General features: G+C 52.0%; 50 protein-coding genes, 1 tRNA gene, 2 pseudogenes and 1 riboswitch (2 of these 54 only partly in view). Of the genes and pseudogenes, 21 read left to right on the forward strand and 32 right to left on the reverse strand.

Annotated elements, in window-relative coordinates:
- Positions 1-232 carry the 3' portion of a 23S rRNA (guanine(1835)-N(2))-methyltransferase RlmG gene (gene rlmG, locus FFT88_RS16540; RefSeq protein ID WP_130259072.1) on the forward strand. Its footprint begins 905 nt before the window's first position, so only the last 232 of its 1,137 coding nucleotides appear in the window; the start codon falls outside the window, past its left edge; its stop codon occupies positions 230-232.
- Between the two features lie 117 nt (positions 233-349).
- Here the strand turns inward: rlmG and fadH are convergent.
- From fadH to ebgR, 7 genes and pseudogenes are all read right to left on the reverse strand, one after another.
- A pseudogene (fadH, locus tag FFT88_RS16545) lies at positions 350-2,366 on the reverse strand (NADPH-dependent 2,4-dienoyl-CoA reductase).
- 225 nt (positions 2,367-2,591) lie between these two features.
- On the reverse strand, positions 2,592-4,943 hold the full coding sequence (gene ygjK, locus FFT88_RS16550) for an alpha-glucosidase (RefSeq protein ID WP_135403918.1): 2,352 nt from the start codon (positions 4,941-4,943) through the stop codon (positions 2,592-2,594).
- A 16-nt stretch (positions 4,944-4,959) separates the two neighbouring features.
- Positions 4,960-6,030, reverse strand: coding sequence for a protein YgjJ (ygjJ, locus tag FFT88_RS16555; protein ID WP_135403919.1), 1,071 nt, complete (start codon positions 6,028-6,030; stop codon positions 4,960-4,962).
- A gap of 133 nt (positions 6,031-6,163) precedes the next feature.
- Positions 6,164-7,597 (reverse strand): amino acid permease, encoded by a 1,434-nt coding sequence (locus tag FFT88_RS16560; protein ID WP_135403920.1) that lies wholly within the window; start codon positions 7,595-7,597, stop codon positions 6,164-6,166.
- Between the two features lie 62 nt (positions 7,598-7,659).
- Positions 7,660-8,109: a beta-galactosidase subunit beta gene (locus tag FFT88_RS16565; protein WP_001219954.1), complete on the reverse strand. Its 450-nt coding sequence runs from the start codon at positions 8,107-8,109 to the stop codon at positions 7,660-7,662.
- Complete coding sequence (ebgA, locus tag FFT88_RS16570; protein WP_135403921.1) at positions 8,106-11,198, reverse strand: beta-galactosidase subunit alpha; 3,093 nt, start codon at positions 11,196-11,198, stop codon at positions 8,106-8,108. Before ebgA ends, FFT88_RS16565 begins: the two co-directional genes overlap by 4 nt.
- A gap of 183 nt (positions 11,199-11,381) precedes the next feature.
- Positions 11,382-12,365 carry a transcriptional regulator EbgR gene (ebgR, locus tag FFT88_RS16575; RefSeq protein WP_135403922.1) on the reverse strand — a complete coding sequence of 328 codons (984 nt, stop codon included), beginning with the start codon at positions 12,363-12,365 and terminating at the stop codon, positions 11,382-11,384.
- 218 nt (positions 12,366-12,583) lie between these two features.
- Between ebgR and FFT88_RS16580 the strand changes: the two genes are divergently transcribed.
- A complete protein-coding gene (locus tag FFT88_RS16580) occupies positions 12,584-12,916 on the forward strand; it encodes a tRNA-binding protein (RefSeq protein WP_000450588.1) in 333 nt (110 codons plus the stop codon).
- Between the two features lie 41 nt (positions 12,917-12,957).
- Here the strand turns inward: FFT88_RS16580 and ygjG are convergent, their stop codons facing one another.
- On the reverse strand, positions 12,958-14,337 hold the full coding sequence (gene ygjG, locus FFT88_RS16585) for a putrescine aminotransferase (protein WP_135403923.1): 1,380 nt from the start codon (positions 14,335-14,337) through the stop codon (positions 12,958-12,960).
- Between the two features lie 417 nt (positions 14,338-14,754).
- On the opposite strand from ygjG, the gene aer reads away from it, so the two are divergent.
- Positions 14,755-16,275 carry an aerotaxis sensor receptor Aer gene (gene aer, locus FFT88_RS16590; protein WP_135403924.1) on the forward strand — a complete coding sequence of 507 codons (1,521 nt, stop codon included), beginning with the start codon at positions 14,755-14,757 and terminating at the stop codon, positions 16,273-16,275.
- A gap of 118 nt (positions 16,276-16,393) precedes the next feature.
- Here aer and nfeR read toward each other — a convergent pair whose 3' ends face one another.
- Positions 16,394-17,017, reverse strand: a complete 624-nt coding sequence (gene nfeR / locus FFT88_RS16595; RefSeq protein ID WP_130218239.1) for a DNA-binding transcriptional regulator NfeR — start codon at positions 17,015-17,017, stop codon at positions 16,394-16,396.
- 276 nt (positions 17,018-17,293) lie between these two features.
- On the opposite strand from nfeR, the gene nfeF reads away from it, so the two are divergent.
- Positions 17,294-18,058 carry an NADPH-dependent ferric chelate reductase NfeF gene (gene nfeF / locus FFT88_RS16605; RefSeq protein ID WP_135403926.1) on the forward strand — a complete coding sequence of 255 codons (765 nt, stop codon included), beginning with the start codon at positions 17,294-17,296 and terminating at the stop codon, positions 18,056-18,058.
- A 60-nt stretch (positions 18,059-18,118) separates the two neighbouring features.
- Here the strand turns inward: nfeF and FFT88_RS16610 are convergent.
- Positions 18,119-18,194: transfer RNA gene (locus FFT88_RS16610), tRNA-Ile, on the reverse strand.
- A gap of 125 nt (positions 18,195-18,319) precedes the next feature.
- Here FFT88_RS16610 and mug point away from each other — a divergent pair.
- Positions 18,320-18,826 carry a G/U mismatch-specific DNA glycosylase gene (gene mug, locus FFT88_RS16615; protein WP_135403927.1) on the forward strand — a complete coding sequence of 169 codons (507 nt, stop codon included), beginning with the start codon at positions 18,320-18,322 and terminating at the stop codon, positions 18,824-18,826.
- 78 nt (positions 18,827-18,904) lie between these two features.
- Here the strand turns inward: mug and rpoD are convergent, their stop codons facing one another.
- From rpoD to rpsU, 3 genes are all read right to left on the reverse strand, one after another.
- Entirely contained in the window at positions 18,905-20,746 is a 1,842-nt protein-coding gene (rpoD, locus tag FFT88_RS16620) for an RNA polymerase sigma factor RpoD (RefSeq protein ID WP_130223894.1), read from the reverse strand.
- Positions 20,747-20,940: 194 nt separating this feature from the next.
- A complete protein-coding gene (gene dnaG / locus FFT88_RS16625; protein WP_000918810.1) occupies positions 20,941-22,686 on the reverse strand; it encodes a DNA primase in 1,746 nt (581 codons plus the stop codon).
- A gap of 110 nt (positions 22,687-22,796) precedes the next feature.
- Positions 22,797-23,012, reverse strand: a complete 216-nt coding sequence (gene rpsU / locus FFT88_RS16630) for a 30S ribosomal protein S21 (RefSeq protein WP_001144069.1) — start codon at positions 23,010-23,012, stop codon at positions 22,797-22,799.
- 237 nt (positions 23,013-23,249) lie between these two features.
- On the opposite strand from rpsU, the gene tsaD reads away from it, so the two are divergent.
- The gene (gene tsaD, locus FFT88_RS16635) at positions 23,250-24,263 is read left to right on the forward strand and encodes a tRNA (adenosine(37)-N6)-threonylcarbamoyltransferase complex transferase subunit TsaD (protein WP_001264352.1); all 1,014 of its coding nucleotides are present in this window, start codon (positions 23,250-23,252) and stop codon (positions 24,261-24,263) included.
- 42 nt (positions 24,264-24,305) lie between these two features.
- Here the strand turns inward: tsaD and ttdT are convergent, their stop codons facing one another.
- From ttdT to ttdA, 3 genes are read right to left on the reverse strand one after another with little or no spacing between them, the layout of a single operon-like run.
- Complete coding sequence (gene ttdT, locus FFT88_RS16640; protein ID WP_135403928.1) at positions 24,306-25,769, reverse strand: L-tartrate/succinate antiporter; 1,464 nt, start codon at positions 25,767-25,769, stop codon at positions 24,306-24,308.
- Between the two features lie 47 nt (positions 25,770-25,816).
- Positions 25,817-26,422, reverse strand: coding sequence for a L(+)-tartrate dehydratase subunit beta (gene ttdB, locus FFT88_RS16645; protein ID WP_135403929.1), 606 nt, complete (start codon positions 26,420-26,422; stop codon positions 25,817-25,819).
- A complete protein-coding gene (gene ttdA, locus FFT88_RS16650) occupies positions 26,419-27,330 on the reverse strand; it encodes a L(+)-tartrate dehydratase subunit alpha (RefSeq protein ID WP_135403930.1) in 912 nt (303 codons plus the stop codon). The genes ttdB and ttdA overlap by 4 nt, the downstream gene beginning before the upstream one ends.
- A gap of 206 nt (positions 27,331-27,536) precedes the next feature.
- On the opposite strand from ttdA, the gene ttdR reads away from it, so the two are divergent.
- On the forward strand, positions 27,537-28,469 hold the full coding sequence (gene ttdR, locus FFT88_RS16655) for an L-tartrate utilization transcriptional activator TtdR (RefSeq protein WP_130218229.1): 933 nt from the start codon (positions 27,537-27,539) through the stop codon (positions 28,467-28,469).
- A 12-nt stretch (positions 28,470-28,481) separates the two neighbouring features.
- On the opposite strand, the gene plsY is transcribed toward ttdR, so the two are convergent.
- A complete protein-coding gene (plsY, locus tag FFT88_RS16660; protein ID WP_135403931.1) occupies positions 28,482-29,099 on the reverse strand; it encodes a glycerol-3-phosphate 1-O-acyltransferase PlsY in 618 nt (205 codons plus the stop codon).
- A gap of 104 nt (positions 29,100-29,203) precedes the next feature.
- Between plsY and folB the strand changes: the two genes are divergently transcribed.
- A complete protein-coding gene (gene folB / locus FFT88_RS16665; protein ID WP_010347879.1) occupies positions 29,204-29,572 on the forward strand; it encodes a bifunctional dihydroneopterin aldolase/7,8-dihydroneopterin epimerase in 369 nt (122 codons plus the stop codon).
- Positions 29,573-29,662: 90 nt separating this feature from the next.
- Entirely contained in the window at positions 29,663-30,484 is an 822-nt protein-coding gene (bacA, locus tag FFT88_RS16670) for an undecaprenyl-diphosphate phosphatase (RefSeq protein WP_001305111.1), read from the forward strand.
- A gap of 181 nt (positions 30,485-30,665) precedes the next feature.
- On the opposite strand, the gene cca is transcribed toward bacA, so the two are convergent.
- Both cca and FFT88_RS16680 read right to left on the reverse strand, forming a co-directional pair.
- Positions 30,666-31,904, reverse strand: coding sequence for a fused tRNA nucleotidyltransferase/2',3'-cyclic phosphodiesterase/2' nucleotidase/phosphatase Cca (cca, locus tag FFT88_RS16675; RefSeq protein WP_135403932.1), 1,239 nt, complete (start codon positions 31,902-31,904; stop codon positions 30,666-30,668).
- Positions 31,905-31,967: 63 nt separating this feature from the next.
- A complete protein-coding gene (locus FFT88_RS16680; RefSeq protein WP_130210468.1) occupies positions 31,968-32,588 on the reverse strand; it encodes a TIGR04211 family SH3 domain-containing protein in 621 nt (206 codons plus the stop codon).
- 243 nt (positions 32,589-32,831) lie between these two features.
- On the opposite strand from FFT88_RS16680, the gene ygiF reads away from it, so the two are divergent.
- Genes ygiF through hldE form a run of 3 tightly spaced genes read left to right on the forward strand, consistent with a single transcriptional unit; the run spans position 32,832 to position 38,477 of the window.
- A complete protein-coding gene (gene ygiF, locus FFT88_RS16685; protein ID WP_135403933.1) occupies positions 32,832-34,133 on the forward strand; it encodes an inorganic triphosphatase in 1,302 nt (433 codons plus the stop codon).
- A 22-nt stretch (positions 34,134-34,155) separates the two neighbouring features.
- Entirely contained in the window at positions 34,156-36,996 is a 2,841-nt protein-coding gene (gene glnE, locus FFT88_RS16690) for a bifunctional [glutamate--ammonia ligase]-adenylyl-L-tyrosine phosphorylase/[glutamate--ammonia-ligase] adenylyltransferase (RefSeq protein ID WP_135403934.1), read from the forward strand.
- Between the two features lie 47 nt (positions 36,997-37,043).
- A complete protein-coding gene (gene hldE, locus FFT88_RS16695; RefSeq protein WP_130218220.1) occupies positions 37,044-38,477 on the forward strand; it encodes a bifunctional D-glycero-beta-D-manno-heptose-7-phosphate kinase/D-glycero-beta-D-manno-heptose 1-phosphate adenylyltransferase HldE in 1,434 nt (477 codons plus the stop codon).
- 119 nt (positions 38,478-38,596) lie between these two features.
- Here hldE and ibsE read toward each other — a convergent pair whose 3' ends face one another.
- From ibsE to FFT88_RS16720, 5 genes are all read right to left on the reverse strand, one after another.
- Positions 38,597-38,656 carry a type I toxin-antitoxin system Ibs family toxin gene (gene ibsE, locus FFT88_RS16700; RefSeq protein ID WP_001387082.1) on the reverse strand — a complete coding sequence of 20 codons (60 nt, stop codon included), beginning with the start codon at positions 38,654-38,656 and terminating at the stop codon, positions 38,597-38,599.
- A 315-nt stretch (positions 38,657-38,971) separates the two neighbouring features.
- Complete coding sequence (locus tag FFT88_RS16705; RefSeq protein WP_104917541.1) at positions 38,972-39,031, reverse strand: type I toxin-antitoxin system Ibs family toxin; 60 nt, start codon at positions 39,029-39,031, stop codon at positions 38,972-38,974.
- A gap of 316 nt (positions 39,032-39,347) precedes the next feature.
- On the reverse strand, positions 39,348-39,407 hold the full coding sequence (locus FFT88_RS16710; RefSeq protein ID WP_001387081.1) for a type I toxin-antitoxin system Ibs family toxin: 60 nt from the start codon (positions 39,405-39,407) through the stop codon (positions 39,348-39,350).
- Positions 39,408-39,645: 238 nt separating this feature from the next.
- Positions 39,646-41,307, reverse strand: a complete 1,662-nt coding sequence (locus FFT88_RS16715; protein ID WP_130218218.1) for a flotillin family protein — start codon at positions 41,305-41,307, stop codon at positions 39,646-39,648.
- A 26-nt stretch (positions 41,308-41,333) separates the two neighbouring features.
- Entirely contained in the window at positions 41,334-41,963 is a 630-nt protein-coding gene (locus FFT88_RS16720; RefSeq protein ID WP_130210458.1) for an OB-fold-containig protein, read from the reverse strand.
- Positions 41,964-42,229: 266 nt separating this feature from the next.
- Between FFT88_RS16720 and glgS the strand changes: the two genes are divergently transcribed.
- The gene (glgS, locus tag FFT88_RS16725; RefSeq protein WP_130210460.1) at positions 42,230-42,430 is read left to right on the forward strand and encodes a cell surface composition regulator GlgS; all 201 of its coding nucleotides are present in this window, start codon (positions 42,230-42,232) and stop codon (positions 42,428-42,430) included.
- A gap of 34 nt (positions 42,431-42,464) precedes the next feature.
- On the opposite strand, the gene ubiK is transcribed toward glgS, so the two are convergent.
- The gene (gene ubiK, locus FFT88_RS16730) at positions 42,465-42,764 is read right to left on the reverse strand and encodes a ubiquinone biosynthesis accessory factor UbiK (protein ID WP_064529620.1); all 300 of its coding nucleotides are present in this window, start codon (positions 42,762-42,764) and stop codon (positions 42,465-42,467) included.
- Between the two features lie 121 nt (positions 42,765-42,885).
- Positions 42,886-43,034, forward strand: a riboswitch (FMN riboswitch).
- 104 nt (positions 43,035-43,138) lie between these two features.
- Here ubiK and ribB point away from each other — a divergent pair.
- Together ribB and yqiD are read left to right on the forward strand one after the other, a co-directional pair.
- Positions 43,139-43,792, forward strand: a complete 654-nt coding sequence (gene ribB / locus FFT88_RS16735) for a 3,4-dihydroxy-2-butanone-4-phosphate synthase (protein ID WP_113305203.1) — start codon at positions 43,139-43,141, stop codon at positions 43,790-43,792.
- A 263-nt stretch (positions 43,793-44,055) separates the two neighbouring features.
- Positions 44,056-44,226, forward strand: coding sequence for a protein YqiD (gene yqiD, locus FFT88_RS25310; RefSeq protein WP_165382779.1), 171 nt, complete (start codon positions 44,056-44,058; stop codon positions 44,224-44,226).
- Between the two features lie 55 nt (positions 44,227-44,281).
- Here yqiD and zupT read toward each other — a convergent pair whose 3' ends face one another.
- Complete coding sequence (gene zupT / locus FFT88_RS16740; protein WP_014639308.1) at positions 44,282-45,055, reverse strand: zinc transporter ZupT; 774 nt, start codon at positions 45,053-45,055, stop codon at positions 44,282-44,284.
- A gap of 142 nt (positions 45,056-45,197) precedes the next feature.
- Between zupT and ygiD the strand changes: the two genes are divergently transcribed.
- Positions 45,198-45,986, forward strand: a complete 789-nt coding sequence (ygiD, locus tag FFT88_RS16745) for a 4,5-DOPA dioxygenase extradiol (RefSeq protein WP_167851595.1) — start codon at positions 45,198-45,200, stop codon at positions 45,984-45,986.
- A gap of 47 nt (positions 45,987-46,033) precedes the next feature.
- Here ygiD and dsbI read toward each other — a convergent pair whose 3' ends face one another.
- The 6 genes and pseudogenes from dsbI to tolC all read right to left on the reverse strand — a co-directional run bounded on the left by dsbI (position 46,034) and on the right by tolC (position 53,150).
- Positions 46,034-46,705, reverse strand: coding sequence for a protein-disulfide oxidoreductase DsbI (gene dsbI / locus FFT88_RS16750; RefSeq protein ID WP_130218214.1), 672 nt, complete (start codon positions 46,703-46,705; stop codon positions 46,034-46,036).
- Between the two features lie 14 nt (positions 46,706-46,719).
- Positions 46,720-47,388 carry a thiol:disulfide interchange protein DsbA/DsbL gene (locus FFT88_RS16755; RefSeq protein ID WP_000040018.1) on the reverse strand — a complete coding sequence of 223 codons (669 nt, stop codon included), beginning with the start codon at positions 47,386-47,388 and terminating at the stop codon, positions 46,720-46,722.
- A 17-nt stretch (positions 47,389-47,405) separates the two neighbouring features.
- On the reverse strand, positions 47,406-49,202 hold the full coding sequence (locus tag FFT88_RS16760) for an aryl-sulfate sulfotransferase (RefSeq protein WP_135403936.1): 1,797 nt from the start codon (positions 49,200-49,202) through the stop codon (positions 47,406-47,408).
- 482 nt (positions 49,203-49,684) lie between these two features.
- A complete protein-coding gene (locus FFT88_RS16765) occupies positions 49,685-50,845 on the reverse strand; it encodes a glutathionylspermidine synthase family protein (protein ID WP_135403937.1) in 1,161 nt (386 codons plus the stop codon).
- A gap of 5 nt (positions 50,846-50,850) precedes the next feature.
- Positions 50,851-51,521, reverse strand: a pseudogene (locus FFT88_RS16770) (DUF1190 family protein).
- Between the two features lie 147 nt (positions 51,522-51,668).
- Positions 51,669-53,150, reverse strand: coding sequence for an outer membrane channel protein TolC (tolC, locus tag FFT88_RS16775; protein ID WP_135403938.1), 1,482 nt, complete (start codon positions 53,148-53,150; stop codon positions 51,669-51,671).
- 204 nt (positions 53,151-53,354) lie between these two features.
- On the opposite strand from tolC, the gene nudF reads away from it, so the two are divergent.
- The 5 genes in view from nudF to parE are tightly spaced (at most 28 nt apart) and all read left to right on the forward strand, a layout consistent with a single transcriptional unit that may run on beyond the window.
- The gene (gene nudF, locus FFT88_RS16780; RefSeq protein WP_021564655.1) at positions 53,355-53,984 is read left to right on the forward strand and encodes an ADP-ribose diphosphatase; all 630 of its coding nucleotides are present in this window, start codon (positions 53,355-53,357) and stop codon (positions 53,982-53,984) included.
- A complete protein-coding gene (locus tag FFT88_RS16785; RefSeq protein WP_000833390.1) occupies positions 53,985-54,407 on the forward strand; it encodes a DUF1249 family protein in 423 nt (140 codons plus the stop codon).
- Between the two features lie 24 nt (positions 54,408-54,431).
- A complete protein-coding gene (gene cpdA, locus FFT88_RS16790; RefSeq protein ID WP_130218206.1) occupies positions 54,432-55,259 on the forward strand; it encodes a 3',5'-cyclic-AMP phosphodiesterase in 828 nt (275 codons plus the stop codon).
- Entirely contained in the window at positions 55,259-55,840 is a 582-nt protein-coding gene (gene yqiA, locus FFT88_RS16795; protein WP_000105733.1) for an esterase YqiA, read from the forward strand. Before cpdA ends, yqiA begins: the two co-directional genes overlap by 1 nt.
- Positions 55,841-55,868: 28 nt before the next feature.
- Positions 55,869-57,671 carry the 5' portion of a DNA topoisomerase IV subunit B gene (gene parE, locus FFT88_RS16800; RefSeq protein WP_130218204.1) on the forward strand. The gene runs 90 nt beyond the window's last position, so the window shows 1,803 of its 1,893 coding nt (coding positions 1-1,803); its start codon is at positions 55,869-55,871; its stop codon lies beyond the right edge, outside the window.

A 57,671-nucleotide genomic window follows, 5' to 3' on the forward strand; every position in this document is an offset into this window, starting at 1 on the left:
GCTCTGCAACCCGCCGTTTCATCAGCAACATGCGCTGACTGATAACGTCGCCTGGGAGATGTTCCACCACGCCCGCCGCTGCCTGAAAATCAACGGCGAGCTGTATATCGTTGCCAACCGTCACCTGGATTACTTCCATAAACTGAAGAAAATTTTCGGCAACTGCACCACTATTGCGACGAATAATAAATTTGTGGTGCTGAAAGCGGTGAAGCTGGGGCGCCGTCGATAAGATTGGCAGCTACCTGCCAGATAAGGCGTAAACGCCTTATCTGGCCTACGTTCAGCACGTTACCCCCAGGTCGGATAAGACGCGGCAAGCGTCGCATCCGGCACTTCAATGCACGATTTAAATCTCCAGCGCCAGCCGTGTTCCCTGGGCAATTGCCGTCGTGCGTCCAGCTCCATAGCCACATCGCAGCCGCCAATTAAATGCACGGTTTTACCGCTATCAGTCAGCGGTTGCGCCAGCGCGCGGTTTGGCTCCTGACCTGCACAGATCACCACATTGTCCACCGCTAATACCTGCGTTTCGCCATTGATCACCACATGCAGCCCGTCATCGTCGATCTTCTGATAACTTACGCCTGGGATCATTTTCACGCCGCGCGAGAGTAGGGTGGTGCGATGGATCCAGCCCGTAGTTTTGCCCAACCCTTGTCCTGGTTTGCTGGCTTTGCGCTGGAGCATCACAATTTGCCGTGGGCTACGGGGGATCTGCATACCTTGCGGACTCAAACCTCCGGCCTGTTGCAGGCTACTGTCGATCCCCCACTCATTACAGAACTCGGCGATATTCTGGCTAGTGGATTCGCCCGGCTGACTCAAATACATCGCCGTATCAAAACCAATCCCACCACAACCGACGATGGCAACTTTGTTGCCCACCGGCGCTTTGTCGCGCAGGACATCGAGATAACTCAATACCTTCGGGTGATCGATCCCGTCAATGGGCGGAATGCGCGGTACGATCCCGCTGGCGAGGATCGTTTCATCGAACGCCTGTAACTGATCCGCCGTCACGCTGTGATTGAGTTTCAGCGTCACGCCCATCACTTCGATCATCCGGCGGTAGTAGCGCAATGTTTCGTAAAACTCCTCTTTGCCGGGGATCTGTTTGGCGATATTAAACTGCCCGCCGATCTCGCTGTGCGCATCAAACAATGTTACCTGATGCCCACGCGCCGCCGCGTTAATGGCAAACGCCAGCCCAGCAGGTCCCGCACCGACCACCGCCAGATTTTTTTTCTGCATGGCGGGAAGGATCGGCATTTTGGTTTCATGGCAGGCACGAGGATTCACCAGGCACGAGGTGACTTTGCCAACGAAGATCTGATCGAGGCAGGCCTGGTTGCAGCCAATGCAGGTGTTGATCTCATCGGCTCGCCCCGATTGCGCTTTTGACAGCAGCTCGGCATCAGCAAGAAACGGTCGCGCCATCGACACCATATCTGCATCACCGCGTGAGAGAATATCGTCGGCAACCTGCGGATCGTTAATCCGGTTGGTGGTTACCAGCGGCAGCGAGACGTGGCCTTTCAGTTTGCGCGTGACCCAGCTAAATGCGCCGCGCGGCACGGGCGTGGCGATGGTCGGAATCCGCGCTTCATGCCAGCCAATGCCGGTGTTGATAATGGTCGCGCCCGCCGCTTCAATGGCCTGTGCCAGCTCTACCGTTTCTGCAAAAGTCCCGCCGCCTTCTACCAGGTCGAGCATCGACAGTCGGTAGATAATCATGAAGTCGTTGCCAACGCGTTCGCGCACCGCACGCACTACTTCTACGGCAAATCGCATCCGGTTGCGGTAATCGCCGCCCCACAGGTCACTACGCTGATTGGTGCGCAGTGTCAGAAATTCGTTGATCAAATAGCCTTCGGAACCCATCACCTCTACGCCATCGTATCCGGCCTCCCGTGCCAGTTGAGCGCAGCGGGCGAAATCGTCGATCAGTTGCAGGATCTCTTCATGGGTGAGTTCATGAGGAACGAAACGGTTGATGGGGGCCTGCAACGCGGAGGGCGCTACCAGATGCGGCTGGTAGCTGTAGCGTCCGGTATGCAAAATTTGCAGGGCGATTTTGCCGCCTTCCTGATGTACGGCTTCGGTAATGGTGCGATGGTGTGGGATCTGGCTGGCGTCGTTGAGCATTGCGCCACCTTCCATGCCAACGCCTGTTAAATCAGGTGCGATACCGCCGCTGACAATCAACGCCACGCCGTGACGGGCGCGTTCGGCATAAAACGCTGCCAGCCGCTCGGCACCGTCTGGATATTCCTCCAGCCGGTGTGCATTGAGCCCATCAGCACGCGGTTTTTTAACGTGGTAAAACCTAAATCAAGCGGGGCGAACAGCGACGGGTAGCTCATAAAATTGTCCAGTATGTAAAATAATTGTTATGTGGTCGGATGAGTTCTAATTTAGCCGTCGCCGGAGAAAAGGGAAAAGGGGAGTGCGGGGTTTGTGATGGGATTCAAAAAGAATACGCTCGGTGGTAACGCCGGATGCGACGCTTGTCGCGTCTTATCCGGCCTGGGGGATTGCACATGTAGGGCGGATAAGGCGTTCACGCCGCATCCGCCAGCCGTTGCAAATTACTGCTTATGGAAAAAATCGTTATACAACATATACAAATGCGCGGCACTCCAGGAGAAATTCGGTGCCCCTTGCTGTGCGCCGGTCAGCGGATTGTAATTCTCCTGAATTGGGCCATCGGCGGTTAACCCTTTGGCGTGCCGGAAGAACGTATCCGCCAGTTTCAGGGCATCATCGCGATAACCGTAACGCTCCATCCCTTTCAGACCAAACCAGAACTGATCCACCCATACGCGCCCGCGCCAGTAGATATCCGCGCCAAAGGCTGGGTTGGTTAACGCTGCCGTTCCCAGCGGAACAAAGGTGTTGAACTCTTTAGGGTCCAGCATCACCTTCACCACCGCGTCGGCATTGGCCTGCGTTGCCGCACCGTTAAACAGCGGCGACCAGCCTTCCGGCCCTTTACCGCGTTCGACAATCGGTTTGCCCGCGCAGCCGTTCGTCAGCGGTTTATCTTCAATGCGCACGTCATAGTAGAACTGCGTGGTCGGGTCGAACATACAGGTGTTGATGTAGTCCGCGAGCTGCTGTGCCAACTGGCGATAGCGTTTGGCCTCTTCCGGCTTACCGAGGATGGTTGCCATCTCCGCCAGATAATGGTTATCGCTGTACATATAGCTGGCCTGATCCACCGACTCCTGCAATAGCGAGTAGCCCAGCAACGTTCCGTCCTGACTGCGGTTTTCGGCGAATTTCACCGTCCAGTCGCTACGTTTGCCGCCATTAGCGACATATTTATCCAGCTGTTCTTTGTCGATAAAACCAAAGACGGCGGCGTCATCACGCCCCGATTCCCACGACGCAGCGACCTGTGCCGGAATTTCCAGACTATCGTACTGGCCTTTTTCCACCACGCGGGCGTAGTTGTTCAGCCCAGACTGCGTCTCTTCTTTATCGCCTTTTTTCACCGTAAACAGCATCTCGCCGCTCTCGGTGTTGTGGGCTTTATCGCGGGTCGCGCCATATTCCGGCACGCCGTTGCCGTTATGATCGCGGTTACGTAACCACCAGTCGTGATAGGCCACCAGTTTCGGGTACATCTCTGCCAGCCAGGTTTTATCCTGGGTGACGTTATACACTTCCATCACCGACCAGGCGGCAAGGCTGGGTTTGGTATTACGTTCGTTCCAGTTGCCGCCATCGCCGCCACGCTCGGGGCTAAGGTTCCACGCTATCAGGTCGGGGACAAAGCCCACATCCTGCGGACGCACGGTGTCGCCAGGTTGGATCTGCCAGGAGAAGACCGCGCGGATATTCTCTTTGGCGATGTCCGGATTGAAATGCGCCATCGCAAACGCCTGCTTCCAGGTATCCCACGGCCAGGTCTGATTGCCGGAGAACCAGCGCCCGGTCACCGACGGCGTGACGGTGTTATATTTCACCGCCCCGCCAGGCGAGCGCCAGTTACCGTTGAGCGTTTCGATCGCTTTCACCGCGACGCGCGTCTGTTCCGGCGTCGCATCCGGATTGGTTAACCCTTTCTTCAGGTATTCTTCCCAGCGTTGCTGCGAGGCGGTGAGATAAAATGCCGGACGCGCCAGAATATCGCGGATCTGCATTTGCTCTTTGCTAACTTCCTGAGCGGTCAGCAGATGGGAATAGGTGGTATAGAGCGTCGTCGACCCGTTGATATGCGCCTTACTGGTAAAGCGATTGCCGTTGATTTCAGTCTGCACTGGCAGGGATTTATGCACCTGATATTCTGATTCACCGGAGGTCAGCAGATCCCAGGTGGCACGTACTTTGCCAAAGGTGACTTTCAGGCCATCACGAGTGGCGCTGATTTTGCGCTGATAGTCAGGGTACTCGCCAGCAATGGTTTTATCGGAAAGTGGTTTCCCTTCTTTCGCTTCCAGTTTTTCCAGCAGTTCGCCATCCCACACCAGATCCAGCGGTTTATCGCTGGTGATTTTGGTTTCCAGTAGTGATGTGCGCGGCGTGGCGAAGCGCAGAGTCATTTCGACCTGCACATCTTTTGCTATCAGCTTTTGCACCAGCGCGCCGGGAATACTGTATGCCTCCAGCGTGAAGTTGACTTTCTTGCCGTCTTGCAAGACGGTCAGGCGGTCGAAATTGCTGGCCATAAAGTTGATGTACTCTTCCGTCAGCAGCGCAACGCCCGGAAAACCGCCCATGGTATTCGGGCCGTCTGGCAACAGATGACCATGCCAGGCACCGAGATCAAAAAACGGATTAAAACGCTGGTGGTCGTCGTAATCGTAATCCTTCATGTACTGCGGCGCGCCGGTACGGTTAATCACGTTTTTATAATTGTCGGCGTTGGCGGCATGGGCGGAAAAACTTATCAGCAGAGTGCAGGCTACTGGTGTTAAAATAGTTTTGATTTTCATGAGATTACTGTCCTTATTACCAGTAGAAATATTGCATCAGGAAGATTTGGTCGCTGGGATCGTGAGAGGCATTTTTCATGTAGAAGCGGCTATCAAAAGCCGTTGCGAAACGTCCGCCGCCGTATTCGTACCAGATACCAAACTGCATGAAAGAGGTGGTTTCATCGTCAGCGTGGTCAGGGCGATGTTTGGCGTAGGTGTAAGCGGTGGAGAGATAAACGCCCTTTAACGCTTCATACATGGCGCTCACCATCATCCCACTTTCACTTCCCGGTACGTCCAGCCCGTCGGCGCGTCCGGTATGGTGCCAGGCGCGAGCGGCAAAGTTAGGGGTAAGCAGGCCCGTGAGATAGAGTTGGCCTGTGCCGTCGGTGATTTCCAGACCGTTCATCCAGGTGATGCCTTCGGCAAGGTCATACTGGATGTAACCGTTCATCATTGCCGGATAGGTGTATTTGTCGTCGTAGCGATCGTACTTGCCAAAATGTAGCCAGGCTTTGCTTTCGTCATGATGTCCGGCAGGTGTGGCGGTGACGCTATAACGAAAGTTGCCGGTTAAATTCTGCACCTTCAGCGCGGTCATAATGTCGCGGGTATTGGGAATGACGTAGCCCAGATCGGGTGTGAAGTCGCCCCACCATTGCAGGTCATCCAGCGAGGAATCCTGACGCAGACTGAGCATGATTTCGGTGCCATCATTGGTACGATAACCGCCATAGAAACGGTTAATTCCGCCCTCGAAACCACCCCAGCTATGGTCTGGCACCCAGGCATTGCCGTCGTGGTCGGCCTGCACGGTCCAGCCTTCGCCGTAAATCAGGCCGAACCAGGAGTCGTACTTCATCTCCAGGCCACCTTCAATATAGGTGCCGTCGCTGTATTTATGTTTATTCTCACCCTCTAAATCCATATATCCACCAACCCCTAATTCGCCGTAAAAACGAAATGAAGGAGAAGATGTCGAGGTAATTGCGGGTGTTTTTGTGTCGTCATGTTCTGCCGGACGTGCTTCTTCTCCTGCCGCAGAAAAGGCGTAGCAAAACGGCAGAGCAAGTAATGCTCTGCATGGTGCAGTGATTAATTTCATTGTGTTAATCCATGAGCTAAAGAAAAAGTACAGCCTTTTATCGTTGTAATTATAAAAATAGAAAGGCAGAAACTATTTTCCCTCTCCCCATCCAGGAAGAGGGAAAATGCCTGCTCATTTTTTATTAGTCTGCTTAATCAACATTGCTGGCTGGCGTCGCTTCAATATGGCGCTCTTCAGCCGTTAATCCCTTTATATATTTACTGTATTTCCACCACGCAAAGCCGAGGAAGATAACAATACCGCCGACGTTATAAAAAATGATGGTCAGAATATTCGCGCCAGTCGGGAATGTCGAAGCGATAAACCCTACGGCAAATATCGCAATCAGCATTGAAACAATGATAATACCGGTGCGGCGGGAGCCCATACGGAAATCGCGTGGCAGGTGATCTAATTTGGCACGTAAATTCAGATACGCCAGCATGATGAATAACGGCGGAAGCATGGACGCTGCGGCAGTCATATTAATAATGGTATTCATCAGATCCTGCACGGTATTGGAACCGAGCATCGGGATAATCATCAGCGGGATGACGATCAGGAACTGGATCCACGCCGCGCGCGCCGGAACGCCGTTTTCGTTCAGTTCGACGGTTTTCTTACCAAAGATGCCTTCCGGGATTTCGGAGAAGAAAATTTTCACCGGTGTTGCGGTCCACATCAGCAGGGAACCGAACATCGCGGTAAAGGACACCAGACCGACAAAGCGATTCATCAGCGCTTCCGGCAGACCAAAATACGCCGCCATGCCGTGGAATACCTGCACCGATCCGCCAGTAAATTTCAACTCTTTGCTGCTGACGAAGACGTTAATCAGCACCGAGGAGACGGAATACAGCACACCGATAAAAATCCCGGCGAGGATGATCACTTTAACGAACGATTTTGAACCGCCTTTGACGTCATTAACGTACACCGCGACGGACTCCGCGCCACCTGCGGCCATAAAGATCCAGGTGGTAACGCCGAGGAACGCCCAGTTGAAGTTCGGGATCATCGCGTCAACGGTGATCGGATCGGCAGGCTGTACGCCACCAACCAGCGCCGTACCTGCCAGTAAAATGTAGGAGAGCGTTAACAGCAGCATCAGTGTTGAGGTGACGGAGGTGATTGGCCCCAGCATTTTCGCCCCGTTGGTAGAAACCCAGGTGGAGAAGGCGAACAGCACCATACTAATAATAGTGGTGGCAATCGGCGTCATAATATATTCGTAGCCGAGGAAGGCATACGAAGCATAAGCAATAACGCGCGGCAACAGCGAGGTGAAAAAGAACAGGTTTACGAACCAGTAGGTATAGGCAGTAATAAATGCCCAACGTCCGCCCAGCGAACTTTTTACCCACGCGTAGACACCAGCTTCTGAGTTTTTATTTAACGAAACAAATTCTGCGATGATCAGACAGAAGGGAATAAAATAAAAAATCGTCGCGAGGAAAAACATCGGTGCCGAGGCCAGTCCAAGCTCAATATTATTATTGATAACGTTGTTAAAGCTGTAAACGGCGGCAAAAGTCAGCGAGAGCAAGCCGAATTTACCGATTGTATTACGTTTGGTATCAGACATAACACATCTCCGAAAATGAGTAGGGTAGCGGTGGCGGCAAACTCCTTTTGCCGCCGTAGTTGTTATTTGTTATGGAAATAACCATCTTCGATGGTGACTTTGAGAACCACTTTTTTGACCGCGTTATTGCAGATAAACCGATACGCTTCATGGATATCGCAAATAACGATTTGCCCCTCGTGGACCTCTACGGTTTCTCCGCAGCCTTTTAAATATTCACGGTCAGTTTCATCACGATAATATTCCACTACCTGTAATGTCTCTTTCGGCGCATATTCAATTTTTTGCTGCCCTTGCAGGTAGTAATGCACTTCAAAATAGCGACGATGCCCGGTAAATAACGCATCGGTCGCGGAGTCTGTCTCCACGCGGTAAGTCAATGAGTCACCGATAGAGTGGGCGACGCCAGGCTGAATGTTGTCGATATTTTCAATCGCTTCAACGCAGCGTTGCCACTTCTTACCAGAGGCGTAAATCTGGCGGAACTGTTCTAAGTTATCGATGATCCTCATTGCTTATTCTCGCTGTGCAAATTCGTGGAAAAGAACCCTGCGCCGAACTCATACGACGCCAGGCTTTGCGCGGTAGCTTCTCCGCCAGAAACCGGCAGCAACGTAAAGCCGTAGCTGAAGTCACGGAACCAGACGCGCCAGGAGTCCAGCACCTCGCTGCCCCAGGAGTTGGAGCCGAGGCCAAGCAGCTGGTGGTCGAGATTCAGGGTGATGTCATCACTGCGCTGCAGCTCGTTACAGTGCTGGGCAGCGTGGATGTTTTCCTGGGTATAGTGCCAGGCGCTGAAGTTAATTGGGCGCTGCGGAACCACCAGCAGACCGTTGCCGTGGCGGTTAGTCAGTGCCGTCCAGCGGACATGCTGACGGTTGCCGTTGTTCTGCGGGAAGGGATAATTCTCGAACATGGCATCGACGGTGCTGCGCCAGATATCGATGATGTTAGCCTGCTGGCTGTCGGCGTAGTTTTCGCCCGGTCCACGACCGTAATACGCCACCTGATCGTATTCGCCGTTAATCCCCATGGTGAAACCGATGCACGGAATGATGTGCGGATAGTCGCCGTAACGCTCGCCGGAAAGCGCCACGTTAACCTGGCCATCGGCAGCGATGCGCCAGATGTAGGTGCAGCGCATCCCGAAGTCAAACACCGGCGGTGCTATAACCGTGCGGCTGATGATCAACACTTCACCATCGCTCTGTTCTACGGCAAAGTCGCGCAAATGTTCCTGCATGATCTGCAAATGATTCGGTTGCCACAGCCCTTCGTACTCCTGCTTGTGGTTGTCGATCATTGGCTTGAAGAAGTTGATCTTTGGCTCGCGGGTCAGCAGCGACTCGCCATTCACCTGCCAGGATGTCGGTTTGCCACTCATTTTTGAGAAGGTGATCGCGAAGTTGTAGCCGCGAACGGTGCAGCTCAAACGATCGTCTTCCAGCGTCAGCGGACGCGCATTATTTGGTGCGAAAGGCACTGGCTGCGCGGTGTTTTCCTTCAGCGGGAACTGATAAGTGGCGATAGAATGCCCGGCTTCGCTGTAGCGGGTGCGGGAATCTTTGGTCACCGTAATGTTGAGGAACGCTTCGCGGGCGTCCAGTTGCGGCAGCGTGATCTGCAAGGGGGCTTCGCTGTTCGGCGCAACGTCGCGCAATTTAATCTGCTGCGTCGCGAGCGTTTCACCTTCGGCGCGCACCTCTGCGTGCAGGGTGTAGTCATCAAGCGTGGTAAACCACAGTTTATTTTCGACTTTCAGCTCGCCGCGAGTCAGATCCAGCGCGTGGATTTTTACCGGTGCGATAACCTGTTTGTACTCTTTCAGGCCTGGTCCCGGCGTCTGATCGGAATAGATCAAACCATCAAGACAGAAGTTATAGTTGTTGGGATAGTCGCCGTAGTCGCCGCCGAATTTATACCAGACATTGCCGTTGTCATCCTGCGCCTGGATCCCGTGGTCGCACCATTCCCAGACATAATGTCCCTGAATGCAATCGTGCTTGTAGAAGACGTTCTGGTATTCCGTCAGCCCGCCCGGTCCGTTCCCCATCGCATGAGCATATTCACAGATGATGCGCGGCTTCGGATGCGGGTATTCACCAAACTCATTCATCAGCGGCACGCGGGTGTACATGGTGGAAATAATATCGACCACTTCAGCATCGCGATCTTCTTCGTAATGCACCAGTCGCGTGTCATCCAGCGCCTTCGCTGCGTGGTACATCGCGCGGATGTTACAGCCATAGCCGGACTCGTTGCCCAGCGACCAGATGATGATCGACGGATGGTTTTTCTGCGCGTGAATATGGCGAACAATGCGCTCGACGTAGACTTTTTCCCACTGCGGATCGTCGGTAATACGGCTGATATCGCCGACATTAGCAAAGCCGTGCGATTCGACGTCGGTTTCCGCCATCACAAACAAGCCGTAGATATCACACAGTTCGTAAAAACGCGGATCGTTCGGGTAGTGAGCGGTACGCACGGAGTTGATGTTGTGCTGCTTCATCAACTGGAGATCTTTCTCGACGCGATCCATTCCAACGGCGCGGCCTTTGCGATGATCGTTGTCGTGACGGTTGACGCCGTGCAGCATCACATAACGGTTATTGATCCAGAACAGACCGTCGCGCACTTTGATATCACGGAAGCCAACGCGTTGTGGCACCACTTCCAGAACGTTGCCGTCGGCGTCTTTTAGCGTCATGACCAGATGGTAAAGATAAGGGGATTCAGCTGACCATTGCTGCGGCTGTTCGACAGTAAAAGCAAAGCTGGCGCTGGTCAGTTTTTCAATTGCCAAATGATCAATGGCGCTGCTGTGCACCACGCGTTCCCCATCAAACAGGGTATATTCCAGCGTCGTTACGACAGGGGAGGCGGCGAGATTTTCCAGCACCACTTCGCAGGAAAGCGTGGCATCGCAATAGGCTTCGTCAAAGTCGGTACGAACGGTGAAATCGTTAATATGCGTGAGTTGTTTTCCGATCAGATAAACATCGCGGAAGATCCCCGCCGACCACCACATATCCTGGTCTTCCACGTAGGTAGAGTCCGCCCACTGCATCACGCGCACACACAACAGGTTGTCGCCGGTTTTAACCATCGCGCTGATGTCAAACTCTGCGGTCAGGCGACTGCCCTTGCTGAACCCCACATACTGACCGTTAACATAGACTTCAAAATAGGTTTCGACGCCGTCAAATTTAATCAGCGTCTGTTTACCCTGCCAGCCGTCGCTGAGGGTGAAAATACGTTGATAGGCACCGGTTGGGTTATCGCTGGGGACAAACGGCACATCGATGGGGAACGGAAAACCTTCGTCGGTATATTGCAGTTTGCCGTGACCTTCCATTTGCCACATGGCGGGGACGGTAATATGCCCCCAGTCAGCCATTAACTCAGAGGTGAAGGCTTCAGGCACTTGCAGCGGATGGTCAAAAAAGTGGAAATTCCACTGACCGCTTAAGGGCAGAAACAGGCTGCTGGTTTCACGGGCAAAGGTACGCGCCTGCGCAACAGAGTCATATGAAAAAAAGTACGCACGCGGAGCAAGTCGGTTTTCGTGGGTGAGCTGAATGTTTTCCCAGCGATTCATAGGGCCTCCCGGTAGAGAGAAATCGGAACCATTCATGGTGATGGTAGTTTGTGTAATTGTTGGGGAGTTTAGTAAAATTTTTACTAAAAAGTAGCAGGTAAATGCATTTACTTTAACTGGATCACGAAAATAAACGGCAGCACTGTCCGGCAAAAACGATTGCCGGACAGTGTGTAAGGAGATTTAACGGGTCGTGCCGCGCAGTTTTAATTTGCTGGGAACGAAGACTAACAGCGGCAGCGCGCGACCATCGCGGGCTTTTTCATACACCAGGTTAACGCCCTGGCTTCCCATCATCTCGGAATGGATGCGCACGGTGGAGAGCGGCGGAAAGGTAAATCGCGCGGTGGGGATGTCGTTCACGCTGATAAGCGAAATATCCTGTGGGATGTTCAGGCCACGTTCATGAATTGCCCGCAGTACGCCGATAGCAATGGAATCGGAAGCAACAAACAGTGCCTTCGGATAGTCTTCCTGCGCCAGCATCTGTTTTGCCAGTTCATAGCCCGACGAACTGGAAAAACCGCCGCGCCAGATATCCTCTTCGCGTACCACTTGTTTCAGTCGGCCATATTCCGCAAAGGCGACCTCACGAATATCCGCCTTGCCCGGCTCATCTTCACCGCCAATAAAACCAATGCGATTAACGCCCTGAACGATATAGAAGTCGATGATTTCTTTACTGATGCGTGCCAGATCGATATCTACCGCATCGTAATTACTGCCGGGTTCGTGAAAGTCGATAAAACAGATATTGTCGGTCAACGCGCCGGCGGCGGCGCGCAGGGCAGGCGTGGGTTTGCCGACAATTAAAATACCGGTGACGTTTTTAATGTCCGGCAATCCGTTGTGTTCATAACAGTTGGTGAGCTCGATGCCCAGCTTTTCGCACTGGGTTTCAATGCCGTGGCGGATCGCCAGATAGTAAGGATCGTTGATCTCCAGCTCCTGTTGGTAGCTGTAGATAGCCAGAATATGGTGTTGGTTGACTGCGCCTGTCAGTAGTTTACGGGCGCTACTGGTCTTGTACTCCAGCTTTTCGGCGATCTCGAGAATGCGATGTTTCGTCTCTTCTTTCACATTCAATGTCGGATCGTCATTTAAGACCCTGGATACTGTCGCCAGGGATACGCCAGCTTCGATTGCGATGTCTTTTAGTGTTGCCATGTTTACCTTTTTTACTTTCCCTGATGTGCGCTTCCATTGTAGAGGAAGTGCTTATCGGGTCACCTGTTTTCAGTAAATAAAGCGCGTTTCTTTGACGCTGTAACGGTAACACAGCGGCTTGCGAATGTGATCACGCCTGCATTCTCCATTTTTAGCCTACAGGATTGAGAAAAACTTTTGCTATAGTTTAGTAAAATTTTACTCGAAGGGAGAAAGCAATGGAAACCGTGGCTTACGCTGATTTTGCACGTCTGGAAATGCGCGTCGGAAAGATTGTGGAAGTGAAACGCCATGAAAACGCCGACAAGCTGTACATCGTACAGGTTGATGTGGGGGAAAAAACGCTGCAAACCGTGACCAGCCTGGTGCCGTACTACAGCGAAGAAGAGCTGATGGGGAAAACGGTGGTGGTCTTGTGCAATCTGCAAAAAGCGAAAATGCGCGGTGAAACGTCGGAATGCATGCTGTTGTGTGCGGAAACCGATGACGGCAGTGAAAGCGTGCTGTTAACGCCGGAGCGGATGATGCCTGCGGGCGTACGTATCGTATAAAAAGATCGGATGGCGACGTCGTATCGCCATCCGATTTGATATTACGCTTCTTCGACACTGACTCGCATGGCCGCCAGCGCCTTACGCGCCGCTTTGATCACCAGTTCACACTGTTCAATGGTCAGTGTCAGTGGCGGTTCAATGCGGATCGTTTTGGCGTTATTGAGCGTTCCGGCCACCAGTACGCGCTGGCGGAACATCTCGCTGGCAAAGTTATAGCCGATTTCGTTATCAACAAACTCAATCGCCATCAACATCCCTTTACCACGCGCTTCCTGTACCAGATCGGGATATTCCCGCGCCAGTTGACGGAAACCGTCCAGCAACATATCGCCTTTTTGTTCAGCCTGAGCCGGTAAGTTCTGCTCCAGCAACACATTGATGGTCGCCAGCGCCGCCGCACAGGCCAGCGGGTTGCCGCCAAAGGTGGTGGTATGCAGGAACGGGTTGTCGAACAGGACTGAGAACACCTCTTCAGTAGCGATGGTTGCGCCAATCGGCATCACGCCGCCGCCGAGCGCTTTGGCAAGGCAGAGGATATCCGGCTGTACGTTCTCATGCTCGCAGGCGAACATCTTGCCCGTGCGCCCCATACCGGTTTGTACTTCATCGAGGATCATCAGTGCGCCGAACTCATCGCACAGCTTACGCACGGCGGTGAGATAGCCTGGCGGCGGCAGAATTACGCCACCTTCACCCTGAATCGGTTCGAGGATCACTGCAGCAACATCATCACCGGTTTTTTGGCACTCGCTAAGGGCCGTGCGCATAGCTTCGATATTGCCAAACGGGACATGACGGAACCCTGGCAGCAGTGGCATAAACGGTTTGCGGAAGGTCGATTTCGCCGTGGCCGACAGCGCGCCAAGTGATTTACCGTGGAACGCGCCGCTGGTGGCAATAAAAGTAAACTTGCCGCGCGGTGACTGGTAAGCCTTCGCCAGCTTCAGCGCTGCTTCAACGGACTCGGTGCCGCTATTACAGAAGAAGCTGTATTTCAGTTTACCTGGCGTTAGCGCAGCAAGGGTTTTCGCCAGCATCGCCCGTAACGGATCAAGCAGCTCCTGGCTGTGCAGCGGTTGTTTCGCAAGTTGATTCTGTACGGCGGAAACCACAACTGGATTACGGTGCCCCACGTTGAAAATTCCAAAACCTCCCAGGCAGTCGATAAACTCCTGTCCCTGGGTGTCGACAAGCGTATTTAAACCTCCCGCTTGCCACTCTACGGCTCCGTAATCCCCGCCAGCGGTAACAGATTTGCGATACTCTAAAAACCCCGGATTGACATGCTCTTTGAAGTATTCAATCACCTCCCGGTTAAGTGCTTTCATCTCCTCATGATCCAGCGTTCGCTTTTCAATGAGATTCAGGGCGTGGGCGCTGCACGCTAAAGCCGATGCGCTCGAAGGTAACCTGTTCAAAATATGCTCCGGAGGCTCGCGTATCACATGATACCGATTTAAGTATTGCAGGGATTGCGCCACTCCGGCTGCGATCGCGAAAATCGGGATAAACACAAATTACATTATCATTTGCGTAACATTTAATGCTAAATGTTAACTGTTGTCGTTATTTTGTACGATTTTATCGGGGGGGAATTTTGCGATCGCTGTGCAAATGCATTCTTTCAGGGCAATAAATGCCGGATTTTTGGGCAAGATAATTAACGTTCTCGGATAATAACAGAATGAAAGTATTTTAAATCAAGGGATTAGGTTTTGTGCTTTAGTTGCAAATTGCGATCTAAATCAAATTAAAGTGCTAAAGATAACCGCGCCGGGGCCGACATAACTTCCGACAAGAAGTTAACAACCATATAACCTGCACAGGACGCGATTATGTCTTCTCATCCGTATGTCACCCAGCAAAATACCCCGCTGGCTGACGATACTACCCTGATGTCCACTACCGATCTGCAAAGCTATATCACCCACGCCAATGATTCTTTCGTGCAAGTGAGCGGCTATACCTTGCAGGAGTTACAGGGCCAGCCGCACAACATGGTGCGTCACCCGGATATGCCAAAAGCGGCGTTTGCGGATATGTGGTACACCCTGAAAAAAGGGGAACCCTGGAGCGGCATCGTGAAAAATCGCCGCAAAAATGGCGACCATTATTGGATACGGGCGAATGCGGTGCCGATGGTGCGCGAGGGCAAAATCAGTGGCTATATGTCGATTCGCTCCCGGGCGACGGATGAAGAAATCGCGGCGGTGGAGCCGCTGTATAAGGCGCTGAACGCTGGACGTACCAATAAACGTATTCATAAAGGCCTGGTGGTGCGTAAAGGCTGGCTGGGTAAACTGCCTTCATTACCGCTTCGCTGGCGAGTGCGTGGAGTGATGACACTGATGTTTATCGTGCTGGCGGCCATGCTCTGGTTTGCCGCTGTGCCGGTGGTGACGTATTTCCTCTGTGCGTTAGTGATGTTGTTGGGAAATGCCTGTTTTGAATGGCAAATTGTACGCCCGATAGAAAATGTCGCCAGCCAGGCACTGAAGGTGGCGACCGGAGAACGTAATAGTGTTGAGCATTTGAATCGCAGCGATGAGCTGGGGCTGACATTACGCGCGGTAGGGCAGCTTGGCCTGATGTGTCGCTGGTTGATTAATGATGTCTCAAGCCAGGTTTCCAGCGTCAGAAACGGTAGTGAGACGCTGGCAAAAGGCACAGATGAACTGAACGAGCATACTCAGCAGACGGTTGATAACGTTCAGCAAACGGTGGCGACCATGAACCAGATGGCGGCGTCGGTGAAACAGAACTCAGCCACAGCATCGGCTGCCGATAAACTTTCTATCACCGCCAGTAATGCGGCTGTGCAGGGCGGGGAAGCGATGACCACGGTGATCAAGACGATGGACGATATCGCCGACAGTACCCAGCGCATTGGCACCATTACTTCGCTGATTAACGATATTGCGTTTCAGACCAATATTCTCGCCCTGAATGCGGCGGTGGAAGCGGCGCGTGCCGGCGAACAGGGCAAAGGTTTTGCAGTGGTGGCAGGGGAAGTGCGTCATTTAGCCAGCCGCAGCGCCAATGCTGCCAACGATATCCGCAAGCTGATTGATGCCAGTGCTGATAAGGTACAATCCGGTTCGCAGCAGGTACACGCCGCCGGACGGACGATGGATGATATTGTGGCGCAGGTAAAAAACGTCACGCAGTTGATCGCCCAGATTAGCCATTCAACGCTGGAACAGGCCGATGGGCTTTCCAGCCTGACCCGTGCGGTGGATGAGCTTAACCTGATCACGCAGAAAAACGCCGAGTTGGTGGAAGAGAGTGCGCAGGTGTCGGCGATGGTGAAACACCGCGCCAGCCGACTGGAAGACGCGGTGACGGTGCTGCATTAATCGGTATGCCGCATCCGGCGGTTGGAGCACGATGCCTGATGCGATGCTGGCGCATCTTATCAGGCCTACGGGGTGTGTAGGCGGATAAGGCGTTCACGCCGCATCCGGCAATCGGTGATTAATCCAGTTGCGTAATATCAAACGCGGCGCGGTCGATCACCGCAATGATCTTTTTTATCTGCGCGTCGCTGATGTCGCTCTGATTGACGCGTAAATCCAGCACCGCTTTAAAATTATCCAGCGCTCGCTTCATTTGCGGGTTCTGGCGCAGCGCCGCACCAACGCAACGCGCTTTGATGCGTTCTTCAATCATCTCCACCTGTTCGCGGTTTTCTTCCAGCCACTGCGCGCCCTGTTCGGTCAACGCAATCTGCTTCTTACCGCCTTCCTCTTCGCGGATGGTAATCAGCGACTGCTCCTGCAGAAAATCCAGCGTCGGGTAGATGACGCCCGGGCTTGGGGTGTAATTCCCCTGGGTCAGATTCTCAATCGCTTTAATCAACTCGTAACCGTGGCTGTCATCGCGCGAGAGAATATCCAGAATCACCAGACGCAATTCACCGTGACCAAAGAAACGCTGCCGACGACCGCCGCCGCGACCGTGGCGACCACCACAGCATTGACCGTGTTCATGCTGGTGACCGTGTCCGCAGTGCTCGTGATCTGACTTCTCACCTTTGCAGCAGCCTTCATGGCGTGGCTGGCCTTCATGTTTACAACACCCTTCGTGATGATGGCTCATATCAGCCTCCTTTTGCTTAATTAGATATATCTAATTTATATCTGATGTGAGAGTTCTTGCAAGTGTAAAAATGATTTTTAAACGCAGATGTACTCAACATCCAGGCCGGATAAGGCGTTCACGCCGCATCCGGCAGCCTTGCTATGGCGCTGAATGCCTTCACATACTTCAGATATATCAGTTCTACAAATCGCTTGCATTTATCATGATTAACAATCATTATCATTTGCGAAATTTATTTAGATATATCTGATTACCATCACGAAGGCGATAACAATGAATAACTCCCCCCGCTACCCGCAGCGCGTTCGCAATGATCTGCGCTTCCGTGAACTGACTGTGTTACGTGTTGAGCGCATCAGCGCTGGTTTTCAGCGCATTGTCCTCGGCGGCGAGGCGCTGGACGGCTTTACGTCGCGCGGCTTTGACGATCACAGCAAACTCTTCTTTCCTCAATCTGACGCTCACTTTGTGCCGCCAACGGTAACGGAAGAGGGGATCGTCTGGCCGGAAGGACCACGCCCACCGTCGCGTGACTATACGCCGCTGTATGACGAACAACGCCATGAACTGGCGATCGATTTCTTTATTCACGAAGGCGGCGTCGCCAGCGGCTGGGCGATGCAGGCGCAACCGGGCGATAAACTCACGGTGGCAGGTCCGCGCGGTTCGCTGTTGGTGCCAGAGGATTACGCGTATCAGTTGTATGTCTGCGATGAGTCCGGGATGCCCGCACTGCGCCGCCGCCTGGAAACGTTGAGCAAACTTGCCGTTAAACCGCAAGTTACCGCGCTGGTCAGCGTGCGGGATAACGCCTGTCAGGATTATCTTGCGCACCTTGATGGTTTTAATATCGAATGGTTGGCGCATGATGAGCAGGCGGTAGATGCGCGTCTGGCGCAGATGCAAATCCCTGCCGATGATTACTTCATCTGGATAACCGGCGAAGGCAAAGTCGTTAAGAATTTAAGCCGTCGCTTTGAAGCGGAACAGTATGACCCTCAACGGGTACGCGCAGCGGCTTACTGGCACGCGAAGTAATTGCTTTCCATATCAAAAAAGCAAAAAGGCTGACGATTTCTCGTCAGCCTTTACTGTATCTGGTGGCCCCTGCTGGACTTGAACCAGCGACCAAGCGATTATGAGTCGCCTGCTCTAACCACTGAGCTAAGGGGCCATGGTAGCGGATTATAAAGTAACTCCGTGTCGCAATCCAGCCATTACCGCGCGCCTGCTGTTTTTATAAACAATGTGTTTTCAATTCGTTATACTTTCCCCAGGTTGTGTTGTTCAGGGGTTAATATGGTTGAAGATATTATTGCACCAGGGTTGCGCGTGGTGTTTTGCGGCATCAATCCGGGGCTTTCATCTGCGGATACTGGCTTTCCTTTTGCTCATCCGGCGAACCGTTTCTGGAAGGTGATTTATCAGGCCGGGTTTACTGACAGACAGTTGAAGCCGCAGGAGGCGCAGCATCTGCTGGATTATCGTTGTGGCGTCACCAAACTGGTTGACCGTCCAACGGTGCAAGCCAATGAAGTGTCAAAGCTGGAGATGCACGCAGGCGGGCGTAAGCTGATTGAAAAAATTGAAGATTATCAGCCTCAGGCGTTGGCGATTCTGGGCAAACAGGCCTATGAGCAAGGATTCAGCCAGCGCGGCGCACAGTGGGGGAAACAAACGCTCACTATTGGTTCGACGCAGATTTGGGTACTGCCAAATCCCAGCGGTTTAAGTCGCGTTTCTCTGGAAAAGCTGGTGGAGGCGTATCGGGAACTGGACCAGGCACTGGTGGTGCGTGGGCGATAAAAAACGCCACCGAAAAGGTGGCGTTTGTGCAAAGAGACAAGTGCCGGGTGCGGCGGAAACGCTTTATCCGGCTACCGATTAATCGTCCAGGAAGCTACGCAGCACTTCAGAACGGCTCGGGTGACGCAGTTTGCGCAGCGCCTTCGCTTCGATCTGACGGATACGTTCGCGGGTAACGTCGAACTGTTTACCCACTTCTTCCAGCGTATGGTCGGTGTTCATGTCGATACCAAAACGCATACGCAGAACTTTCGCTTCACGCGCGGTCAGGCCAGCCAGCACGTCGTGCGTTGCCGCACGCAGGCTTTCGGTGGTCGCAGAATCCAGCGGCAGCTCGAGGGTGGTATCCTCGATGAAATCCCCCAGATGCGAATCTTCATCATCACCGATCGGCGTTTCCATGGAGATTGGCTCTTTGGCGATCTTCAGCACTTTGCGGATCTTGTCTTCCGGCATCAGCATACGTTCAGCCAGTTCTTCCGGCGTCGGCTCGCGGCCCATCTCTTGCAGCATCTGACGAGAAATACGGTTGAGCTTGTTGATAGTCTCAATCATATGCACCGGAATACGAATGGTGCGCGCCTGATCCGCGATAGAACGGGTGATCGCCTGACGGATCCACCAGGTTGCGTAGGTGGAGAACTTGTAACCACGGCGGTATTCGAATTTATCAACCGCTTTCATCAGACCGATGTTGCCTTCCTGAATCAGGTCAAGGAACTGCAAGCCACGGTTGGTGTATTTCTTGGCGATAGAAATAACCAGACGTAAGTTCGCTTCAACCATCTCTTTCTTCGCACGGCGGGCTTTCGCTTCACCGATGGACATGCGACGGTTGATATCTTTAACCTGCTCGATAGTCAGGCCGGTTTCTTCTTCAATCTGCTGCAGTTTCTGCAGGGCGCGATGTACTTCTTCAGAGACATCGTGCAGTTTTTCCGACCACGGCTTGTTCATCGCAATTGCCGCATTGAACCAGGTATCGCTGGTTTCATTGCCGGTAAACAGGGTGATGAAGTTTTTCTTCGGCATTTTGCACTGTTCAACGCAGAGCTTCATGATCAGACGTTCTTGCGTACGAACGCGGTCCATCATGACGCGCATGCTGTTGACCAGGTAGTCAAACTGCTTCGGCACCAGGCGGAACTGTTTGAATACTTCAGACAGTTTCAGGATCTCTTCCTGAGCGGCTGCATGGCTACGGCCTTTCGCTTTGATGGTGTCACGCGTTACAACGTACTGAGCGCGCAGTTCCGCAAATTTTTCACGAGCCAGTTCCGGGTCGATGCTGTTGTCATCGTCGGCGGTATCGTCGTCAGCATCTTCTTCGTCTTCATCTTCGTCATCGTCCAGATCTTCCTGGGAAAGCTCAGAGCCGACGTGAGTGGCGGTTGGTGCCAGATCTTCTTCTGCGTTCGGGTCAACAAAGCCGGTGATCAGATCGGACAGACGCGCTTCTTCTGCTTCCACACGATCGTACTGTTCCAGCAGATAGGTGATCGCTTCCGGGTATTCAGCAACGGAGCATTGAACCTGGTTGATCCCGTCTTCAATACGTTTAGCGATGTCAATTTCGCCTTCGCGGGTCAACAGTTCAACGGTGCCCATTTCACGCATGTACATGCGTACCGGGTCAGTCGTGCGCCCGATTTCAGATTCCACGCTGGAAAGCACCTGCGCGGCGGCTTCGGCAGCATCTTCGTCCGCGGTGTTTTCAGCCAGCATCAGATCATCGGCATCCGGTGCTTCTTCCATCACCTGAATGCCCATGTCGTTGATCATTTGGATGATGTCTTCGATCTGATCTGAATCGACGATATCTTCCGGCAGATGGTCATTGACCTCGGCATAGGTCAGATAGCCTTGCTCCTTACCACGGGTGACAAGAAGTTTCAGCTGTGACTGCGGGTTTTGCTCCATAAGACGGTATCCACACTTATTTCATGAGGTTGGTGTTGGGCGATTGACCCGATGTCCTTCAGGTGTTAACGCTGAAATCCAACGGCTGTTTACCGCCAACGATAATTACGAGGGCGTACTTATATATTTGCCGCTGCCTCTCAGTGCGGCTGTCGGGGGCTCCCCGATCGCTATTCGGCACTTAAGCCGTTAAATCACTTTTTCGCCAGTTCCTGGTTCAATGTCCAGAGTTCCAGGCGTTCTTCGTTGCTTAAACCATGCGTGCGCTCACGAGCGATTAACTCTTCCTGACGCAGTTCAAGCAGCGAATCAAACATATGGTTGAGTGAGTCGGTGAAGGTTTGCTCAGCAATATTCTTATCTGCTATATCGTCCCACATCGACAGTTTTTCAAGGGTGGCAGCATTATTTGTACCACGATAGTGCTCTAAAAGTTGCCCGGTGGTCAGACCTGGCTGAGAGAGACAAGTGTTGACCAGTTCTCTGAATAAGCCAAGTCCAGGGAGCTTATTTTCATCCAGATTCTCAAGCGGCGGGACCAACGTCGCTAATTCTGGATTTTGCACCAGCAACCCTATAAGTATACGCATGGTCGTGCGTTTTAGCTGCGGAACAGGACGAGAAACGCCGCTCTCTGCCGCTTTTGGCATTAATCGTTCAAGCTGGCTGTCATCAAGTATGCCTAACTTATTGCCTAATTCCTGACGAAGATATATTCGCAGCGTTTCGCCCGGCACCTGTGAAATCAGCGGTAGCGCCAGGGTACTTAAGCGCGCGCGTCCGTCAGGGGTACTCAGATCAACCTGCGGCATCAGGCTGTTAAACAGAAATGCGGAGAGCGGCATCGCCTGCTCCATCCGCGCTTCAAACGCCTCTTTACCTTCTTTTCGTACCAGCGTGTCAGGGTCTTCGCCATCAGGCAAAAACATAAAACGTAGCTGACGACCGTCTGTCATGTAAGGCAGCGCCGTTTCCAGCGCTCGCCAGGCGGCATCGCGACCTGCGCGGTCGCCGTCATAACAGCAAATGACATTGTTGGTTGCGCGGAATAACAGCTGTATGTGATCGGCAGTGGTTGACGTACCCAGCGACGCAACGGCGTAATTAATGCCGTATTGCGCCAGCGCCACCACGTCCATATAGCCTTCGACCACAAGCAGACGATTGGGTTCAGCGTTATCCTGCTGCGCCTCATAAAGACCGTAAAGCTGGCGGCCTTTATGGAAAATGTCCGTTTCCGGCGAGTTCAGGTATTTAGGGGTATCGTTGCCCAGCACGCGCCCGCCAAAACCAATCACCCGACCGCGTTTATCGCGAATAGGGAACATCACCCGCTCGCGGAAACGATCGTAACTGCGACCCTGATCGTTAGTGACCAACATGCCCGCATCAATCAATGACTGGCGATTTTCTGGATTGCCGCCAAACCGTTTCAGGACGTTGTCCCAGCCGGGGGGCGCAAAACCAATCGCAAAGCGGGCGATAACCTCGTGGCTTAATCCGCGTTTTTCCAGATACTGGCGCGCAGACATAGCAACAGGTTGCTGTAAAGATTGTTGGTAAAACGTATTCAGACCGTCCATCAACTGATAAAGCGTTTGCCGTTGATGGCGCTCGATCTGGCTGGGGCCGCTGCCTGCTTCAAATGGCACTTCAAGATTGTGCATTGCAGCCAGCTCTTCGACCGTTTCGACGAACTCGAGCTTGTCGTAGTTCATCAGGAAGTCGATCGCGTTGCCGTGCGCGCCACATCCAAAGCAGTGGTAAAACTGTTTCTCACCGTTAACGGTGAATGACGGGGTTTTCTCGTTGTGGAATGGACAACACGCGTGAAAATTCTTGCCCTGCTTTTTCAGCTTCACACGGGCATCGATCAGATCGACGATGTCGGTGCGTGCCAGCAGATCATTAATGAATACGCGTGGGATTCGTCCAGCCATAGGCCCCGATTTTTAGCAATTCATAAACGAAAATAAGCCGCGCATTCCTTTCGGAAGCACGGCCTTACAACTACAACTCGGTCTGATCGGAGAGCAACGCTCTCGGGGAATTAGTACAGACGAGTGCGGCGTGCGTTTTCGCGAGCCAGTTTCTTCGCGTGACGTTTCACTGCAGAAGCTTTAGCGCGCTTACGTTCGGTAGTCGGTTTTTCATAGAACTCACGACGACGAACTTCCGCCAGAACACCTGCTTTTTCGCAGGAACGCTTGAAGCGACGCAGAGCTACGTCGAACGGCTCGTTTTCACGTACTTTAATTACCGGCATGTGCCTCTCACCTTTGATTAATTCGGTTTGCCGCTGGCATCAACGCCAGCTTATTTCAAAATGGTGCGGAATTTTACTGCAATTGCTGCTGCTTTGTAAAGCACCGCGGCCTCTTTTGAAAGGGACTTTTATAAGGGTGGGGAGTATACACGAGGCTTTATCCAGGGGCGAACAAAGTTTTACATCAACCCGCATTGGTCCTACACTGCGCGGTAATAAAGCGAGGTAAAACAAGTCATGCGTGTACTGGGTATTGAAACTTCCTGCGATGAAACTGGCATCGCCATTTACGACGATGAAAAAGGTTTGTTAGCCAACCAATTGTATAGTCAGGTGAAATTGCACGCTGACTACGGCGGTGTAGTGCCTGAACTGGCTTCCCGCGATCACGTGCGTAAAACCGTACCGTTGATCCAGGCAGCGCTGAAGGAGTCTGGTTTAACGGCAAAAGACATTGACGCTGTGGCCTATACCGCAGGTCCTGGATTAGTCGGCGCGCTGCTGGTTGGCGCGACCGTGGGGCGTTCTCTGGCGTTTGCCTGGGACGTTCCGGCGATCCCGGTACACCATATGGAAGGGCATCTGTTAGCGCCGATGCTGGAAGATAACCCGCCAGAATTTCCGTTTGTCGCGCTGTTGGTTTCCGGCGGTCATACGCAGTTAATCAGCGTGACTGGCATTGGTCAGTACGAGCTGCTCGGCGAGTCTATCGATGATGCCGCCGGGGAAGCGTTTGATAAAACTGCAAAGCTGCTGGGGCTGGATTATCCTGGCGGACCGTTACTGTCGAAAATGGCGGCTCAGGGTACAGCCGGACGCTTTGTCTTCCCGCGTCCGATGACCGACCGTCCGGGGCTGGATTTCAGCTTCTCTGGTCTGAAAACCTTCGCGGCAAATACCATTCGTGACAACGGCACCGACGACCAGACGCGTGCTGATATCGCCCGCGCCTTTGAAGATGCGGTGGTCGATACGCTGATGATTAAGTGTAAGCGTGCGCTGGATCAGACGGGCTTTAAGCGACTGGTCATGGCCGGCGGCGTGAGTGCTAACCGCACGCTGCGGGCGAAACTGGCGGAAATGATGAAAAAGCGTCGCGGTGAAGTGTTCTATGCGCGTCCGGAATTTTGTACGGATAACGGCGCGATGATCGCCTATGCCGGAATGGTGCGGTTTAAAGCAGGCGCGACGGCGGATCTCGGCGTTAGCGTGCGTCCGCGCTGGCCGCTGGCAGAGTTACCGGCTGCGTAAAACTATCAGGTGCCGGAGAGCAATTTCCGGCACCGTCCTCACTTAAAGCAACACCACGGGCATCCACAGTAAGCCGGTAATCACCAGCAACACGAGGAATATCAGCCCAAAAATCGCCCCCAGTCGCCAGTAATCCACCGTTGGCAGATAACCACTACCGTAGTAAATCGGACTGGGTCCGGTGGCGTATGGTGTAAGAATGCTCCCCAGACCAATTGCCGCGCCAACCATCAAGCAGAACACCGGCAGCGGGATTTCCGGCATCGCCAGCGCGGCGGCAATCATCATCGGTGCGAGAGCAGAGGTATACGCCGTAGCACTGGCAAAAAAGTAGCGCAGCAGATAAAACACCACAATCAACGCCACCATCACCATCGTCGGCGAATAACCGCTTAAGCTGCCTGCTAACAGTTTGCCAAACCAGCTAATAAAACCGGTGTTGTTGAGTCCGGTAGCGAGGGTGATAAGCGAGGCCAGCCAGAAGAAAACGTTCCACGCCGCTTTATTACTGACAATATCGTCCCAGCAGATAATGCGCAGAAGCAGCATCAGTGCTACCACGCTGTAACCGACCATCGCGGCATCGATATAATCACCGCCGAAAATCCACAGCACCAGCGCGCCTACCATCAGCCCCAGCATCCGTTTTTCACGCGAACAGAGCGGGCCCATTGCCTGTAGTTCCGTCTCTGCCCAGCGCGGCACCTGATCGCCTGACTTCAGTACAGGCGGGTACAGCACGTAAGCCAGCCAGGGAACCAGCAGGACCAGTAAAATACTGAGCGGCAACATCCCGAGGAACCAGTCGCCCCAACTCAGCGTGGCGTGAGATGCGCTTTTCATCAGTCCAATTAACAGCAAGTTTGGTGCCATCGCCGTCAGGAAAATGGCGCTGGTTACGCAGTCGGCAACAATCCCCATCCACATGATGTACGAGCCAATGCTGCGTGAACTGCTGTCGTTAGGCCGTGATTGATAGAGCGGCGGCAGGTTACGGATGATGGGATAGATAATCCCCGCACCACGCGCCGAGTTGGACGGTGTGACAGGTGCCAGGATCAGCTCGGAGAACATCACCGCATAGCCAAGAAACAGCGTGCGATGCCCCATCTTTTTCACCAGAATCAGCGCGATGCGTCGCCCCAGCCCGGTTTTTTCATAGCCCGTACCAAACATAAAGGCGGCGAAAATCAGCCAGATAACCGAATTAGAAAAACCGGAAACCGCCCACGAGAGGGATTTTGCAGTGAATTTAAAGCCTGGCTGGGCGAGCAGCTCCGGGCTAAACAGCAGCCACGGCGAAAGAATGGCGATGATGGATATACCCACCATCGCCACCACGGCACCCGGCACGGGTTCGAGGATCAGCCCAACAATCACGCCAGTAAAAACGGCGAAGTAGAGCCAGGTATGACTCTCCAGCCCTGCGGGAACCGGAAGTAGAGCAATAATGGCGATGACCGCCAGCGGCGCAAGGTATCGCCACCATTCAGTGGAAGGTTTCATCGTGTTATGCCTGCGAAAAAGGAGAGGGGCGAGCCTCTCCGGGAGGGTTATTTGATGTAATGGACGTGCTCGCAGATCTCTTCCTCGATGGGCTCGCGGCGTTCGGCGAACAGCTTTTTGTTTTCGGCTATCAGGTTGTTGCCGTGGGTATCAATAGAGACAATCAGCGGGCCGAACTCTTTGACCCGGCAGACCCACAGCGACTCCGGCATCCCGAGCTCTGTCCAGTGCACTTCTTCAATCTCTTCCACTTGGGTTGCCGCCAGCACCGCGCAGCCAGCCGGGAAAATTACATGTAACGCCTTGAATTTCTGGCAGCCTTCTTCGGTCAGCGGCCCCATTCCACCTTTGCCAACCACCAGTTTCACGCCGGTCTGCTCGATAAATTCACGTTCAAAACTTTCCATACGCATACTGGTTGTCGGGCCGACGGAAACCATCTCCCATTTGTCGCCGTTTTTGCGCACGATGGGGCCAGCGTGGAAAATCGCTTTGCCGTTGAGATCGTAAGGGATCGGACGTTTCAGTTCGATCAAGCGGCGGTGACAAACGTCACGGCAGGTCACCAGCGTACCGGTCAGGTAGATCACATCGCCGACGCGAATATCTTGCAGATCTTCAGCTTTGATCGGGGTTGTCAGGATCTTTTTCATAACGCGCTCCGGGTGTGAGACAGATTTTCAAAGGAGAGATCGGCATGAACCAGCAGCGTGCCGCGGCGATGCGCCCAGCAGCCGGTAGAGACAGCAACGCCGATGGTTGACGGATGGCGGGCGGCAGATTCGATATGTACGCCCATCACTGAACTGTTGCCAGTCAGCCCCTGTGGACCAATCCCCAGACGGTTAAGTCCTTCCTCCAGGCGTAGCTCCAGCTCTGCCGCTTTTGGATTGGGATGGCGGCTGCCAATCGGGCGCAAAATGGCTTTACGCGAGAGTACGGCGGCGGTTTCTACTGAGGTAGCGATGCCCACGCCCACCAGTACTGGTGGACAGGCGTTTACGGCGAGGGTGGAGATATTTTCGAAGACGAATTTCACCACGCCTTCGTAGCCTTCCGAAGGCATTAACACTTTCGAGCGGCCAGGTAGCGTGCAGCCGCCGCCTGCCATGTAAACTTCGATTTCCGCATCGTCGCCGTCGGGAATGATGTCCCAGGTAACCCACGGTACGCCGCTGCCGGTATTTTTGCCGGTGTTCACTTCGTCAAAAATTTCCACCGCGTTGTGGCGCAGTGGCGCTTTGACGGTTGCTTCTTCCACAGCTTGCTTAAGAATGCTTTGCAGCTCGCCAAGCAGCGGGAAGCGGGAACCGACTTTAACGAAGAACATAATCTCCCCGGTGTCCTGACAGGCAGGACGATTCAGGTCGATCGCTTTTTGCATGTTATCGAACATCGTGTGGTAGATGATTTTCCCCATCGACGACGTTTCGGCATCCTTTAGCTGTTTTAGTTTGTCCACCACGTCATCGGGCATTCGGGTAGAAATCATGGCGGTAAAGTTAGCGACAATATCCGTCAACTTATTCACTGCCTGTTGCTTATTACATTCGCTCATCATGGCAACTCCAGTTTATGTATTTGTCTGGAAAAATTCACCGCCACAAACTACCACTAAAAATGTGGTTTTATATTTTTTGCCACCGTGAATATGTAATTAACAGTTCGTTAATCAACACGAAAATAAGAACGAATATTGCGCCAGAGCAGGGAATAGCAATGTTTTGCGAAATACACTGCGTTTATCAAAACTGCGGATATTTAACAATGCTAAATAGCTGGCCTTTAGCCAAAGACTTGCAGGTACTGGTGGAAATCGTCCATAGCGGGAGTTTTAGCGCCGCTGCGGCAACGCTTGGGCAAACGCCTGCATTTGTCACCAAGCGGATCCAAATCCTTGAAAATACGTTGGCAACCACACTGCTGAACCGCTCCGCTCGCGGCGTGGCGCTGACTGAAAGTGGCCAACGTTGTTACGAACATGCGCTGGAAATCCTCACCCAATATCAGCGACTGGTCGATGACGTCACGCAAATCAAAACGCGCCCGGAGGGGATGATTCGTATTGGTTGCAGCTTTGGCTTTGGGCGCAGTTATATTGCGCCAGCCATTACCGAACTGATGCGCAATTACCCTGAATTACAGGTGCATTTTGAATTGTTCGATCGGCAAATTGATTTAGTGCAGGATAATATTGATCTGGATATTCGTATTAATGACGAAATTCCTGATTATTATATTGCGCATCTTTTGACAAAAAATAAAAGAATATTATGCGCCGCACCTGAGTATCTGCAAAAATATCCGCAGCCACAATCCTTACAGGAATTAAGTCGTCATGACTGTCTGGTGACCAAAGAGCGCGATATGACTCACGGAATATGGGAGTTGGGGAACGGTCAGGAGAAAAAATCGGTGAAGGTTAGTGGGCATCTTTCCTCCAACAGCGGCGAGATTGTGCTGCAATGGGCGCTGGAGGGCAAAGGGATTATGCTGCGTTCCGAGTGGGATGTTTTGCCGTTTCTGGAGAGTGGTAAACTGGTGCGAGTATTGCCGGAGTATGCGCAAAGCGCCAATATCTGGGCTGTTTACCGGGAGCCGCTCTATCGCAGCATGAAATTACGTGTCTGCGTGGAATTTCTGGCGGCATGGTGCCAGCAACGGCTGGGCAAGCCCGACGAAGGCTATCAGGTTATGTAGACTCGCGAGAAATCACTCAGGATCCTTTTCGCGCTTTCTTTTGAATTTCGTCCAGATTTTTGTCTCCTGGCGACGCCACAGACGCTGGATATTGTCATGATGACGCAGCAGGATCAGGCAAGAGAGCATCGAAACCGGGAAGGTGAACTGTGGCTTGAACCACCAGACATAAAACGGAGCAATCAGCGCGCTGACAATCGCCCCCAGCGACGAATATCCACTCAATAGCACGGTAAGCAGCCAGGTCCCCGCCATCACGCCCGTTAAATCCCAGCCGATCGGAGCAATAGCGCCAAAAGCGGTGGCAACGCCTTTTCCCCCTTTAAAACCGAAGAAAACGGGCCAGATGTGTCCAAGACAGGCGGCAATCGCAATTAATCCCAGCCAAAATGGGCTGACGCCTAATTCATATGCTCCCCAGACAGGCAACATACCTTTTAGGACGTCAAAGATCAGCACTGCTACGGCTGCCCCTTTGCCACCCATGCGTAAAACGTTGGTCGCGCCAGGATTACCGGAGCCGCTGGTTCGCGGGTCGGGCAAGCCACAAAGGCGGCAAACCAGAATGGCACTGGAAATGGAGCCGCAGAGGTACGCGATGAGGATCATTCCAGGCGCGATTGCACTCATAAGCTGTTCCGTTTTGAAAATTCGTGTTCAACGATGAATCTGTGGATAATACGCACATTTCGCCGGAAGTGGTATCCGGTTAGCCAAAAAGCAGGCAGGACGTGATGGATATTGTATTTATAGAGCAACTTTCGGTAATCACCACTATTGGTGTTTACGACTGGGAACAGACCATCGAACAGAAGCTGGTGTTCGATATCGAAATGGCGTGGGATAACCGTAAAGCGGCGAAAAGTGATGATGTGGCGGATTGCCTCAGTTACGCTGACATTGCAGAAACGGTAGTCAGCCACGTCGAAGGGGCGCGTTTTGCACTGGTGGAACGCGTGGCGGAAGAAGTGGCGGAACTGCTGTTAACTCGCTTTAATTCGCCGTGGGTTCGCATCAAACTTAGCAAGCCAGGCGCAGTGGCGCGGGCGGCGAATGTTGGCGTCATCATTGAGCGTGGCAATAATCTGAAAGAAAATAATTAATTTTACAGCTGTTAAACCAAACGGTTATAACCTGGTCATACTGCAGTAGTTCGGACAAGCGGTACATTTTAATAATTTAGGGGTTTATTGATGAGCGATATGCACTCGCTGCTGATAGCGGCAATATTGGGTGTGGTCGAAGGATTGACAGAATTTCTGCCGGTATCCAGCACGGGCCATATGATTATTGTCGGTCACTTGTTGGGGTTTGAGGGCGACACGGCGAAAACCTTTGAAGTCGTGATCCAGTTAGGATCAATTCTGGCGGTAGTAGTGATGTTCTGGCGGCGTCTGTTTGGTCTGATTGGCATTCACTTTGGACGCCCGTTGCAGCACGAAGGAGAAAGCAAAGGTCGTTTAACGCTGATCCACATTTTGCTGGGGATGATTCCGGCGGTGGTACTGGGGCTGTTGTTCCACGACACGATTAAGTCATTGTTTAACCCGATAAATGTCATGTATGCGCTGGTTGTCGGCGGTTTGTTGCTGATTGCCGCCGAATGCCTGAAGCCGAAAGAGCCGCGTGCGCCGGGTCTGGATGATATGACCTATCGCCAGGCGTTTATGATTGGCTGCTTCCAGTGTCTGGCGCTGTGGCCAGGATTCTCTCGCTCCGGGGCGACCATTTCAGGTGGGATGCTGATGGGGGTGAGCCGTTACGCTGCTTCCGAGTTCTCGTTCCTGTTGGCGGTGCCGATGATGATGGGCGCAACGGCGCTTGATCTCTACAAAAGCTGGGGCTTCCTGACAACCGGCGATATCCCGATGTTTGCCGTTGGGTTTATCACTGCCTTCGTAGTGGCGCTGATAGCGATTAAAACCTTCCTGCAATTAATTAAGCGGATTTCGTTTATCCCATTCGCCATTTATCGCTTTATTGTGGCGGCTGCGGTGTACGTCGTATTCTTTTGATGTAAAGGACTGTGTCGGATGCGTGGAATTGTCCACGATTGCGTAGGCCGGATAAGGCGTTCACGCCGCATCCGGCAATCAACGCCTGATGCGACGCTCGCGCGTCTTATCAGGCCTACAACCGTCGTTGACATGTAGCCGGATAAGGCGTTTACGCCGCATCCGGCAAAGTGTCCAACACTCACTCAGGCTTTGGGCAACGCTGTTCCTTCCAGCTGGCTATCGCCGCAATCCGCCGTCGGGTTAGCTCTTCACGAATCTCTACACCTTTAAATCCCGCTTCAACGACGGCTTTTGTCGGCACTGACTGTGCTACTTCCCAGGCTTCGTGCAACCAGCGGCCTTGCGGGTAGTCCGCCGATTCAAAACCGGTTCTGCCGCGCACGTCAGCTTCGCTGGTCAGCGCCAGTTGCTCGACACGCTGCGGTTTACGCCAGGCGTCAATGGAATCAAACAATTTAACAATGGTTTTCGGGTTCAGCATTGGGAAGGTGTGGATGAGATCGTGAAACTCAGCCACCAGTTTGGCTAAATCGCGAATTTCATTTGGCACGCGCAGACGCTGACATAGTTGTTCCACCAACTTAACACCTGCCGGACCGTGGCCGTGATGACGAGGCCAAAGCTCTGGCGGCGTCAGCCCTTTACCGAGATCGTGGCATAACGTCGCGAAACGGACATCGACCTGCGGACTTAGCATCGCCGCCATGGAGAGCGTCATTAAGGTATGAATCCCGGTGTCGATTTCCGGATGCCATTTGGCGGGGGCCGGAACGCCGAACAGGGCGTCAATTTCCGGGAATAAAACGCGCAGTGCGCCGCAATCGCGCAGCACCTGGAAGAACACTTGTGGATTGCGGGTGGTGAGGGCGCTTTCCGTCTCTTTCCACACTCGTTCAGGCGTCAGGTGTTCCAGTTCGCCCGCGTGAGTCATCTCGCGCATCAGCGCCAGGGTTTCATCAGCAATACGAAAACCGAGGTGGGCATAACGCGCAGCAAAACGCGCCACGCGCAGCACGCGTAGCGGATCCTCGCCAAAAGCGGGGGAAACATGGCGTAACAGACGATTTTGCAGATCGCCCAGACCATTGTACGGGTCGATAATCTCGCCGTCATCGTCCTGGGCCAGCGCATTAATGGTCAGATCGCGACGCTTAAGATCATCTTCCAGCGTGACATCCGGTGCGGCATAGCAGGTAAAACCGGTGTAACCGGAACCGGATTTCCGTTCGGTACGTGCCAGCGCATACTCTTCATGCGTTTGCGGATGCAGAAAAACAGGAAAATCGCGGCCTACCTGCTGGTAGCCCGCGTCGAGCATCTCCTGTGGCGTGCTGCCGACCACCACCCAATCTCTGTCTTTGACCGGTAGCCCTAACAATGCATCCCGTACCGCACCACCGACCAGATAAATCTTCACGCCATCTTCCCTTCGTCAAATACACAATTCCTAATAATAAGACAGTGCAACGAAGAAGGCGATTTAGTTCATCCAGCGATCTTTGCGTTTGCGCGTTGGGATCAGGTGCGGTAATACCAGTCCGAGCAGCAAGCCAAGCCCCAGCACGCCGCCGCCATACATAAACCATTGCATGATGATGGTGCGCTGTTTGTCATCTAACTGCACGCTGGCGGCATCGACCTTTTTCTGTGCGACAATCAGTTCGTTTTTCAGCTTCTGATTTTCTTCTTTTAACCCGTTGATCACGCTGTCACTTTGCGCCACTTTTTGCTGCATTTCTGCAGTGCGCTGATTCCAGGTGTTATCAATATTGGTGAGCTTATCGGTCAGCGTTTTGACCTGATTTTCCAGCACCGGTACACGAGTGCGCAGGCTTGGCTCGGTATTAAGTTCTTTTAACGGGATCCAGGCGGTACGGCCGGAGCTGTCTTTCACCTGGGCATAATTGGTGTTGGCGTCAGTTTGTAATAAGGTTACTTCCTCGCCCGCGTTAACTGTGCCCACGAGGCGATAATTATCCCCCGGACCGCTGCGGACCCAGGTGTTCAGTTCGTCAGAAACATAGCGCTTTTCTTCGGCGTGCGAGACGGCAGTGGCGCTAAGTGCAAGTATAGTTAATCCGATCAGGCGTAATTTTGGCATCAGGCTGTCGTTATTGTCTGGGAAAAGTGGAACGATAGTAGTGGCATCAGTGTCGCTACGCAAAGCATTCGCTATCAATCGGAATCCTCTGTGTCAGGTCTTGCCACAGCTTCAATCTTTTACGCCCGTCAAATTGCCCGTTGCATGGCAATTTGGCGCAAAATACTATCTACTGACAAAAAAGATCGCATTAAGTTCGCCGTTCATCGTCACTAATGTGACATAACCGGATAAGTAAAGGCCATGGCTCAGGAAATCGAATTAAAGTTTATTGTTAATCACAGTGCCGTTGAGGCGTTGCGTGACCATCTCAATACGCTGGGCGGCGAGCACCATGACCCCGTGCAGTTGCTGAATATTTACTACGAAACGCCGGATAACTGGCTGCGTGGGCACGATATGGGCTTGCGTATTCGTGGTGAAAATGGTCGCTATGAAATGACGATGAAAGTCGCCGGGCGAGTGACTGGCGGTTTACACCAGCGCCCGGAATATAACGTGGCGTTGAGCGAACCGACGCTCGACCTGGCGCAGTTGCCGACGGAAGTCTGGCCGAACGGCGAGTTGCCTGCCGATCTCGCTTCCCGCGTACAACCGCTGTTCAGCACCGATTTTTATCGCGAAAAATGGCTGGTGGAGGTCGATGGAAGCCGAATTGAAATCGCTCTCGATCAGGGTGAGGTGAAAGCTGGTGAATTTGCTGAACCTATCTGTGAGCTGGAACTGGAGCTGCTTAGCGGCGAAACGCGCGCGGTGCTGAAACTGGCAAACCAACTGGTATCGCAAACTGGTTTACGCCAGGGCAGCCTGAGCAAGGCGGCGCGTGGCTATCATCTGGCGCAGGGAAATCCCGCGCGTGAAATCAAACCCACCACCATTTTGCATGTTGCGGCAAAAGCCGATGTGGAACAGGGGCTGGAAGCGGCGCTCGAGCTGGCGTTAGCGCAATGGCAGTACCATGAAGAGTTGTGGATACGCGGCAACGAGGCGGCAAAAGAGCAGGTGCTGGCAGCAATCGGCCTGGTTCGCCATACTCTGATGCTGTTCGGCGGTATCGTGCCGCGTAAAGCGAGCACTCACTTACGTGATCTGCTGACTCAATGCGAGGCGACCATTGCTTCTGCGGTTTCTGCCGTGACGGCGGTCTATTCTACCGAAACGGCAATGGCGAAACTGGCGTTGACCGAATGGCTGGTAAGCAAAGCCTGGCAGCCGTTTTTAGATGCCAAAGCGCAGGGCAAAATCAGCGATTCCTTCAAACGCTTTGCCGATATCCATCTTTCCCGCCATGCCGCTGAACTGAAAAGCGTTTTTTGCCAGCCGCTGGGCGATCGCTACCGTGACCAGTTGCCACGCCTGACACGTGACATTGACTCAATACTGTTGCTGGCGGGTTACTACGATCCTGTCGTCGCGCAAGCCTGGCTGGAGAACTGGCAGGGGCTGCATCACGCTATTGCGACCGGGCAACGCATTGAAATTGAACATTTCCGTAATGAGGCAAACAATCAGGAACCGTTCTGGTTGCACAGCGGAAAACGTTAATCAGGCAAGGATAAAATCGCTTATGAAGCCGCTCTCTTCACCGTTACAGCAGTACTGGCAGACCGTTGTTGAGCGGCTGCCAGCGCCTTTAGCCGAGGAATCACTTAGCGCACAGGCGAAGTCAGTACTTACTTTTAGTGATTTTGTGCAGGATAGCGTAATTGCGCATCCAGAGTGGCTGACGGAGCTGGAAAGCGAGCCGCCACAAGCCGATGAATGGCAGTATTACGGCGAGTGGTTACAGGAGGCGCTCAGTAACGTGAGTGACGAGGCTGGGTTAATGCGTGAACTGCGGCTGTTCCGGCGGCGCATTATGGTACGTATCGCCTGGGCGCAAACGCTGGCGCTGGTTACTGAAGAGAGCATATTGCAGCAGCTCAGCCATCTCGCTGAGACGCTGATTGTCGCGGCGCGTGACTGGTTGTATGACGCATGCTGCCGCGAGTGGGGAACGCCGTGTAATGCGCAGGGCGAAGCGCAACCGCTGCTGATTTTAGGCATGGGTAAGCTGGGTGGCGGGGAACTGAATTTCTCCTCAGATATCGATCTGATTTTTGCCTGGCCGGAACATGGTTGTACGCAGGGCGGACGCCGGGAACTGGATAACGCTCAGTTCTTTACCCGCATGGGGCAGCGGTTGATTAAAGTGCTGGATCAACCAACGCAAGATGGCTTTGTCTATCGCGTAGATATGCGGCTGCGTCCGTTTGGCGAAAGTGGCCCGCTGGTGCTGAGCTTTGCAGCGCTGGAAGATTATTACCAGGAGCAGGGGCGTGACTGGGAGCGTTACGCGATGGTCAAGGCGCGGATTATGGGCGATAGCGACGGCGCTTATGCTAACGAATTGCGTTCGATGCTGCGCCCGTTTGTTTTTCGTCGTTACATCGATTTCAGTGTGATTCAGTCTCTGCGCAACATGAAAGGAATGATTGCCCGTGAAGTGCGTCGCCGCGGTTTGACCGACAACATCAAACTGGGCGCGGGCGGCATTCGCGAAATCGAGTTTATCGTCCAGGTGTTCCAGCTTATTCGCGGCGGGCGCGAGCCGTCGCTGCAATCGCGTTCATTATTGCCTACCCTCAACGCCATTGCGGCATTGCATCTGCTCTCTAAGAATGATGCCGAACAATTGCGAGTGGCGTATCTGTTTCTGCGGCGCCTGGAAAATCTGCTGCAAAGCATTAATGACGAACAAACCCAGACGCTTCCTTCTGATGAGCTTAACCGTGCGCGGCTGGCGTGGGCGATGGACTTTGCTGACTGGCAGCAACTGACCGGAGCGCTGGGCGGACATATGGCTAATGTGCGTCGGGTATTTAACGATCTGATTGGTGACGACGAAAGCGAAACCCAGGAAGAGACTCTGTCGGAGCAGTGGCGTGAGCTGTGGCAGGATGCATTGCAGGAAGATGACACCACGCCAGTGCTGGCGCATCTTAGAGAAGATGATCGCAAACAGGTGCTGACGCTGATTGCCGATTTCCGCAAAGAGCTGGATAAGCGCACTATTGGGCCGCGCGGACGTCAGGTGCTCGACCATCTCATGCCGCATTTGTTAAGTGACGTATGCGCGCGTGAAGACGCTGCTGTCACGCTGTCGCGCATTACCGCCTTGCTGGTGGGGATTGTTACCCGCACCACCTATTTAGAATTGCTCAGTGAATTCCCCGCGGCGCTTAAGCATTTGATTTCTCTGTGTGCCGCATCGCCGATGATTGCCAGTCAACTGGCGCGCTATCCATTATTGCTGGATGAACTGCTCGATCCGAACACCCTCTACCAGCCGACAGCGACGGATGCCTATCGTGACGAATTGCGCCAGTATTTACTGCGCGTGCCAGAAGATGACGAAGAACAACAACTTGAGGCGCTGCGTCAGTTCAAACAGGCGCAACTGTTACGCATTGCCGCTGCGGATATTGCCGGTACGCTACCGGTAATGAAAGTGAGCGATCACTTAACCTGGTTGGCAGAGGCTATGATAGATGCCGTCGTTCAGCAGGCGTGGGTTCAAATGGTCGCCCGTTACGGAAAACCGACCCACCTGAACGAACGTGAAGGTCGCGGCTTTGCGGTGGTTGGCTACGGTAAGCTGGGCGGTTGGGAGCTGGGATATAGTTCTGATCTTGACCTGATCTTCCTCCATGATTGCCCGATGGATGTAATGACGGACGGCGAGCGGGAAATCGACGGGCGGCAGTTTTACCTGCGTCTGGCGCAACGCATTATGCACTTGTTCAGCACGCGCACGTCTTCCGGTATTTTGTACGAAGTGGATGCACGGCTACGCCCGTCCGGGGCGGCGGGAATGCTGGTGACATCCGCAGAAGCGTTTGCCGATTATCAGAGAAACGAGGCCTGGACGTGGGAACATCAGGCGCTGGTACGTGCTCGCGTGGTATATGGTGATCCACAATTGACCGCTCAATTTGACGCAGTACGCCGGGAGATTATGACGCTGCCGCGTGAAGGTAAAACTCTGCAAACGGAAGTGCGGGAAATGCGCGAGAAAATGCGCGCCCATCTCGGCAATAAACATCGCGATCGCTTTGATATCAAAGCCGATGAAGGCGGAATTACCGATATCGAATTTATTACCCAATATCTGGTGTTGCTCTACGCCCATGAAAAACCGAAGTTAACGCGCTGGTCAGACAACGTGCGCATTCTGGAACTGTTGGCGCAAAACGACATTATCGAAGAGCAGGAAGCGATGGCGCTGAGCCGTGCTTACACTACGCTGCGCGATGAACTTCATCATCTGGCATTACAAGAGTTGCCGGGCCATGTGCCGGAGGATTACTTTACCGCAGAGCGTGAACTGGTGCGGGCAAGCTGGCAGAAGTGGCTGGTGGAGGAATGAAATATGGTATTATCGCGCGCAAATTTTGAATCTCTCAGGAGACAGGAATGAAAGTAACGCTGCCAGAGTTTGAACGTGCAGGAGTGATGGTGGTTGGTGATGTAATGCTGGATCGTTACTGGTACGGTCCCACCAGCCGTATCTCGCCGGAAGCGCCAGTACCCGTGGTTAAAGTGAATACCATCGAAGAACGTCCGGGCGGCGCGGCCAACGTGGCGATGAACATCGCTTCTCTCGGTGCAAACGCACGCCTGGTGGGGCTGACAGGTATTGATGATGCGGCGCGCGCGCTCAGTAAATCGCTGGCGGACGTGAACGTAAAATGCGACTTCGTTTCTGTGCCGACGCATCCGACCATCACCAAACTGCGGGTGCTTTCTCGTAACCAACAGTTGATCCGCCTGGATTTCGAAGAAGGTTTCGAAGGTGTTGATCCGCAGCCGCTGCATGAGCGGATTAATCAGGCTCTCGGTACGATTGGCGCGCTGGTGCTTTCTGATTATGCGAAAGGTGCGTTGGCAAGCGTACAGCAGATGATCCAACTGGCGCGTAAAGCGGGCGTTCCGGTGCTGATTGATCCAAAAGGCACCGATTTTGAACGCTACCGCGGCGCTACGCTGTTAACGCCTAATCTCTCGGAATTTGAAGCTGTTGTTGGTAAATGTAAGACCGAAGAAGAGATTGTTGAACGCGGCATGAAACTGATTGCCGACTACGAACTCTCTGCGCTGCTGGTAACCCGTTCCGAGCAAGGGATGACGCTGCTGCAACCGGGTAAAGAGCCGCTGCATATGCCAACTCAGGCGCAAGAAGTCTATGACGTTACCGGTGCAGGCGACACGGTGATTGGCGTGCTTGCGGCAACGCTGGCGGCTGGTAATTCGCTGGAAGAAGCCTGCTTCTTTGCCAATGCGGCGGCTGGTGTGGTGGTCGGCAAACTGGGGACATCCACGGTTTCGCCGATCGAGCTGGAAAACGCAGTACGTGGACGCGCAGACACTGGTTTTGGCGTGATGACCGAAGATGAGCTGAAGCTGGCTGTAGCGGCGGCGCGTAAACGTGGCGAAAAAGTAGTGATGACCAACGGTGTCTTCGACATTCTCCACGCCGGGCATGTCTCTTATCTGGCAAATGCCCGCAAGCTGGGTGACCGCTTGATTGTCGCCGTGAACAGCGATGCCTCCACCAAACGCCTGAAAGGGGATTCCCGCCCCGTTAACCCGCTCGAACAGCGTATGATTGTGCTGGGCGCACTGGAAGCGGTCGACTGGGTGGTGTCGTTTGAAGAGGACACGCCGCAGCGCCTGATCGCCGGGATCCTGCCAGATCTGCTGGTAAAAGGAGGCGACTATAAACCAGAAGAGATTGCCGGGAGTAAAGAAGTCTGGGCCAACGGCGGCGAAGTGCTGGTGCTCAACTTTGAAGACGGTTGCTCGACGACCAACATCATCAAGAAGATCCAACAGGATAAAAAAGGCTAACCGGAAAGCGGTTCACAAATCTCGCTTCGTGCCAGGTAGACCTATTGACGCTGTTGTTTTTTCAACCTAAAGTAAAGGAACAAGGGTAAGGGAGGATTTCTCCCCCCTCTGATCAGTTGTTAGTAAGTCGGGAAACTTAACAGTAACAACACAACCAGTATGATGACGAACTTCATCATAACCCTTTCCTTCTATAAGGCCCCTTCCTCGGGAGGGGCTTTCCCGTTTCAGCCCCTTGCTGACTCCCCGATTGTTGATTAGCGCCGGACCCCGCGCAACGCTTTCCCTGATGCAGTTTTCTCTTCCCCGAGTCGACTCGCAAAACGCTGCAACAGCCTGATCATTTGCACTTTTTAGCGGAATGCAGATATAAAAAATCCCCGGCTTTTGGGCCAGGGATATGCGTTAATGAAACCTTCTTGACGCTGATTTTTTTTCAACCTAAAGTAAAGGAACAAGGGTGAGGGAGGATTTCTCCCCCCTCTGATTGGCTGTTAGTAAGCGTGGAAACTTATCAGTAACAACACAATCAGTATGATGACGAGCTTCATCATAACCCTTTCCTTCTGTAAGGCCCCTTCTTCGGGAGGGGCTTTCCCGTTTCAGCCCCTTGCTGGCTCCCCGATTGTTGATGAGCGCCTGACCCCGCGCAACGCTTTCCCTGATACAGATTTCTCTTCCCCGAGTCGACTCGCAAAACGCTGCAACAGTCTGATCATTTGCACTTTTTAGCGGAATGCAGATATAAAAAATCCCCGGCTTTTTGGGCCAGGGATATGCGTTAATGAAACCTTCTTGACGCTGTTGTTTTTTCAACCTAGAGTAAAGGAATAAGGGTGAGGGAGGATTTCTCCCCCCTCTGATTGGCTGTTAATAAGCTGCGAAACTTACGAGTAACAACACAATCAGTATGATGACAAGCTTCATCATAACCCTTTCCTTCTGTAAGGCCCCTTCCTCGGGAGGGGCTTTCCCGTTTCAGCCCCTTGCTGGCTCCCCGATTGTTGATTAGCGCCTGACCCCGCGCAACGCTTTCCCTGATGCAGTTTTCTCTTCCCCGAGTCGACTCGCAAAACGCTGTAACAACCTGATCATTTGCACTTTTTACCGGAATGCAGATATAAAAAATCCCCGGCTTTTTGGGCCAGGGATATTCATAGATGAATATTTATTCTACGTTTTCTGCGACGGGAGTTGTTGAGGTTAAGGGTGAAGTCAATGCCGCCAGCGAGCCGCCTGAAACGCCAATTTCATTGAGCAAGGAGTCAATCAGCGGTGCCTGTGTGCGGTAAGAAAGGGCGGCAGACAATGCCTGTTCCGCCAGATTTCCGCCACCAACGCTGCCTGATGCCGCATCCCCCGCAGCGCCACCACGGTTCAATCCATCGACCTGAATAATCTTGATGCCGTCGATAGACTTCATCGGTTCAACGGATTTCTCTATTACCGCAGGTAACGACTGTAGTAGCGCCAGTTTGAATTTAAGGCTGGTTTGTTCATCAGAAAGTACGTTGATAGCGTCGTTCAGCGCACGTTGCGCTTCTGCTTCCGCCAGGCCTTTTTTACGCGTAGCTTCGGCTAACTCAACGATCGCTGCCGCCTGCATCTCTGCGGCTTCTTTCTCTGCTTTCGCCCGCACGGTCAGTTCGACCGCTTTGGTTTCTGCGTCTTGCGCTGCGGCAATCAGCGCCACCTGCTTGGCACGATCGGCTTCTGCGGTCTGGCGAGTGGTTTCTACGTTTTGTTGCGCACTTACCGCTTCTGCAAGTGCGAGGTTGGCACGCGCTTCTGCCTGTGATTGTTGCTCTGATTTTGCCGCAATGGCGATTGATTTCGTCTGGTTGGCGATTTCGGTGACCTGCTGCTGTTCGATCTCTTTAATGCGAACTTCACGTTCAGCCTCAACCTTTCTTGAGCGGACGGCCTGTTCGCGGTCGATTTCCGTCTCCTGAATCTGTCGTTCAGCCAGAATTCGCGTCTGCTCTGCTTCACGACGACGTTCAGCTTCAAAAGCCGCAATTTTCGCATTTTGTTCAGCGGTACGGGTTTTAACTTGCTGCTCCTGCTCAAGCGTCATAAACGCTTCTTGCTGTTCAATCTCCAGCTTCCGCGAAAGAGCGTCTCGATTTTTCTCACGCACCGCAACTTCTACATCCTGTTCAACTTCGTTCCGCTCGCGACGACGGCGTTCCGTCTCCTGGGTTAGTTTGGTCAGACCTTCGGCGTCAAAAGCGTTGTTCGGGTTAAAATGCTCTTTCGAAGTCTGGTTAAAGTTTGTGAGTGAAACACTTTCCAGTTCCAGCCCGTTTTTCGACAAGTCTTCTGCCACGGTATTTTGTACACCCTGCACGAAGTTCTCGCGGGTATCCTGTAACTCATGCATGGTCATTTGCGCAGCGGTGGCGCGTAGGGCATCGACGAATTTATCCTCGACCAGCATACGTAAATCTTCTGGTGATAGCGTGCGTTGCCCCAACGTCTGGGCCGCAGTGGCAATGCCTTCTACTGACGGTTTTACCCGTACAAAGAAAGCCACTACAACATCAACACGCATACGATCTTTCGTAATCAAGCTATCAATAGTAGAACGGCTGACTTCCAGCTTGAGCGTATTCATATTGATAGGAATGATTTCGTGGAAGATCGGCATTACGATTGCGCCGCCGCTCATTACCACTTTTTGCCCGCCTAACCCGGTACGAACAAATGCCTGCTCGGCAGATGCCCGACGATAAAGTCGCGCGAAAATAATACCGATAATAAACAGAACACATACGGCAACAATCGCCATAAACATCCATGACGGTACTAAGTTAACAATATCATCCATTATTAAATTTCCTTTTGATTAAATATTTACAATATATTTGGCCAGGGATTTTTTTCTGCTAAATATCGTGTTGCAGAAAGTCGGCAAATAATCAATACCTTGTCACCTTTGGTGAAGTTTTTTCCTTCTTCAGGTTCCAGTAATAAATAGTGTATTTGACCAAATTGATCGGTAAGTTTTCCTTCACAGGGTCTGCCAGATATTGCCTGATGACCGGTAATTAATGCCATGCAGCCAATATATTCTTCTTCTGTAATAGCAGAACTATGATCGCGAGGAATCCAGGGGGCGATCGCCTTGCCGATATAATGCACTGTAATAACAGTGAGCAGTAAACAAACAGGAACCACCAAAAGGTTTGAGAGCGGAGCTTTCCAGACCGTCACGCAGGCATGCTGTAGAACGATGCCGATAAGGCCAAAAAAACCAGCTAACAGGCAGAGGATGACGAGGGCTGGTAGCCTTCCAATATTAAGATAATGAAGTGCCTGACTAATATTACCTGTGGTTATGGAATCGTAATGATCAAGATGTGCATCAAGAGCACCGGAGAGCATGTGACCGCAGACAATAGCAATAATTTCTAACAGGCCGATCAAAAGTACAAAGGAAATAGCGAAAAGATAAGGTGTGTTATAGTCGGCAAATAAAATCATCAGTCACTCCATCGTCCATTCAGTGACGCATTGTTTACTATGGTATGATTTCCTTTCTTACATTTATCTTTGCTAATAATAACATGCGTTAGTGAAATTTTAAAAGGGAAAGTCTTTTAACGTTGTAATTATTTTCAATAAAAAGTGTGATCCAAAACAATATATTTACGCACGTTATGTTTAAAGGCACTACACTGATTAAGGAATACTGAAATCAGAAAAAGCATATGGCCTTAAAAGGTATGCGATAACCGGAGGATGTGCTTATGGATCATGGTCTTAATTCTTTAAATAATTTCGATTTCCTGGCGCGTAGTTTTGCCAGAATGAATGCTGAAGGTCGACCGGTCGATATTCTGGCCGTCACTGGTAATATGGATGAAGAACACAGAACCTGGTTTTGCGCTCGTTATGCCTGGTATTGCCAGCAAATGACACAGTCAAGAGAACTGGAACTAGAACATTGATATTACGGGCCGTCAGGCCCGTTTTTGTGGTGCTTTATTCTGCTTTATCAACTGGTGGGATGGCGGGAGGAGATTGAACTTCTGCTGCCGGATTACTACGAGCTTCCAGTTCACTGATGCGCTGCTCCAGTAACGCCAGTTTCTCACGAGTCCGTAACAGGACCTGTGTCTGCACATCGAATTCTTCGCGGCTTACCAAATCGAGGCGAGTCAGCTGTGCTTGTAGGGTTTGGCGGATTTTTTTCTCCACATCTTCCCCGAACTCCCTGATTCCTTTAGGCATTGATTCGTGAACCTGGCGAGCAATTTGCTCAATTTTTTTCGGGTCAATCATTGTAGTTTCCCTGTACTGATAGGTGTTTAGTGCCATTGTAGTGCGATAAGGGTAAGTCATAAACCAGAATTATGTGAACCTATGCGTTGCTGCCGCTAATCATTAGCGTTATAGTGAATCCGCTTATTCTCAGGGCGGGGCGAAATTCCCCACCGGCGGTAAATCAACTCAGTTGAAAGCCCGCGAGCGCTTTGGGTGCGAACTCAAAGGACAGCAGATCCGGTGTAATTCCGGGGCCGACGGTTAGAGTCCGGATGGGAGAGAGTAACGATTCTGTCGGGCATGGACCCGCTCACGTTATTTTGGCTATATGCCGCCACTCCTAAGACTGCCCTGATTCTGGTAACCATAATTTTAGTGAGGTTTTTTTTACCATGAATCAGACGCTACTTTCCTCTTTTGGTACGCCTTTCGAACGTGTTGAAAATGCACTGGCTGCGCTGCGTGAAGGACGCGGTGTGATGGTGCTTGATGATGAAGACCGTGAAAACGAAGGCGATATGATCTTCCCGGCAGAAACCATGACCGTTGAGCAGATGGCTCTGACCATTCGCCACGGTAGCGGTATTGTTTGCTTGTGCATAACCGAAGAACGCCGTAAACAACTCGATCTGCCAATGATGGTCGAAAATAATACCAGCGCCTATGGCACTGGTTTTACCGTGACCATTGAAGCTGCTGAAGGTGTGACTACCGGTGTTTCTGCTGCTGACCGTATCACGACTGTTCGCGCTGCGATTGCTGATGGTGCTAAACCTTCAGACTTGAATCGCCCTGGCCACGTTTTCCCATTGCGCGCACAGGCGGGTGGTGTACTGACTCGTGGCGGTCATACCGAAGCGACTATTGATCTGATGACGCTGGCAGGCTTTAAACCTGCAGGTGTGCTGTGTGAACTGACTAATGACGATGGCACCATGGCCCGCGCGCCAGAGTGCATCGAGTTTGCCAACAAACACAATATGGCGCTGGTCACTATTGAGGATCTGGTTGCATACCGTCAGGCGCATGAGCGCAAAGCTAGCTGAAAATAACTGCTAAGACTGGTGCGATAATCAAAGAAACCGAAGCTGTAGAAGGCTTCGGTTTTATTTTGCCCTTACCCTGCTGAATGTAAATTTCACCGCTTTATCTATGAGTAAATTTCACTAATATCAGACAACCTTTTTCATTATGATCAAAATCATATAAATGTTCCGATATTATGCGACCATATAAATATATCCGAAAATGGATATGTGAAATTTATGCGCTAAATGTTTGGTATTGTTAAATATTAAGGGTAAAAAGGATGTTTATCTCCTGGTACTGGATTGTATTGATTGCGCTGGTTGTGGTGGGGTATTTCCTGCATTTGAAACGTTATTGTCGGGCGTTTCGCCAGGACAGAGACGCACTGCTTGAAGCGAGAAACAAATACTTAAACAGTGCGAGAGAAGAGACAGCAGAAAAGCTGGAGTAGTGCTTCTGCGATGCCTGCAGATGTTGTCCATGCTGGACAACATCTGAAGTTGTTTTCAACCAATTCCCGCCGTTTGTAACAGCACTAAACTAAATCCCATTACTGACATCCCACACAGCACGCCATAGCTGGGATTATTATTGGGATCAATCTCTTTGGCTAACGGCATTAATTCGTCCACGGAGAGCGCCACCATGATTCCTGCAACCGCCGCCATGATTGCCGCCATGACCACCGGGGAAATCATGCTACCAAGGATTAACCACGCCAGCACGCCGCCGAGAATTTCCGCCAGCCCAGAAATCCCCGCCCACAGAATTGCGGTGCGTTTCGACCCCGTTGCCGCGTAAACCGGCCCCGCAACCGCCAGACCTTCAGGAATATTGTGCAACGCCACGGCCAGTGAGATGCCAAAGCCCAGCTCCAGGTTACTGCTTGCCGTAACAAAAGTGGCAATCCCTTCCGGGAAGTTATGCAGACTGATTCCAAGAGTGAGCAGAATAGCAGTGCGCTTGATCGATTTGGGCAACGGTTGCACCGATTTTTGCATTAAATCCTGCGGATGCGCATGCGGCAACATGCGGTCCAGACCAAAATAGCCCAGCAGACCAAAGATAAACATCCCGTAGCCCAGAACGGGGGACATTCCTTCGGCGGCTAATGCGGCAGGGAGCATCTCCATCAATGAGATCAGCAACATGATCCCCGCCGCAAACCCTAGCGAAAACGCCAGCAGTCGGTTCGAGGGTTTTTGCCCGAGAACGCCGAGAAACGCGCCAATAAACGTGGCTGCCCCCGCCAGTATGGTCAGAATGAGAGGTACTGACATCGACAACTCCTTATAAATCTTCACCTTCAGGCAGATCGTCAAAATAACTGATGATGATCATCATCGTTATCCGGGTTCTTACTCCGCCGAACAAGCGTATTGTGAGGATATCAAAATGACACCTTTAGTTAAGGATATCATCATGTCTTCAACACGTATGCCAGCATTGTTTTTAGGTCACGGTAGTCCGATGAACGTGCTGGAAGATAATTTGTATACCCGCAGCTGGCAGAAGTTGGGGATGACATTGCCACGTCCGAAAGCGATTGTCGTGGTTTCGGCTCACTGGTTTACCCGTGGTACAGGAGTGACTGCGATGGAGACGCCGCCAACGATTCATGACTTTGGCGGCTTTCCGCAGGCGCTGTACGACACCCATTATCCGGCTCCTGGCTCACCGGCTTTGGCTCAGCGATTGGTTGAGCTGCTAGCGCCAGTGCCTGTCACACTGGATAAAGAAGCCTGGGGCTTTGACCACGGCTCGTGGGGCGTACTGATTAAGATGTATCCGCAAGCGGATATCCCGATGGTGCAGTTAAGTATTGATAGCACCAAACCCGCCGCCTGGCACCTTGAGATGGGGCGTAAACTGGCAGCGCTGCGAGATGAAGGAATAATGTTGGTCGCCAGCGGTAACGTGGTGCATAACCTGCGCACGGTGAAATGGCATGGCGATAGTTCCCCCTATCCGTGGGCGACGTCGTTTAATGAGTATGTGAAAGCGAATCTGACGTGGCAAGGATCGGTGGAGCAGCATCCTCTGGTGAATTATCTCGACCATGAAGGTGGCGCGTTATCGAATCCAACACCGGAGCATTACCTGCCGCTATTGTATGTTTTAGGTGCATGGGATGGGCAGGAGCCAATTACCATTCCGGTCGATGGTATAGAAATGGGCAGTTTAAGTATGCTTTCGGTGCAGGTAGGTTAATAGATGAAGAAAACCGAAGCCAATTTCTGGCTTCGGTTTGCATTACCTTACTTTCTTAGCAGCTTGAGTCCCCATGCACCGCTCATCACTAATAGCAGCAATAAGCAAAGACCAAAAGCCAACATACAGGCCTGAGCCATGTTCATAAAGTGCCACGGCGGTAGCAGATACCAGCCCTCAGATTGCTGATACATCGCCACAAACCACTGCTGCATACTGCTCAGTGTGACGCCATCGGGAACGATTGGCGCATCATAGCCGCAATCCCCGGTAGGTTTGAACCAGTTTGGTGCCCACTGTGCCAGCGGCAGGTTAAAGGGGAAAGTTGGATCGGTAGAGCAACCCTGAACGCCAAACAGTGAATCGGGATCCGGGTTATGCACCGCATGGTGGATATCGTTCAGTTTGAATGAAAACTTCAGCCCCATGATGCTGCCGTAAAATGCCATCACGCAGCCAATCAGCTTAAGGATGATGTTCTTCGGGTTGATCGCCGCAACCAATCCTCCAATAACCATCACAAACATGGCATAGCGAATGTATACACATTGCTCACAGGGGGCCATGTAGAGATAGATCTGGAAGAAAGAGTGCGCCAGGATAATTAACGCGCCCATCGCAACGGCCATTAACAACCACAAAAAGCGTTGCTCCTGCCATCTGACCAGTGTGTCGACTGGTGATGTGCGAAGGTCTTTCCACATTCCCTTAATACCCATAGCCTGTTTCCCTGTTATTTGCTTGCTAACTCACGGATAAGGTCTGCCATCGCGTCGATGGATTTGATGCTCTTGGTGTAGATCAAGTACTTACCATTAACGACATAAGCTGGAACACCCTGGATTTTGGCGACTTCATAAGAGGCTTTCCATTTTTCCAGTGTTTCTTGTACCGCTGGCTCTTTCAGTGCAGCTTCAAAATCCGCCTGGCTCATACCAGCAGCATCCAGACCCGTTTTGATAAAGGCCGCGGGATCTTTACCGTCAGACCAGCGTTCTTTTTTGTCGTGATAAGCCGCGTAGTAGGCAAACTTGGCTTTCTTAAACTGAGAGTTAGCATCAAATAAGGAAATACCTGCTGCTTTATCTTTATTGATCAAGACAGCAAAGACTTCGCTCGCCTGTTTACCGTATTCGCCTTTGGTTTCCAGATGGAACGGCGTGAAAGCAACGACATCTTTCACTTTTTCCGATACCGGACCGGTAACCGCTTTGTCGTACTTGTAACAGAACGGGCAGGCGTAGCTGAATACCTTAATCAGCGTTTTGTCGGCATTCGGAATCGGTTTTTCCAGGACCATATAATCCGTGCCTTCGGTAAATGCAGAAGCAGTAAATGAAACCGCCAGAGCCGCAGTAAGTAGTACGCTTTTAAACAGTGATGAGATCCCTAATTTCGACATTTTTATTCCCTTCTTAATTATTTAAACATCTGTTTTGGACGGACTAACAGCGCACGGTAGTGAGTCTGGTTGGGTTTATCAGACATCACGTCGATTTCCACTTTCACTTCTTTGGTTTTGTAGTCGATCTCGTTCAACTTACCGACGGTCGGCTGACCGACGTCAAACAGATGAATGGAGCCACCGAAGCCGAACATGGTGTCACGGTCAGCCTGGTATTCGATAATGGAGGTGATTGGGCTATAGAAATCGTAACCGCGTTCTTTACCGTATTCCCAAACTTGCTGAACGGTACCTTTCTTCTCATCAATCTTATATTCCACAAAACGGGAATATTTCATGGTTGGTAAGGCAGGTTGTTCCAGATGGCGACCGTCGCCGTTATCAAAGATAGTGAGTGTACCTTTGCTGGAGATCCATGCGGTATGCTGGGTATAGGTGAAGTCGAAGTCTGAGTTTTCACACAGGCCATTTTCGTTACAGGTGATCGGCTTACCGTTAGCGTCAACGGGTTTCAGCAATTTGCTGGCCAATGGTTTTTCCCAGCCTTTCGAGGGGGCAAGGATCCATTTCACTTGTTTATCACGACCAATTTTCACAACGCCCTGGTGACGAGAAGAGAGGATAATTGAGTCATCTTTCGCGTCATAGGCGATGGAGTTGACGTGCGCCCAGTTACGACCTGGTCCTACACCCAGCGCGTCGCCAAACGGCGTATCTGGTTCCAGTTTTGCCTGCTGTCCGGCGTGAGCAAGATCAACGTTAACGCAAACTGCGCCAGCATCCAGTGCACCGAGCAGAGCATCACGTTTCGGATCGAGGATCTTCGTCAGATCCCATACATCGACAACGCGACCAGATTTATCGACTTCGAGGATATGATCACGAATGGTGGTGACGTGTACGCCGTCATCGCGACGGTAGTTACTCTTACCTACGCGCAACAGTACCGTACCATTAGGCGTCTCAATGGATTCATGAGTGGCGTCAGCGAATCCGCGCGGCAGTTTATGATCTTCCAGCACCTGACCCATCATGTCGAACTCGTACCAGTGCTGGCCTTGTACTGCGGTAAAGGTGCCGCGTGGTGTTTCGCGGATACCCATCAGATAACCACGTTTGTTGATATTACGGTCACGGCCATCGTAGAAGGTGTCTTGATCCAGCCACCAGCGGTATTCACCTTCGGTATCGACAATGAAAGTAAAGGGTGCGATATCAAAAGGCAGTGCGCCGGTTGCCGGACCTGCATCGAGGATCCCGGCATTTTTATCTTTCTCACCGTGCCAGTGGAGATCGGAACCTTGTGCCGTAAAGGTGTGGGTATTAACCAGATAGAGGCGATCTTCAAAACCAGGTGCGACTTTAACGACTTTGGTCTGCTGTAGATCAGAGATGGAACGGTTATCCATGTAATTGTTGACGATGGCTGAAGTTTGCACCACGTAATCATCTTTCATGGCCTTGCCGTTTTCTTTCCACTCAACGGTCACTTTGTTGGCAAATTTCTGATAAAGACCAAAAATCGGTACACCATCGTAAGTTTTTAGTGACTCCTGGCCTACGGGATAGCTGATTTCAACGCCTTTTTCGCCCTTCCCGTGGACGGTAACTTTGACGTCAGAAATGACGTGGCTATCTAAGTTAACCAAAGCAGTCAGTGGGGCATTGCCGTAGGGATCGACAATGACTGCACCGAGTTGCCCGGCAGGTGGTGCAGGTTTAAAACCCGCCGCCATTACGCCAGTTGCAGACAATCCCAGAGCTAATGCCACCGTTCCAGTTACCAGTGTTTTTCTATATTTATCAAACATGGATATATCTCCTTATATAACGCAAATATATAATAATGATGAATATCGACTGTTGAGATGGTACTAATAAATTTGTTTTGTGAATGAAAAATGTGACTCTAATAAAATATGAGAATGTTTTGCTGCTTTTGAATATATTGTTATTTGTTGAAACAACTATTTATTTTTAATGGATAGTAGGGTGGCGATATATTAATAACAATGTTCAATATTGCGTAGTGTGATCTCTGTGACATTGTTTTTTAATTATTAAATTAAAATATGAAGAGATAAAAACAAAATATTTAATATATATCAATGTGTTATGCGGTGATTTATTTACTTACTTTAATTGCAATATCACTTACATATGACGATTTAACATTAAATTGGTTATTAATGTTAAATAAAGGTTGGAGATGTGTGGCTTTATATATTGATGGAGATTATAAATGATGGATTATGAAAAGTTGCCCCGATTATCGGGGCAATATTAAGCAGTGTTATTCAACAAAAATATGCGGATAAAACCGAGACATATCCTGGGTGATCAATGCACGGTCTTCACGAATACCAATTCCGGCGGGTTGATCGTTCACCAGCCAGCTACCAATCAACATATAGCTGTCGCCAAATTTCGGCAGCGGATGGAATTGCTGAACAATCATGCCTTCTTCGCCATACGGACCTTCCGCGGCTTCAATGGTTTTGCCATTCTCGATAATCGACACGTTTGCGCCTTCACGCGAGAAGATTGGCTTAACCACATATTTTTCCATTTCTGGATAATCATCTTCCGCAAAATAAGCGGGCAACAGGTTCGGATGATTCGGGAACATCTCCCACAGTAGCGGCAGAAGCGCTTTGTTGGAGATAATGCTCTTCCACGCCGGTTCCAGCCAGCGTACGCCAGCATCTTCCAGCTTGGTGGAGAACATCTCGCGCAGCATAAACTCCCACGGATACAGTTTGAACAGGTTAGCGATGACCTGATCCTGTAAATCCGTGAACTGACCTTTTTCACCTAAACCGATATCGTCGATGTACAGGAACTCGGTAGCAATTTCAGCTTCCGTCGCGCAGTCCTGCAAATACTGGATGGTGCCACGATCTTCCACCGTGTCACGACAGCAGGTGAGATGCAGCAACTGGAAGCCATACTGTTCACGCAGCTCGACAAAGCGATCGATCAGCTTTTCTTGCAGACTGTTAAACTGGTCACTGCCTTCCGGCAGGTTGCCCGCGTTAAGCTGATCTTCCAGCCAGATCCACTGAAAGAATGCTGCTTCATACAGTGACGTGGGCGTATCAGCGTTATTTTCCAGAAGTTTAGGTTCGCCAGTGCCATCCCACGCCAGATCAAGGCGTGAATAAAGCGACGGCTGGTGCGTCAGCCATGACTGACGCACAAAACTCCACGTGTGCTTTGGAATGCGGAATTTGGTCATCAGCTCATCGCTGGAGATCACTTTTTCCACCACTTTCAGGCACATCTGGTGCAGTTCGGCGGTGACTTCTTCCAGCTTTTCAACCTGGGCGAGGGTTAACTTGTAGTAAGCATCTTCACACCAGTACGGCTCGCCGTACATGGTGTGAAAATTGAAACCGTATTCGTGGGCTTTTTCACGCCAGTCTGGGCGCTCGGTAATACTGACTCTTTCCATCGGTATCAGCCACCCATTGAACGAGAAGAGGTGCCGGTTGCGCTACGCTGCATAGTGCTTTGTTTGGCAACAGATTCACCAAAACCGCCGCGGGTAACGGTAGTGGTGGTCGCCGGTTTTGGTGCCATTGCCGTCTTCGGTACGGTCATGGTGCGACCTGGCTGGCTGCGCCATAGTTTTTACCCGTCGCGTCGGTATATTTACCGTAAGCCGGGCTGGCTGGGTTTTTCGAGGAGAACAGCGGCTGCTGTGCAAATCCCGCGCCGCCGCCCATCAGACGTCCCATCATGTAACCGGCCATCAGCGGCATCCAGAAACTCCCGCTGGATTGCTGGGCCTGCGCCTGGTTTTCAGGTGCCATGCCAGCCTGGGCTGGCGCCTGCTGGCACTGACCTTCACCAAATTCGGCAATACAGTCTTCACGAGTGGCGTATTTCGGCGCAGTACGTTCTGCTTCTTTCAGCGCATTGTTGTACGCGGTGGTACATTCGGCGCTTTTGCCTGGGTTTGCAGCTGAACAGTCGTCAGCATTTTGATAGAGAGACACTGTTTCATCACTCTTTTCACAGCCTGCCAGCATAAAAACAGTAGCAACAGCGAGAGCGACAGGTGTCAGGTGGCGTGCGCTCCAGTTTTTGCGGAACGATGCGTGGCGTATGGATTTTGTCCGTTTCATTTTTGTCTTCCGGGACCAGTGGTAAATACCCATCAGAATAGAGGATGGCTGGTCGAAATTGAAGCGAGAAGGGGGAAGAATGCGGCAGATAACCCGTATCTTTACGTTGCCTTACGTTCAGACGGGGCCGAAGCCCCGTCGTCGTCATCAGTTACGGAAAGGGTTATGACCGTTACTGGTGTTAGTGCGTGCGGATGCTTGCTGAACGGCTGGTGCCGGGCTATCAGGTGCATAACCGTCAGCAATAGCATTCTGTTCTGGCGTTTGCGGCGCAACGTTTTCTGGATTAGTAGAAACCGGTTTGCTCAGCGCATTGTTCAGTGCCAGCAGATCCTGCTCGTTCAACGTACCCAGAGCTGATTTAATATTCAGCTGATTAATCAGGTAGTTATAACGCGCATTTGCCAGTTCTTGCTTGGCGTTGTACAGCGTAGTGGTCGCGTCCAACACATCAACAATGGTACGCGTACCAACCGAGTAGCCCGCTTCCATCGCGTCTAAAGAGCTTTGGGCGGAAACCACGGCTTGTTTGTAGGCGTTAATGCTACTGATAGATGCATTAATGTTGTTGAAGGAGGAACGCACGGTCTGCACGACGCTACGATGGGCGCTTTCCAGTTGCTCGCTGGCACCGACAAAGTTGTACTGTGCCTGTTTCACCTGCGAGTTAACCATTCCGCCCTGATAAATCGGCAGCGAGAAGCTCAGGCCCACTTTGTTCTGGCCCATATTGCTGTCGTCATACTGGCCTGTGGTCGCACCACGGGTTTTTGAACCGCTGTAAGAGGTGTCAGAAATTCCGGTAGAGGCCGTCAAATCCAGAGTCGGTAAGTGACCGTCCTGCGCCTGGCGAATTTGCTCGCGCGCCAGGTCCTGGCTCAAACGTGCCTGTAACAGGGACAGGTTGCGTTTTTCGGCTTCTTTCAGCAGCGCGTTAACCGGCTGTGGATTGTCGGTCTTGAAGTTTTCGACATTCAGCGCCGCCAGTTCCGGATAGTAGTTACCGGTGATCTGACGCAGCTGCTCAACGGCGTTGTCGAGGTTGTTACGTGCGGTCACTTCGTTCGCCAGCACGGTATCGTACTGTGCGCGGGCGTTCTGCACGTCGGTGATCGCCACCAGGCCCACGTTAAAGCGTTGGGTGGTTTGATCTAACTGACGGTAGATTGCCTCTTTTTGTGCCTGAGTATAAGAAAGCACGTCAATGGCATTCAACACGTTGAAATAAGCGGTCGCGGTGTTGAGGATCAAAGTTTGTTGATCGGTCTGGTAAGTGACGTCCTGAATACCGGCAGCTTTTTCCTGCAAGGTCAGTGCGCGCCATTTCGACATATCGAAAATGGACTGGGTCAACTGCAGGGACGCACTGGTTGCGTTAGAGTTGATGCCGTTCGCGTCGCGGTAGCCGTTGCTGTAGGTGTAATCTGCACCTAAACCTAGCTGTGGCAGTAATGGACTGCGTGCTTCATTAATTTTTTCAAAGGCAGCATCACGATCGGCGGCAGACTTACGCAATTCCGGGTTACTAAGGCGTGCTTGCTGATAAACTTGCATCAGGTTCTCGGCCTGGCTCAACGAACTGAACCCAGAAAGGCTCAGGCCGATAAGAATGGGGAGCAATTTCTTCATTTGCATTCCTTGTGGTGAAGCAGTATTTAGCGCGATCAAACTGTAAAATTATTGCGGATTCTAGCAGAAGCCGCTACCGCAAAAGGTTGGCGTTACGTGCCATAGGGCATTAATGTGCCTCAATTTAACACATGACTGCTCAAACGGCAGTCAAACGTCTCTGAAATTCACATTTTATTCACTATTAGTGCCAGGACATTAGCCATGCTTAAGCCAGACAACCTGCCCGTTACATTTGGCAAAAACGATGTAGAAATTATTGCACGAGAAACACTTTATCGCGGCTTTTTTTCATTAGATCTTTATAGATTTCGCCATCGTCTATTCAACGGACAAATGAGTCATGAGGTCCGACGGGAAATTTTTGAACGCGGTCACGCCGCAGTCTTGCTACCCTTTGACCCAGTGCGCGATGAAGTTGTACTGATTGAGCAGATACGAATCGCCGCGTATGACACTAGCGAAACGCCCTGGTTACTGGAAATGGTTGCCGGGATGATTGAAGAAGGTGAGAGTGTGGAAGATGTTGCCCGTCGCGAAGCGATTGAAGAGGCGGGACTAAAAGTGAAACGGACCAAACCGGTGTTAAGTTTCCTGGCAAGCCCGGGCGGCACCAGCGAGCGTTCGTCAATTATGGTGGGCGAAGTGGACGCCACGACCGCAAGCGGTATTCACGGTCTGGCTGATGAAAACGAAGATATTCGCGTTCATGTGGTAAGTCGGGAACAGGCATACCAATGGGTAGAAGAGGGGAAAATCGACAACGCAGCGTCGGTCATCGCTTTGCAATGGCTGCAACTGCATCATCAAGCGTTAAAAAATGAGTGGGCATAAATGAAGCGTTACACACCTGACTTTCCTGAAATGATGCGCCTGTGCGAGATGAACTTTTCACAATTGCGCCGTTTGTTACCGCGCAATGACGCACCCGGTGAAACTGTAAGCTATCAGGTGGCAAACGCACAATATCGGCTGACGATTGTGGAATCGACCCGATACACTACCCTGGTGACTATTGAACAGATTGCGCCAGCGATCAGTTACTGGAGCCTTCCGTCGATGACGGTGCGTCTGTATCATGACGCGATGGTGGCTGAAGTGTGTTCAAGCCAGCAGATTTTTCGCTTCAAAGCGCGGTATGATTATCCTAATAAAAAGTTGCATCAACGCGACGAAAAGCATCAAATTAATCAGTTTTTAGCGGACTGGTTGCGATACTGTTTAGCACATGGAGCGATGGCGATTCCGGTTTATTAGCGTCGTGAAACCTAAGGACACCATTTGGAAAGCCTGTTAACCCTTCCTCTGGCTGGTGAGTCCAGAGTCAGGATTTTACAAATTACCGATACTCACCTGTTTGCGCAAAAGCACGAAGCCCTGTTAGGGGTTAACACCTGGGAGAGTTACCAGGCAGTGCTGGAGGCGATTCGCCCACACCAGCACGAATTCGACCTGATTGTCGCGACAGGTGATTTAGCGCAGGATCAAACGGCTGCGGCCTATCAGCACTTCGCTGAAGGCATCGCAAGTTTTCGTGCGCCCTGCGTCTGGCTGCCGGGCAACCATGATTTCCAGCCTGCGATGTACAGCGCGCTACAGGACGCGGGTATATCTTCAGCGAAACGCGTGTTTATCGGTGAGCAGTGGCAAATCCTGTTGCTGGACAGCCAGGTGTTTGGCGTACCGCACGGTGAGTTAAGCGAGTTTCAACTCGAGTGGCTGGAACGTAAACTGGCTGATGCGCCAGAGCGCCATACCTTGCTTCTGCTGCATCATCATCCGTTGCCTGCGGGCTGTAGCTGGCTTGACCAACACAGTCTGCGTAACGCGGGTGAACTGGATAACGTGCTGGTGAAGTTTCCGCACGTCAAATATCTGTTATGCGGCCATATCCATCAGGAACTGGATCTCGACTGGAATGGTCGTCGCCTGCTGGCAACGCCATCGACCTGCGTGCAGTTTAAGCCGCACTGTTCTAACTTCACGCTGGACACCATCGCGCCCGGTTGGCGTACGCTGGAACTCCATGCCGATGGTACGCTGACCACAGAAGTACACCGCCTGGCAGACTCCCGTTTCCAACCAGATACCGCTTCAGAAGGTTACTGATGTCGACGCTTCTTTATTTACACGGTTTCAATAGTTCGCCGCGTTCTGCGAAAGCGAGCTTGTTGAAAAACTGGCTGGCGGAACATCACCCTGACGTTGAGATGATTATTCCGCAGTTACCGCCGTATCCTTCCGATGCGGCAGAACTGCTGGAATCCATTGTCCTGGAACATGGCGGCGATTCGCTGGGTATTGTCGGTTCGTCACTGGGGGGATATTACGCCACCTGGTTGTCGCAATGTTTTATGCTGCCCGCAGTGGTGGTAAACCCGGCGGTGCGCCCGTTTGAACTGCTGACGGACTATCTCGGTCAGAACGAGAACCCCTACACCGGGCAGCAATATGTGCTAGAGTCTCGCCATATTTACGATCTCAAAGTCATGCAGATTGACCCGCTGGAAGCGCCGGATTTGATCTGGCTGCTGCAACAGACGGGAGATGAAGTGCTGGATTACCGCCAGGCGGTGGCGTACTACGCTTCCTGCCGCCAGACTGTTATAGAAGGCGGCAACCACGCATTCACGGGCTTCGAAGATTATTTCAACCCGATCGTCGATTTTCTTGGTCTGCACCATCTCTGACGATCAACTCGAATTACTAACTTAAACCATGACGCAAACTTATAACGCTGATGCCATTGAGGTACTCACCGGGCTTGAGCCGGTTCGCCGCCGTCCGGGGATGTATACCGATACCACTCGCCCTAACCATTTGGGGCAAGAAGTCATTGATAACAGTGTGGATGAAGCACTGGCGGGTCACGCAAAACGCGTGGACGTTATTTTACATGCTGACCAGTCGCTGGAAGTGATTGACGATGGCCGTGGGATGCCGGTGGATATTCACCCGGAAGAAGGTGTTCCGGCGGTAGAACTGATTCTTTGCCGTTTGCACGCGGGCGGTAAATTTTCTAACAAAAACTACCAGTTCTCTGGCGGTCTGCACGGCGTGGGGATCTCGGTGGTTAACGCCCTGTCAAAGCGCGTAGAAGTTAACGTGCGCCGCGATGGTCAGATTTATAACATCGCCTTTGAAAATGGCGAAAAGGTGCAGGATTTGCAGGTTGTCGGCACTTGCGGTAAACGCAATACCGGTACCAGCGTGCACTTCTGGCCGGATGAAACCTTCTTTGACAGCCCGCGCTTCTCTGTTTCACGCCTTACACATGTGCTGAAAGCCAAAGCGGTATTGTGTCCTGGCGTTGAGATCACTTTTAAAGATGAGATCAACAATACCGAACAACGCTGGTGCTATCAGGACGGTCTGAATGATTACCTGGCGGAAGCGGTAAACGGCCTGCCGACACTGCCGGAAAAACCGTTTATCGGTAACTTTAACGGTGAAACGGAAGCCGTTGACTGGGCGCTGCTGTGGCTGCCGGAAGGTGGCGAACTGCTGACCGAAAGTTACGTCAACCTGATCCCAACGATGCAGGGCGGTACGCATGTTAATGGCCTGCGTCAGGGGCTGCTGGATGCGATGCGTGAGTTTTGCGAATACCGCAACATCCTGCCGCGCGGCGTGAAGCTGTCGGCGGAAGATATCTGGGATCGCTGTGCCTATGTGCTGTCAGTAAAAATGCAGGATCCGCAGTTTGCCGGGCAGACCAAAGAGCGTCTCTCTTCGCGTCAGTGCGCGGCATTCGTTTCGGGCGTGGTGAAAGATGCCTTCACCTTGTGGCTGAACCAGAACGTTCAGGCGGCTGAACTGCTGGCGGAGATGGCGATTTCCAGCGCCCAGCGCCGTATGCGTGCGGCCAAAAAAGTGGTGCGTAAAAAGCTGACCAGCGGCCCGGCACTGCCTGGCAAACTGGCAGACTGTACCGCGCAGGACCTTAACCGTACCGAACTGTTCCTCGTGGAAGGTGACTCCGCAGGCGGATCTGCCAAGCAGGCGCGCGATCGTGAATATCAAGCGATCATGCCGCTGAAAGGTAAGATCCTTAACACCTGGGAAGTTTCTTCCGACGAAGTGCTGGCCTCGCAGGAAGTGCATGATATTTCGGTAGCGATCGGTATCGATCCTGACAGCGATGATCTTAGCCAACTGCGTTATGGCAAGATCTGTATCCTGGCGGATGCTGACTCCGATGGTCTGCACATTGCCACGTTGCTCTGCGCCTTGTTTGTAAAACACTTCCGTACGCTGGTGAAACATGGTCACGTATATGTAGCGCTACCACCGCTCTACCGCATTGACCTTGGCAAAGAGGTCTATTACGCCTTGACGGAAGAAGAGAAAGAGGGCGTGCTCGAACAATTAAAACGCAAGAAAGGCAAGCCAAATGTCCAGCGTTTTAAAGGTCTGGGTGAAATGAACCCGCTGCAACTACGTGAAACCACGCTCGATCCGAACACTCGCCGTCTGGTGCAGTTGACCATCGATGATGAAGACGATCAGCGTACCGACGCG

Origin of the sequence: Escherichia sp. E4930 (genome assembly GCF_005845405.1) — a bacterium.
In the GTDB taxonomy this organism is placed as follows: Bacteria; Pseudomonadota; Gammaproteobacteria; order Enterobacterales; family Enterobacteriaceae; genus Escherichia.

Bases quoted from the DNA above. Each gene is read 5' to 3' on its own strand.
- ygjK (WP_135403918.1), bottom strand. From the start codon at position 4,943: ATGAAAATCAAAACTATTTTAACACCAGTAGCCTGCACTCTGCTGATA.
- ygjJ (WP_135403919.1), bottom strand. From the start codon at position 6,030: ATGAAATTAATCACTGCACCATGCAGAGCATTACTTGCTCTGCCGTTT.
- FFT88_RS16560 (WP_135403920.1), bottom strand. From the start codon at position 7,597: ATGTCTGATACCAAACGTAATACAATCGGTAAATTCGGCTTGCTCTCG.
- FFT88_RS16565 (WP_001219954.1), bottom strand. From the start codon at position 8,109: ATGAGGATCATCGATAACTTAGAACAGTTCCGCCAGATTTACGCCTCT.
- ebgA (WP_135403921.1), bottom strand. From the start codon at position 11,198: ATGAATCGCTGGGAAAACATTCAGCTCACCCACGAAAACCGACTTGCT.
- ebgR (WP_135403922.1), bottom strand. From the start codon at position 12,365: ATGGCAACACTAAAAGACATCGCAATCGAAGCTGGCGTATCCCTGGCG.
- FFT88_RS16580 (WP_000450588.1), top strand. From the start codon at position 12,584: ATGGAAACCGTGGCTTACGCTGATTTTGCACGTCTGGAAATGCGCGTC.
- aer (WP_135403924.1), top strand. From the start codon at position 14,755: ATGTCTTCTCATCCGTATGTCACCCAGCAAAATACCCCGCTGGCTGAC.
- nfeR (WP_130218239.1), bottom strand. From the start codon at position 17,017: ATGAGCCATCATCACGAAGGGTGTTGTAAACATGAAGGCCAGCCACGC.
- nfeF (WP_135403926.1), top strand. From the start codon at position 17,294: ATGAATAACTCCCCCCGCTACCCGCAGCGCGTTCGCAATGATCTGCGC.
- mug (WP_135403927.1), top strand. From the start codon at position 18,320: ATGGTTGAAGATATTATTGCACCAGGGTTGCGCGTGGTGTTTTGCGGC.
- rpoD (WP_130223894.1), bottom strand. From the start codon at position 20,746: ATGGAGCAAAACCCGCAGTCACAGCTGAAACTTCTTGTCACCCGTGGT.
- dnaG (WP_000918810.1), bottom strand. From the start codon at position 22,686: ATGGCTGGACGAATCCCACGCGTATTCATTAATGATCTGCTGGCACGC.
- rpsU (WP_001144069.1), bottom strand. From the start codon at position 23,012: ATGCCGGTAATTAAAGTACGTGAAAACGAGCCGTTCGACGTAGCTCTG.
- tsaD (WP_001264352.1), top strand. From the start codon at position 23,250: ATGCGTGTACTGGGTATTGAAACTTCCTGCGATGAAACTGGCATCGCC.
- ttdT (WP_135403928.1), bottom strand. From the start codon at position 25,769: ATGAAACCTTCCACTGAATGGTGGCGATACCTTGCGCCGCTGGCGGTC.
- ttdB (WP_135403929.1), bottom strand. From the start codon at position 26,422: ATGAAAAAGATCCTGACAACCCCGATCAAAGCTGAAGATCTGCAAGAT.
- ttdA (WP_135403930.1), bottom strand. From the start codon at position 27,330: ATGATGAGCGAATGTAATAAGCAACAGGCAGTGAATAAGTTGACGGAT.
- ttdR (WP_130218229.1), top strand. From the start codon at position 27,537: ATGCTAAATAGCTGGCCTTTAGCCAAAGACTTGCAGGTACTGGTGGAA.
- plsY (WP_135403931.1), bottom strand. From the start codon at position 29,099: ATGAGTGCAATCGCGCCTGGAATGATCCTCATCGCGTACCTCTGCGGC.
- folB (WP_010347879.1), top strand. From the start codon at position 29,204: ATGGATATTGTATTTATAGAGCAACTTTCGGTAATCACCACTATTGGT.
- bacA (WP_001305111.1), top strand. From the start codon at position 29,663: ATGAGCGATATGCACTCGCTGCTGATAGCGGCAATATTGGGTGTGGTC.
- FFT88_RS16680 (WP_130210468.1), bottom strand. From the start codon at position 32,588: ATGCCAAAATTACGCCTGATCGGATTAACTATACTTGCACTTAGCGCC.
- ygiF (WP_135403933.1), top strand. From the start codon at position 32,832: ATGGCTCAGGAAATCGAATTAAAGTTTATTGTTAATCACAGTGCCGTT.
- glnE (WP_135403934.1), top strand. From the start codon at position 34,156: ATGAAGCCGCTCTCTTCACCGTTACAGCAGTACTGGCAGACCGTTGTT.
- hldE (WP_130218220.1), top strand. From the start codon at position 37,044: ATGAAAGTAACGCTGCCAGAGTTTGAACGTGCAGGAGTGATGGTGGTT.
- FFT88_RS16715 (WP_130218218.1), bottom strand. From the start codon at position 41,307: ATGGATGATATTGTTAACTTAGTACCGTCATGGATGTTTATGGCGATT.
- FFT88_RS16720 (WP_130210458.1), bottom strand. From the start codon at position 41,963: ATGATTTTATTTGCCGACTATAACACACCTTATCTTTTCGCTATTTCC.
- glgS (WP_130210460.1), top strand. From the start codon at position 42,230: ATGGATCATGGTCTTAATTCTTTAAATAATTTCGATTTCCTGGCGCGT.
- ubiK (WP_064529620.1), bottom strand. From the start codon at position 42,764: ATGATTGACCCGAAAAAAATTGAGCAAATTGCTCGCCAGGTTCACGAA.
- ribB (WP_113305203.1), top strand. From the start codon at position 43,139: ATGAATCAGACGCTACTTTCCTCTTTTGGTACGCCTTTCGAACGTGTT.
- yqiD (WP_165382779.1), top strand. From the start codon at position 44,056: ATGTTTATCTCCTGGTACTGGATTGTATTGATTGCGCTGGTTGTGGTG.
- zupT (WP_014639308.1), bottom strand. From the start codon at position 45,055: ATGTCAGTACCTCTCATTCTGACCATACTGGCGGGGGCAGCCACGTTT.
- ygiD (WP_167851595.1), top strand. From the start codon at position 45,198: ATGTCTTCAACACGTATGCCAGCATTGTTTTTAGGTCACGGTAGTCCG.
- dsbI (WP_130218214.1), bottom strand. From the start codon at position 46,705: ATGGGTATTAAGGGAATGTGGAAAGACCTTCGCACATCACCAGTCGAC.
- FFT88_RS16755 (WP_000040018.1), bottom strand. From the start codon at position 47,388: ATGTCGAAATTAGGGATCTCATCACTGTTTAAAAGCGTACTACTTACT.
- FFT88_RS16760 (WP_135403936.1), bottom strand. From the start codon at position 49,202: ATGTTTGATAAATATAGAAAAACACTGGTAACTGGAACGGTGGCATTA.
- FFT88_RS16765 (WP_135403937.1), bottom strand. From the start codon at position 50,845: ATGGAAAGAGTCAGTATTACCGAGCGCCCAGACTGGCGTGAAAAAGCC.
- tolC (WP_135403938.1), bottom strand. From the start codon at position 53,150: ATGAAGAAATTGCTCCCCATTCTTATCGGCCTGAGCCTTTCTGGGTTC.
- nudF (WP_021564655.1), top strand. From the start codon at position 53,355: ATGCTTAAGCCAGACAACCTGCCCGTTACATTTGGCAAAAACGATGTA.
- FFT88_RS16785 (WP_000833390.1), top strand. From the start codon at position 53,985: ATGAAGCGTTACACACCTGACTTTCCTGAAATGATGCGCCTGTGCGAG.
- yqiA (WP_000105733.1), top strand. From the start codon at position 55,259: ATGTCGACGCTTCTTTATTTACACGGTTTCAATAGTTCGCCGCGTTCT.